The sequence below is a fragment of the Acidimicrobiales bacterium genome, assembly GCA_036399815.1.
Taxonomy (GTDB): domain Bacteria; phylum Actinomycetota; class Acidimicrobiia; order Acidimicrobiales; family DASWMK01; genus DASWMK01.
On the sequence record DASWMK010000274.1, the window covers coordinates 1 to 42,270 of the forward strand.

Consider the following 42,270-nt stretch of genomic DNA (forward strand, 5'->3'; position numbering starts at 1 on the left):
CGGGAGCGGGCGCTGGCCCTCGACAACCCGGCCGGCTACCTCTACCGCGTCGGCCAGAGCCGGACCCGCCGGCGCCGGCCGGTGTGGGGCCCCGCCGCCGAGCCCGGCCGCCTCCCCGACGTCGAGCCCCGCCTCCCGGCCGCCCTGGCCGCGCTGTCCGAGCGCCAGCGGGTGGCCGTGTTCCTCGCCCACGGCTGCGGGTGGACCCACGGCGAGGTGGCCGAGCTGCTCGGCATCTCGGCGTCGTCCGTGGCCAACCACGTCGCCCGGGGGATGGCCAGGCTCCGGGCCGAGCTGAAGGTGACCGTCGATGCCTGACCTCGACCAGCAGCTCCGGCGCTTCGCCGACGCCGTGCTCGCCGGCGTCGAGCCCGTGACCGTCGACGAGGCGGCCGGCCGGCACGCCCGCCGGCGCCCGCCCCTCGTGCTCGTCGCCGTGGGCGTGGCCGCCGCCGTGGCCCTCGTGGCCGCCGTGCTCGTCCTCCGCCGGGACCGGGGCGAGGAGCTGAACCTGGTCGGCCCGGGCGGGGCGACGAGCTGGGTCGCCCTGCTCGAGCGGGTCCCCGACACCCCGAACACCCGGTCCGGTCACATCTCCGTCACCGACCCGGAGCGGGGCCGCCTGCTCGCCGGCCGGCCGCCCACCGGTCCCGACGCGAGCGACCGCGAGGTCATGGCCGACTTCGAGGCGGCGACCGGCTCGTCGACGGGCTTCGGCGACCTGCTCGGCCACCCGCCATCCGAGGTGCGGGCGGAGATCGGCCTCGACCTCCGCGAGGTCGACCAGGGCGTGGTGGCCGGGACGCCGCCGCACCGCTTCACGGTCCTGCGGGGGCGGTTCGACCCCGCCGCCGTGCGCACGGCCGTGCAGACCGACCCGTACTGGTCCTCGATGGTCCAGGCCAGGGAGCACGAGGGCGTGCCGTTCTGGTCGTGGGGCGAGGACTACGACCTCAACGCCATCTTCAGCCCGATCCGCGGGCCGGGGAACAGTGCCAGGCTGGCCCTGGTCGACGACCTGGCCGTGTGGACGGCGGGCGACCCCGAGCTCGTGGCCACGCTCGACGCCGTCGCCGGCCGGGGCCCGTCGCTGGCCGACGACCCCGCCTACCGGGCCGCCGCCGAGCAGGCCGATCGCCACGCCCTGGTCGAGGCCACGATCTTCGACGCCACGGCGCTCCACGAGATGCGCGAGCAGGAGGCCCTCCCCGGCGGGGACGTGCCCGAGCCGGTGCCCGACCGCGCCGTCCCCCTCGTGCTCCTCCACGGCAGCACCAGGGTCGCGGGCGCCAACCAGTACGTGACCGTGCTCGTCTACCCGACGGAGGACGCGGCCGAGGCCGCCCTGCCGGACGTGCGCCGGTACGAGGCCGAGGTGCGGGCGCGGGGCGAGGCCCAGGCGATGACCGGAGGCGAGGACGTCCCGCAGCAGGACCCGGTCTTCACCGTCGACGGGCGGGTGCTCGTCGTCACCGACGGCGCCTGGCTGTTCGTGCTGTAGGACCACCCGGCCCCGCCCGTAGCATCGGGGCGTGCGGGTCCCGCGCCTCTCCCCGGCCACCTACCGCAGGGTGACCCTGGCCGCCGCCCTGGCCCTCGCGTTCATCATCGTGTCGGGCGGTGCGGTTCGGCTCACCGGCTCGGGGCTCGGGTGCTCGGACTGGCCGAACTGCGAGGAGGGACGGCTGGTCGCCCCGCTCGAGTTCCACCCGATGGTCGAGTTCGTGAACCGCACCGTCACCGGGCTGGTCTCGGTGGCCGTGGTGCTCGCCGTGCTCGGCTCCCTCGTCCGCACCCCCCGCCGCCGCGACCTGACCGCCCTCTCCCTCGGGCTCGTCGCCGGCGTCGCCGGCCAGGTCGTGCTCGGCGGGGTGACCGTGCTCGTCGGGCTGTCGCCCCCGTTCGTGATGGCCCACTTCCTGCTGTCGCTCGTGCTCCTCTGGAACGCGGTCGTCCTCCACCACCGGGCCGGCCAGCCGGACGGGCCGCCACGCGCCGTCGTCGGCGGCCAGGTCGTCGGCATGGCGAGGTGGCTGGCGGGCATGGCTGCGATCGTGGTCGCGACCGGCACGGTGGTCACCGGGTCGGGGCCGCACGGCGGCGACGAGGATGTCGAGCGGCTCCCGTTCCTGCTGCCCGACGTCGCCCGGGTGCACGGGGTCGCGGTCATGCTGTTCCTCGCCATGGCGCTCGCGCTCGCCTGGGTGCTGCGCCGCGACGGCGCCCCGGCCGGCGTGCTGCGGGCGGCGCAGGTCCTGCTGGCCGTCCTCGTCGGGCAGGCGGCCGTCGGCTACGCCCAGTACTTCAGCGGGGTGCCGGTCGTGCTCGTCGGCATCCACCTGGCCGGCGCGGCCGCCGTGTGGGCGGCGACCGTCCACCTCAACCTCGTGCTGTTCGAGCGGCGGCCGGTCGTGGCGCCGGCCCGCCCGCCGGTGCTGGAGCCGGCATGACGACGCTGTCGCCCGTCGAGGTCGAGGAGCCCGTCGCCGGGGAGGCGACGAGCGAGGACCGGCCGTGGGTGGTGATCGTCTGGAACGACCCGATCAACCTGATGTCCTACGTCACCTACGTGTTCCAGAAGCTGTTCGGCTACAGCCTGGAGAAGGCCACGGCGCTGATGCTCGACGTCCACCACAAGGGCAGGGCCGTCGTGTCGAGCGGGCCGCGGGAGAAGGCAGAGCTCGACGTGTTCCGGCTCCACGAGCACGGCCTGTGGGCGACCATGCAGCACGACACCTGACGTGTTCAGGGCCAGGGTCTCCCGCGCCGGTGACGGCACCTTCCGGGTGCGGCTGACCGCCGACGAGCGGGCGCTGCTCGCCAACCTCGCCGGCCAGCTGCGCGAGCTGCTGACGGCGGGCGAGGACCCGGTGCTGCGCCGGCTGTTCCCGCCCGCCTACGCCGACGACCCGGCGAGGGACGCCGAGTGGCGGGCGCTCGTGGGCGACGACCTGCTGGCCCGGCGGCTGCGGGCCGTCGACCTGCTCGAGTCGACCATCGAGGAGAAGCGGCTGACCGAGGAGCAGCTGACGGCGTGGATGGCCGCCGTCAACGACGTCCGTCTCGTGCTCGGCACCAAGCTCGACGTCGACGAGGACATGGAGGACGTCGACCCGGCCGACCCGGACGCCCCGCTGCTCGCCGCCTACGCCTGGCTCGGCTGGGTGCTCTCCGACGTGGTCGACGCCCTCGCCGCCGGCCTCCCCCGCACGGGCAGGGACCGCTAGCCCCTGCGGGCGACGGCCGGGTGGAAGAAGGCGCCCGCCGTGCCCGGGCCGGTGTGGGCGCCGACGCTCGGCCCGACCCGGTAGCGGACGAGCTCGCGCACCTCGGGCCGGTCCAGCAGGCGCTCGGCCAGCGCGTCGGCCACCGGCCCGGCCGCGGCGTCGGCCACGCCCACGGCCACCCGGAGGTCCCGGCCGCCGGCGAGGACGTGGCCGGCCATGACGGCGGCGGCCTCGTCGGCGTCGGCGGCCCGGCCGACGGCCCGGATCTCGCCGCCGACGAGGGACAGCACCGGGACCCCGGCCTCCTCGCCGACGCCCGCCGCCAGCCGGCCCCCGGCCCTGGCCAGGTCGAGCGCGCCGACCACGAACACGTTGCCGATCGTGGCCGCCAGCTCCTCGGCCACCCTGGCCGCCTCGTCGGCCGTCGCCCCCGCCCGCAGCGCCTCGGCCGCCTCCCACACGCAGCAGCCGACGCCGAAGCTGGCCGTCCCCGTGTCGACCAGGCGCACGGGCACGGGCGCGCCCCTGGCCCCGATCCGGGCGGCGTTGAGCGTGCCGGACACGGCCGAGCCGACGTGGACCGACAGGACCTCGTCGGCGCCCCGGTCGGCCAGGCGCCGGTAGGCCTCGGCGAAGCGGCCGGGGCTCGGCTGCGACGTGGCCACCTGCGGGCGGCCGGCGGCGAAGCGGGCGTAGAAGGCGTCGGCGTCGAGGTCGACGCCCTCGAGGTGGTCGACGCCGTCGACGGTCACGGTGAGCGGGACGACCTCGACGCCGTAGCGCTCGACCAGCTCGGGCGGGAGCTGGGCGTTGCTGTCGGTGCAGAGGCCGATCACCGGGGCCGGGCCGCCGTGACGAACCGCCAGAGGACGACCCCGCTGCTGGCCGCCGCGGCGGCCGGGAGGGCGGCCGTCGGCCGCGGGCCCCACGCGTTGGGCCAGCCCCTCCGCCACCACAGCACCCCGGCGGCGACCCAGCAGGCCGACGCCACGGCCGTCGCCGCGAAGGCCCGGTCCCGCCACCGGGGCGAGGCGGCCGCCAGCGCGGCGACGCCGAGGTCGACGGGGGTGTAGGCGGGGAACGTCGCCAGGCACTGACCGGCGCTGGTGGCGACGCCCTTGCCGCCCCGGAACCCGCTCCACACCGGGTAGCAGTGGCCGACCACGGCGGCCGTGCCGGCCAGGTGGGCGGCGGCGTCGCCGCCGACGCGGCGGCCGGCCCGGCAGGCGAGCGCGCCCTTGGCCACGTCGGCCGCCATCACGCCGTAGCCCCAGGCCGGGCCGAGCACCCGCATGGCGTTGACCCCGCCGGGGTTGCCGCTGCCGGCCAGGCGGAGGTCGGTGGCCCCCTTCCCGGCCAGGCGGGCGGCCACGTCGGCCGACGGCACGGTGCCGAGGAGGTAGCCGGCGACCGCTGCCGCGACCAGCCGGCCCGTCCTCGCAGCCACGCCGGGAACGGTAGCCGTGGCCGCGGCAGCCGGCCCGGGCGTCAGCGGCGGCGGGCGAGCAGGCCGGCGGCCACGACGCCGGCGGCGACGACGGCGAGCGCGGTGGCGAGGCCGGTCCCGTAGTCGAGCGGGTGGACGGACGGGTTGTTCGGGAGGCGCCCCCACCCGCGCACGCCGGGGAAGGCCACGGCCGTGACGGCGGCCGCGGCGACCAGGCCGCCCGCCACCGGCCCCCGCCAGGCCCTGGGCACGACACGGGCGACGGCCACGCCGGCCAGGCACACCAGCGGGGCGACGACCAGGTCGTGGGCCAGGGCGACGCCGACCACCCAGGCGCCGGCCCGCAGCCAGGAGACGGGGCCGGCGAAGTGGTCGATGCCGCCGAGCAGGCCGGCGACGCCGACGCCCATGAGCGCCCAGCCGACCGCCACCGACGGCCAGAACCCCCGGGGGCGGGTGCGGTCCGGGGCGCTCACCGGACGACGACCGCCGAGAGCCACTTCGTCTGCTGCACGCCGGGGCGGTTGGGGCCGATCAGGCGGAGCGGGAAGCCGTGATCGAGGTGGAGGGGCTCGCCGCCGAGGTCGAGGGCGAGGAGCGTGTCCGGGTCGGCGGCCTGGGCCGGGCTCAGGTCGGAGGTCCGGTAGATGCCGCCGTCCTGGAGCGAGGCCACCGTCGCCCCGGCGCCGTCGGCCGCGCCGGCCATGGCCAGCACGTCGCGGACGGGGACGCCCCGCCAGGTGGCCGTACTGCTCCAGCCCTCCACGCAGGCGATGGGCAGGGTGGCCTCCCGCTGGGGCATGGCCCGCAGGTCGTCGATGGACAGGGACAGCTCCCGCTCGACGGCGCCGGTCACCGACAGCCGCCAGGCAGGGGCGGTCGCGGCGTCGACCACGCCCGCGCCCGACGCGGTCGTGTTCACGGGCACGCCCTGGGGCCCGGCCGACGGGCGCCGGGGCGCCACGAGCGCCAGCCGCTCGAGCGGCCGCACCGTCTGGCCGACCGTGAAGACGGTGACGGCGCCGGCCGCGGTGGCGACGGCGGCGAGGAAGCCCCTGCGGTCGAGGGCGGCGTCGGCCGGCGGGCCGTCGAGCAGCGGGCGGCTGGCGGCCGCGCCGCCCCGGCCGACGACCCTGGCCGTCGTCGCCCACGTCGCCCCGACGTGCACGACGAGCCCGCCGACGACCAGCCAGGCGACCCAGAAGTGGCCGGCCGTGAACGAGAACGCCCACGGCCGCCAGCGGAACACGTTCCCGACGCCGGAGAGGAGGAGGAACAGGGAGCCGCCGACCAGCGGCACGAGGCTCACCCGCTCGACGGCGTGGGCCACCGAGCGGACCGGCGGCCAGCCCCAGAAGCGGGGGTAGGCGACCCACAGCTTGGCCAGGAGCAGCGGCACCGAGGCCAGCCCGGTGGCGACGTGCAGGCCCTGGGTGACCCGGTAGAGCCCGGCCGGCCGGGGCGGCCACCGGAACCACGACGGCGGGTCCTGGACCAGGTGGGAGAGGAGGCCGGTGAGGAAGCAGACGGCGAAGGCCACGCCGAGGGCGACCCCGAGCACGGCCGCCAGTCGCTCGTCGTGCAGCCGGCTCCGGAACGGCATCACCGGCGACGGTACGGCGACGGCCGCCGCCGGTCGCCGTCCGCCGGCCCGCCGTCACCGGATGTTCATCGCGGGCCGGCGCTAGCCTCCGGCCGCTCGCCCCCATCGTCCAGTGGCCCAGGACACCGCCCTTTCAAGGCGGCAACACGGGTTCGAATCCCGTTGGGGGTGCTGCGAGTCGTTGACCCCCATTTGGTTGACCGCTGGTATGAGGGGCGCCGCGCCCGGCCGGCTACTCGAACCGAAGCCGCACCGCGTCGTCCCTCAGCTGCTCGAGCCTCTCCGTCCTATCGGTGGCAAACCAGGCCTCCTCGTCGAAGTCGGGCTCGGGAGGGACGTGACCGTTCAGCCGATCCTCGACGAAGACGCTAAGCGCCCGCTCGGCCGCATCCGGCAACTTCGTCTCGTCGACTTCGGCGATCAGTCGGTCGCGGGCGGCTTCGACCGCAGTCGGTGACCCGGACACCAGGTGCTCGCCGTTCGCTCCGACGACCATGACCGCCAGCAGCGTCGCTGCCAGGTTGCCATAGGTCGGGAACTCCCTGAGCGATGTTGGACGGGCGGCGGCGAGGAGCAGGTGCTCCTGCACGCGCGTGAGTCGCTGGTCCCAGAGCGGGGCTCGCGGAGTCGGGGCGAGCATGATTTGCGCCGCATGCGACGGAGCCCGCATTTGAAGCCAGGTGCTCCGCATATCCCAGAACGCGTCCTCCGCGCGCACATGGTGGAGCACATGCACATGGTGGAGCACATCGAAGACGCGCGCTTCGGCATGATGGGCGAGGTCACCGAACGCACCGGCTCCTACGAGGGTCGAGATCCATGCGACGAGTCCGCGCTGCTCGTGGCTTAAGCCAGCCTCCAAGAGCCCAGCGCTCCAGGCGGCGATCGACGCGGCAGCGAGCGGTTCCACCAACCTGCCGAGGTGCTCGCAATCGACCTCGCGGAGGGCAACCCGCAGGTCGACCTCGCGATCGACCCACAGCCGTGTCGCCTCTAGCTGCTGCAGACGCTCTCCGAGGTAAGCACCGCCCGCCCCGGCGTCGGGAGCAGGAATCGGTTCCGCTGGCACGCCCGGCGCTCCCGGTCCGAGTCCGCCGCCGAGGTACCCACGGCGGACGAGCGCCCGGACCTCGTCGAGACTGCGGAACGGGATCTCGGCGCCGTCCTCGCCTCGGAGTCCCTCCTGGAAACCCGCGCGACACGCGTGCAGCGCCGTGGAGATCCGACCCACCGGGACGGGTTCGAGGTCGGGCACGGCGAGGAACACCGTCGAGGAGGCCTCGATCGACTCAGGTGGCCGAACCGACGCGAACAGGCGACCGTCGAGGACCGACCACGTGTCGACGTACCAAGTCCGGTCGGCTACTTCCACTGGTAGCCCTGTCCGTGAGCGGTGACCACGCGGGTCCGCATGTCGATGTCGTCGAGCCCGCTGGCGACGAGCTCGCGGCGCAGCAGCCAGAGCCACTCGACGGCCGGGAGTGTCCGGCCGGTGCTGAGCCGGCTGCGCAGCCGGGCCTCGACTGCGACCTCGTCGGGCGACTCACGGACCTCCTCGACGTCCGCGAGCGTGAATGAGTCGGGCAGGTCGAGGTGGACCTCGATGAACTCCTGGTCGCGGAGCACCATGGCCGCGACCGTGCCGCTGGTGACCAGCCTCGGCTGGTGCTCCAGCTCGGGGAGCACCCGCATCAGAACCATGTCCCGGAGGTCGGACCCCCACCGCCCGCGGATCCGCTCGACGACGAGCGCTGACCTTGGGTCATCCGGCTCGATGTCGGCGAGGGGTGGAAGGAGCAGGTCGTACGAGTCGCGGTCGAGCAGCTGGGTGGCGTCTTGGGCGACGCCGCGCTTGAGCACCATGCAGTACTCGCCGTAGTAGCGGACTCCAGCGCCGCCGAGCGCGACCGCTGCGAAGTAGGTCTGTTTCGGTCGGATCCCGATCTTGACGTCGACTCGCACCCGGTTGCGTGACGGCTCCGGCCGTGCGGTGCCAACGAGCGGGCGGTCGTAGAGGTTGAGGTAGCGGTTGTCAGGAAGCAGGGAAAGCAGCCCGGCGGCGCTGATGTTGATGACTGCTCGCAGCCCGGCGTCAGGCTCGTTGATCGCATTCGCGGCCACGACCTGGTTGCTCGCGGCGAACCCTTGATTCTGGGGCAACGACTCCCAGTCCTGCACCCGCTCCGTCCACGTCCGTCCCGAGTTGAAGTAGACCGAGTCCATCGCCTCGAGGGGATCCGGCCCGCTCACGCTTCTCCCCGAGCAAGGATCTCCGCCGCGACCGCGTCCCGGTCGCTGTCCGCTCCTGCATACGGCCGGGTGTTGACAGTCTCGATCACTTGTCGCCGAGTGGATTCGTCGAACCGGCCCCACGCCTCCTTGGCGGCAAGGAGTCCGTGGTACTGCTCGTTGCCCGACTTAGAGTCGGTGATCGCGGAGCGCAGCGCGTCGATGGTGACCAGCGAGGGGTCGCCGCGGAGCAGTCCCACGGCGAGAACCCGCTCTGCGGGTGATCCCTTCGCCAGTTGGGCCACGTCCTTAGGGTTCGGCTTGGTCGTGAAGGATCTGGTGCGGACCTGGTCGATAAGTGCATCCTGGAGCTTGACCTTCGCCGGCCGGTAGGCCGCGTCCTCACCGAGGGCCGAGTGGACGAATGCGTACGCCGACGCGACCTGGGTGATGCCGGCGCTGGAGAGCTCCTTGGCGACGTCGTGTCCGACAATACTGGCGAGCTCGGCGGTGACTTTGGTGTCGCCGTGACCAAGCGACAACGACCGCACTCGATTCCAGAACAGCGCCATCAGTAGGATGAATGCGCCAAGGAGCAGCCAAACGACGAGGACGCTGTCGGTCAAGTCGACGCCGCCGAGCCCGCCGACGCCCAGCATCGCCGCCCCGATGATCCCGACGGCGCTACGGACGATGAAGTCCTTCGTGCTCGTCCCCACTGCAGTGGATGATAACGGACATCCATCGCAGCCATCCGAAATGTCTTGAGTCGCCGGAACCGGCCAAGCGAGCCGCGACGACGACGGGATGTCGTCGCCTTCGCCTTCGGCAGTCCCGGTGAGACCGGCGAGGGCTCGCCGGACTTCACCGGCGATCCACGTGGCAACGCTAGGGGAGGCGACCGATGGCTGCTGCAATAGCTCGCCCCAAGTCGGCCGTGTCGCACCCTTCGTCGTAAGGTTCGGCCAGGACCCGGGGTGGCGCAAGCACCGCCGGGGCACCTGACTGTCACTGCTTTCAATCGAATGCAGTGAACCGGGGCCGGGAAGGTCTCGGTGTGCGGAGAATCAAACCTCATCCAGCAGCTGGTCGATCCGGTGTTCGGCGCCAAGATGGCGGAGCTCCGCAAGTTGGTGGAGGGGGTGCTGGCCAAGAGCGCAGCCCAGGCAGCGGCGGGTCTACGCCCGGCGGAAGCCCCGGGTCACGACCGAGCTGACGCCGGAGCAGCAGGCCATCCAAGACGCCATCAACGAGCTCGAGGCGGACGAGAAGCCGCCCAAGGCAGCCTGAGCCTCACGCTGCGGCTTCCAGGTCCTCAACCAGCCGGACCAGTTCGGCCAGGCCGTCCCTGCTGGCGGGGTTGGAAAGAGCCGTGATGGGGGGTGCTCAGGACGGCGGGTCGACGGCGGCGACGACGTGGAAGCACCTCGCCACCCCCCGGAACGGGTCGCGGGACCCGGCCAGCCACTCCACCTCGTAGGCATCGGCGGCCGCCTCAGGGTCGGCCGGCATGCCGGCGTGCTCGGTGAACAGCCCCACGCCGTACCACTCCTGCACGTGGGCCCCGAACTTCTCGAGGAGGGCGGTGACCTCGGCGAGGCTCGGCTCGCTCGTCGGCAGGTACTGGGCGCCCGTCTCCCGGCCGGCCTCGAGCGTCGCCCTGGCCTCCTGCCAGCGGCCCTTGACGGCGCTGCGCATGGCGGCCGCCTCGGGGTTCAGCGACAGCAGCGACACCAGCCCGCCGGGCCGGACCGTCCCGACCACGCCGGCGACGAACGGGGCCGGCTCCTCCTCGTACATGAGGACGCTGTGGCAGCAGGCGACGTCGAAGTCGGACCCGACGACCGCGGGCGCGTCGAGCCCGTCGCCGAGGACCAGCTCGACCCGGGCCCGCACCTCGGGCGGCTCGCCCTCGAGCCGGCGCCTCGCGAGGTCGAGCATGTTCGGGTCGAAGTCGAGCACGGTGACGGTGTGGCCGTCCCTGGCGAGGGTGATGGCCTGCTGCCCGTAGCCGCCGCCGACGTCGACGATGCGCCGGGGCCCGGGCGGCACGTGGCGGGCGATCGCCCTGCGGATCAGCTCGAACGACAGCTGCCCGCGGTTGCGGGCGTACGCCTCCGCCAGCTGGGCGGCGTGGCGCGACCAGTGGTTGTCCCTCATGGTGCGACCTCCTCGGTGTGCTGTTCGAGCCGCGCGAACCAGGCACGACCCTCGTCGGTCCATGCCGCCTTCTCCCGCAGGACGGCGACCGCCCCCACGAGGTTGGCGAGCGACTCCTCGGCTCGCCGGGCCACCTCGGCCGGCGCGCCGCCCTCGTCCCGCCACAGGGCCAGCCCCGTCGCCATCCGGGCGAGGGCGTACGCCGCGTGGACGGTCCCCGACACCGGCCGGGGATCGGGGCGCAGCGGGTGGCCGGCGAGGTCGGCCCCGTTGGTGACGAAGGGCTGGAAGCGCCGGCGCAGGACGAGCGCGAGGTGGGCGCTCTCGTGGACGAGCATCTCGAAGGCGGCCGGGACGCTGTCGTTGTAGCGCTCGCCGACGAAGACGGCGCCGAACACCTCGTCGGCGGTCGCCGACCTGAAGCCGCCGCCCTCGACGTGGACGACGGCCCTGACCTGGAGGCGGAGCTCCGTCGCCGCCTCCGGCCAGACGCGGTAGAGGACGGCGAGCGCCCGGTCGACGTTGGTCCGCCGCGACCCGAGCGGCGCGGCGGCCAGCCGCATCGGGGGCTGGGGCCACAGCTGGGTCACCTGGGCGTCCACCGTCGCCACGCCCCAACGGGCCCACGGCTCGTCCCGGTCGGCGCCGACGTGCTCGGGCGCGGCGGAGGGCGTCCTCGACGCGGCCAGCAGGTCGCTCACCGGCAGCCCGCCGTCCGCCACGAGGTCAGGCTGCTCGACGGCGACGCGGGCGGCCCAGACGGCGCGGGGGTGCAGCGATCGGACGCCGTACGCCCGTCCGGCGCCCGTGTCGGCCCACCCGAGCCGGGTGGCCTGGTGGACGAGGCGGACGGCCAGGGCGCCGTGGTAGGCCCGCAGCCAGGCCGCCGTGCGCCCGGGGTCGAGGCCGACGGCGGCCGCCGTGCACGAGGGCGCCGCCGCGGGGCGGGTCACGCCGTCGCCTCCGCCGCCGGCGCCCGCTCGACGAGGGCCAGCACGTCGGCCTCCGTCAGCGACCACCCGTCGCCCGTCCCGGGGTGGAGCCCGGCGGCGACGCCGGCGAGGTCCGTCCCGGTGAGCCCGGCGACGACCGCCTCGATGGCGGCCCGCTCGGCCTCGACCCAGGCGACGGTGCGGGCCATCGCGGCGGCGAACGGCTCGGGCAGGAGGGCGTGCACCAGGTGCTGGAGGTCGGCCATCACGTCCGGCTCGGGCACGCCGAAGCCGCGGCACCACAGGGTCAGGTCGCCGAGCCACGAGCGCGGCATGTGGTGACCGAGCACCACGAACTCGGCCGCGCTGCCGGCCATCACGAAGAGGAAGGCCGCAGCCGGGTCGGCGCGCACCCAGGCGAGGGGGTCGTCCGCCCCCATGACGACGCCGCCCGCCCGATGGCCGCCGCTGTGGGCCACCCACCCGCCCGGCGGCCGGACCCGCACCTCGGCGAAGCGGATGCCGTGCCGGGCGGCGGCGACCGCGTGGGCGGCCTCGTGGACGACGACGTGGGGCAGCACGCCGTGCCGGCCGCAGACCTCGTCGACGTCCACGCCGTTCACGACGGGACCGCGACCGGCAGGGCGCCGGCCCGCTCCTCCAGCCGGGCGAACCAGGCCCGCCCGGCGTCGGTCCAGGCCGCCTTGTCGCCGAGCACGGCGATCGTGGTGCACAGGTCGGCGCGGCACTGCTCGGCCCGCTCGGCCACCTCGGCGGGGGCGTCGGGGTCGCCGTCGCGCCAGCGCGCCAGCCCCGTCGCCATCCTGGCGAGGACGTAGGCCGCGTGGAGGGTGCCGGAGATCGGCCGGGGGTCGTCGCGGAGGGGGTGCATGGCCATCTCGTCGCCGTTGGTCACGAACGGCTCGAAGCGGGCCCGCAGGAACAGGGCGTGGTGGCCGCCCTCGTGGAGGATCATCTCGAAGGCCGCCGGCACCGTGTCGAGGTAGCGGTCGCCCACGAACACGGCGCCGAACACCTCGTCGAAGCTGGCCGACCCGAACATGGCGCCCTGCACGTGGACGATCGAGCGGACGTAGGAGTGGAACTCGACGGCCGCCTCGGGCCACACGTCCGCCAGGACGGCGAGCGCCTCGTCGACGTGGCGCCGGCGGTCGCCGAGGGGGAGGGGGGCGAGGCGGAGCCGGTCGTCGACGTCGATGCGCTGGGCGTACGACGCGAGGTTCTCGACCCCCCAGCCGACCCACCGCTCGGCCGTGCCGGCGCCGACGTGCTCGAGCACCGGCGCCGGGCCGCGGCCCTCGTCGAGCATGGCCCGCACCGGCACCGCCTGCCCGTCGAGCAGGGCGGGGTCCCTCGCCGCGATCCTGGCGGCCCACACGGCGCCGGGGTGGAGCCAGCGGACGTCGGCGGGGTCGGCCGAGCCGGGGGCGGCCCAGCCCAGCCGCTCCGCCTCGTGGACGAGGCGCCGGGCGAGGGCCTGGTAGTAGGCGACGGTCAGCGACGACGACACCCGGGGGTCGATGTCGGCGGCGACGATCTGGTCGTGGAACGTCTCGGGGAGGCGCCGGCGGGGGTCGTCCGGCTCGCGGCCGGGCGCGGCGTCGGTGGGGCTTCTGGCCGGCTCCGGCTGGCGGGCGGCGTCGGCCGGGCCGCCGGCGTCGGCGTCGGCGTCGGGGGCGGCCGTCTCGCCGGTGGCCGTCGCCCGGCCGGGGGACCGCAGCCCGAGGAGCAGCGGCGGCGTCACGCAGGCGAGGACGACGGCGGCGACGGTCAGCGCCGTCCGCTCACCGGCCATGGCGCCGACGGCGCCGCCGACCGCCAGGCCGGCGAGGGCCGCGACCTGCAGGATGTTGTTGGCCAGCGCCATGGTCCTGGCGACGGTGCCGCGGGCGGCGGCCTCGGCCTGGAGGCTGCCGAACACGGCGGCGATCACGATCGTCCCGCCGAAGGCGCCGGCGAGCTCGAAGTTGACGACGGCGGCACCGCCGAGCCAGCCCGGCCCGACGAAGGGCAGGGCGGCGACCGACCACAGGGTGGCGAGGAGGCCGACGGCGCCCGTCCACCGCCCCATCCGCTCGGCCACCCGGCCGACGAGGAACCCGCCGACCACGCCGCCCACGGCGCCGACGGCGAGGAGCAGCCCGATGGCCGACTCGCGCATGTCGAGGGCGTGCAGGCAGAACAGGACGAAGACCGCCTCGGTGATCCCGTTCACCAGCGCGATCGCCGTCAGGCACCACACCCCGCGCCGGGTGGCCAGCTCGCGCCCGATCGCCACGACCTCGCCGACCGAGGCCCGCCCCCTGGTGCGGGGGGCCGGCGGAGGAGCGGCGTCGGCGGGCGGCCGGATCCTGCGGGTCAGGAAGGCGCCGACGAGGAACGAGACGGCGTCGGCCACCAGGATGACGGGGGCGGCGAGCACGGCGAGCAGCGCGCCGCCGGCCGCCTGCCCGGCGATGTCGGTGGCGCTCCTCGTGCCGCTCAGCCGGCCGCCGGCGGCGACGAGCTGGTCGCGTGGGACGAGCTCGACGACCACCGGCCCCGACGTCGCCGCGAGGCAGACGCCGATCACCGCCTTCATCGCCACGATGGCGAGCAGGCGCTCGAAGGTGAGCGCGCCGAGCCACCACAGGAGCGGGACGAGGGCCACGAGGGCCCCGAGCACCACCTGCGCGGCGGCCATGATCCCGAGGCGGGACCGGATCGAGTCCGACCACATCGCCGCGGGCACCTGGAGGAACAGCCCCGGCAGCATCCCGGCCGCGCCGAGGAGCGCCATCTGGGCCGGCGACGCGCCGAGCGTGGCGGCGGCGATGATCGGGACGACCACGATCGACACGGCCGACCCGGCGCCGGAGACGGCCAGCGCGGACCAGTACGTCCGGAAGCCGCGGTTGTTCCAGAGGCTCGGCCGGGTGCCGTCCGGCCCGCCGTGCTCGGCCACGACCGCTACCCGACGAGCGCCCGTGAGGCGCCGGTCGCGGCGACGCGGAGCTGGCGGTAGCCGAACCCGCAGCAGTCGCCGGTGATGTCCTCGTCGCGGACGTCGGGGTGGGCGGCGCACGTGACGGCCAGGTCGTGCAGGTCGAGCACGCCGGGCTCGCCGTCGATCTCGATCCTGGCGCCGTCGGCGATCAGGTCGAGGTGGATGTCCTCGAGGTAGGACACGCGGGACGGCGGCTGGTTGTGCTGCCCGAACCCGACGTGGACGCCGGGGCGGCGCTCGTTCAGGTGCGAGTTCTCGGGGAGGAACCGGCGCACGCCGACGTTCGTCCCGAAGCCCAGCTCGCCGACGTTGCGGCCGTACGGGCGGGTGAAGCACAGGCCGACCAGCTCGTGGATCCGCGGGTTGGCGCAGGAGAAGTCGACGGCCCGGCCGCCCTCGACCTCGACGGTCAGCGGCGTGTCGGCCAGCCGCATGTCGAGGCGGCTGATGACGTTGCAGTTCACCGCGCCGTCGGCCACGAGGACGCCCTCGATGGCCGCCGGGTAGGTGGCGATCTCGCCGGCGGGGAGGATCGTGAAGTGGCCGCCGCGGTGGAGGCCGCGGTTGCTGATCCAGTCGTAGCGGGACGAGTCCAGCTCGACCTGGAGATCGGTTCCCCCGTCGGACTTTATGCGAATTGTCTTTCGCCCATTGAGCCGACTCAGCAACGTCGCATTGCGCTGCGAGAGCTCGTCGGGCGTGAGGTTCAGGCCCTCGGTGAAGAACTCCTCCGAGGCACTGATGATGCGGACGATCTGGCAGTCGTCGCCGTACTCCTCGAGCACGCTCGTGAGCGGGCCGAAGTGCGACATCGACTCCTTCTCCAGGGTGAAGATCACCAGGCGCCCGGCGAGGTCGTCCTTCGCGGGCAGCACGCCCCGCAGCCGCTCCTCGAACGCCTCGTCGACGAGGGGCCGCATGGCGACCAGGCTCGGCTCGACGCCCCTGGCCTTCACGCCGGCGGCGAGCCACGCCGCCGCGTCACGGCTGTCGGGCGAGTACACGACGACGACGGCATCCCGCCGCTCCAGCCCGGCGTAGGCGGACAACAGCCTGTCGACGCCCCGAAAGATCTCTGGTCCCACCGCCTGCTCCTTGCTCTGGCGTGATGTCCGGTCGGCTGCCGCAGCCGGTCCGGGGGGCGAGCCCCCGGACCCGCTGCGTCCAGTGGTGGCTACTGCTCGTTCGTCTTGTACGCGATGTACCAGGCGACCTCGTTGCTGTCGGTCCGGTCGAAGGCGGACGGCTCCAGCGCGTACTCGGCCTCGAGGGCGGTCATCTCGCCCATGACGCCGGCGACGAGGTCCTGCATCTGCTGCTCTGAACTCATGACGTACCTCGCAGTCGTTGTGGGGAACTTGTCGGTGTCCGGGTGAACGACGAGGCGTCACCGGCCAGCGGAGTCGAACATGGGAAGGTCCCCGCCGACGCTTGGATGACCCGCCAATCCCGTACGAGAGTCGACTATACGACGGGTCCGTCATCCTGCCTAGGGGTGCGTGACTTTTTTGTTACGAAATACAATCGCCGGCATGACAATAAACGCTGAACCCGCTGGTCAGGCCGCCCGACCGGATGCCGGAACCGTGTGACGACGCCGATCTGCGAGCGCGGCCATATGCCCGACTTCTGTGAAATGAGGGGAGGTGAGCGGAGGCCGATATCCCGATCGGAGCGCCGGCCGGCACCCCGGGCGGCCGGTCGTCGGGGACGCGACGGGGGAGGCCTCTGCTACCCTGACCCCTCCCTGGTCCCGTGGTGCAGTTTGGAGTGCACGCCGGCCTGTCAAGCCGGAGGCCGCGGGTTCAAATCCCGTCGGGACCGCTGCCGCACGGCGACGTGCGGCCCTGGGTCGGGTAGCTCAGTTGGCAGAGCGCGCGCCTGAAAAGCGCGAGGTCACCGGATCGACGCCGGTCCCGACCACCGGTCCCGCCGCCCGGCGGTGGCGGACGTCGCGCAGCGCCGGCGGCGCCGCCCGGGCAACCCTGCCGCTCGGTCGAGGCGGCGGCCGACCGCCCACCGCCTTTCCGACGGCCGGCGCGTCGATCCGACCCGGCCTGCCCGTCGCCACCGAATGCGCGCCGGTCCGGCGGCCGACCGCGGCGACCCCCGCGTGGAGCACCCGCACGGCCGCCGGCCCGGCACCGCGGCGCAACGGCGGCGACGCGGTCGTCGAGCGCCCGCAGGCCGACAGCTCGGCACCGCGGCGCGACGGCGGCGCACCCGCTCGTCGAGGACCCGCGCGGCCGACAGCTCGGCACCGCGGCGCGACGGCGGCGACGCGCTCGTCGAGGACCCGCGCGGCCGCCGGCTCGGCGCCGCGGCGCGACGGCGGCGACGCGGTCGTCGAGCGCCCGCACGCCCGTCGGCTCGCCACCGCGGCGCGTCGAACGGCCGACGGCTCGAGAGGTTCGATCGGGACGTCCCGGAGCGGGCGACAGCCGCCGGCGCGCCGACCGCTCACGCCGTCCCGTTCGTCGCCGGTGGTGGCGGTCGCCCCTCCCGGAGCAGCGGCCGACGCGCTACCGGCCGGTCGGCGCGGTCAGCGCTGGCCCTGCTCGGGCTCGGTCGACAGCTCCTCCAGGCAGCGGCGGATCTCCGAGGCCCGGAACCGGCGGTGGCCACCGAGGGTGCGGATCGCGGTCAGCTTCCCCGCCCGAGCCCAGCGGGTCACCGTCTTGGGGTTCACCCTGAACATCGCCGCGACCTCGGAGGGCGTCAGGAGAGCGTCGGGTGCGTCGGAGTCGTTGTTCTGCGCCATGAGTTCCCTTCGTCTGCCGCGCCCGGTGTCCCTCCGGGGAGGAACTCTAGCTGACAACGGTGTCAGGCTGGTGGAGCGTGGCCTTCGCCCGATAACTGTACGGTCCTCCGACCCCGCCACGAACGGGAAGGAACGCGAACGTGTGCCGATTCAGCCGCCGCGCCCCGTTCCACCGTTGGCAAACGGGCAAGGATACCCTCGGCGCGCGTGACCAACGATGCTCACGTCTTCGAGCTCCTGTCCGACGGCGGGTACGAACAGGTCGTCTTCTGTCACGACCCCGCGAGCGGGCTGCGGGCCATCGTCGCCATCCACTCGACCGTGCTCGGCCCCGCCCTCGGCGGCACCCGGTTCTGGCCCTTCGCCTCGGAGCACGAGGCCCTCGTCGACGTCCTCCGCCTGGCCAAGGGCATGACCTACAAGGCCGCCGTGTCCGGGCTCGACCTCGGCGGCGGCAAGGCCGTCATCATCGGGGACCCCAGGCGCCTCCGCAGCGAGGCGCTGCTGCGGGCCTACGGCCGGTTCGTCGACGGCCTGTCCGGCCGCTACATCACCGCCGAGGACGTGGGCACGACCAAGGACGACATGGACCTCGTCAGCCTGGAGACCCGCCACGTCACCGGCGTGAGCGTGTCCCTCGGCGGGTCGGGCGACCCGTCGCCGGCGACGGCGTGGGGCGTCCTGTGGGCCATGCGGGCGGTGGCCGAGCACCGGTGGGGCACCACGGCCCTCGACGGGCTGCGCGTGGCGGTCAGCGGGGTCGGCAAGGTGGGCCTCGACCTCGTCCACCACCTCGTCGACGAGGGCGCCAAGGTGACCGTCGCCGACGTGAACCCCGACGCCGTCGAGAACGCCGTCGGCCGCTACGGCGCCACCGCCGTCGACCCCGACCAGCTGCACACGACCGAGTGCGACATCTACGCCCCCTGCGCCCTGGGCGCCGTGCTCAACGAGCGGACGATCCCCGAGCTGCGCTGCGGCGCGGTGTGCGGGTCGGCCAACAACCAGCTGGCCACCCCGGAGGACGGCGAGCGGCTGGCCGAGGCCGGCATCCTCTACGCCCCCGACTACGTCGTGAACGCCGGCGGGCTGATGAACGTCGCCGAGGAGCTGCGCGGCTACGACCAGCAGCGGGCCTACGAGCGCATCCGCGGCATCGAGGGGAACATCCGCCGGGTGCTCGCGACGGCCGAGGCGGAGGGCATCACCCCGGCCGACGCCGCCGACCGGGTGGCCGAGGCCCGCATCGAGGCCATCGCCGCGCTCCACCGCATCCGCCCGGGCCGGGGCAGCGCCCAGTAGCGCGCCGCCCCGCGGGAGCCGTCCTACGTGGCGGACCGGCGGAGGGCGAGGGCGACGGCGAGCGCCACGGCGGCGCCGGCCACGCCGGCGATCGTCACCACCCACGCCTCGCCCCGGAAGTCGCCGACCACGCCGGCGGTGAGGGCGTCGAGGGCCCGGAACTCGTCGTCGGTGAGCAGGGTGCCGCCGTCGTCGGCCACGTCCTCGACCCGCACGGCCTCGCCGGCGCCCTCGTGGACGAGCAGGCGGACCGAGCCGCCGGCCACCGTGGCGTGCACGTCCCACACCGGGTCGCCCTCGTAGGTGCCGGGCCGCACGTCGGGGTCGAGGCGGACCTCGCGCAGGCCGACCCGGGCGAGGGCGTCGGCGGCGAAGGCGGCGGCCTGGTCGGCGGTCAGCTCCTCCGGGCCCCTCGCCCACTCGAGGACCACCCCGCCGGCCAGCGCGACCGCGCAGGCCACGGCGAGGGCGGCGAGGGCGGCCCTCAACCGGGGGGCCGGCCGGTCAGCCGGACGTGGCCGGCGCCGGGGACGACCGTGCCGACCACCGCGGCGCCGGGGCGGCCGGCGGCGGCGAGCGCGTCGACGACCGTGCCGGCGTCGTCGGGCGCCACGGCGAGCACCATCCCGAGCCCGAGGTTGAACACCCGCGCCATCTCGGCCTCGTCGACCTCGCCCAGCCGGCGGATCTCGCCGAAGACGCGCGGCTCGGCCCACGAGGACCGGTCGAGCACGGCGTCGACCCCGGCCGGCAGCACCCTGGACAGGTTGCCGGGGAGGCCACCCCCGGTCACGTGGGCGACGGCGTGCACGTCGGCGGCGGCGACGGCAGCCAGCACGGCCCGGGCGTAGACGACCGACGGCCGCAGCAGCTCGTCGGCGAGCGAGTGCCCCGCGCCCTCCCAGGCCGGGCCGTCGAGCGGGAGGCCGGCCCGGTCGAGCAGCACCCGGCGGGCCAGCGAGTAGCCGTTGCAGCGCAGGCCGGGCGAGGGCAGGCCGACGAGCACGTCGCCCGCCGCCACCCGCTCGCCGGTGATCACCCGGTCCCGCTCGACCACGCCGACCGCGAACCCGGCGAGGTCGAACCCGCCCTCCTCCAGCGCGCCGGGGTGCTCGGCCATCTCCCCGCCGACCAGCGCGCAGCCGGCCTGGCGGCACCCCTCGGCCACCCCGCCGACCAGGGTGGCGACCGCGGCCGGGTCCAGGCGGCCGACGGCGACGTAGTCGAGCAGGAACAGTGGCTCGGCGCCCTGGCAGACGAGGTCGTCGACGCACATGGCGACGAGGTCGACCCCGATCGTGTCGAGCCGGCCGGTGGCCGCGGCGACGAGGGCCTTGGTGCCGACCCCGTCGGTCGACGAGACCAGCACCGGCCGGCGGTAGCGCTCGGTCGGCACGGCGACGAGCGCGCCGAACCCGCCGAGGTCGCCGAGCACCTCGGGGCGGAACGTCGAGCGGGCGGCCGCCCTGATCCGGTCGACCGCCTCCTCGCCGGCGGCGATGCTGACCCCGGCCGCCTCGTAGGTCTCGCCCACGGGGCCGGGCTACCGGCGGGCGGCGGGCGCCGCGGCCGACGCCGCGCCCCGGCCCAGCCGCGTCGGGTGGGCGTCCACCTCGAGCACGCCCTTGTGGAGGTCGACGGGCACGGCCACCGGGTAGTGGCCGGTGAGGCAGGCCGTGCAGAACCCGGCACCGACGGCGCCGGTGGCCGCCACCAGCCCGTCGAGGGCGAGGTAGGAGAGGCTGTCGGCGGCGAGGTAGCCGCGAATCTCGTCGACCTCGAGGCTGGCGGCCAGCAGCTCGCCCCGCTCGCCGGTGTCCATCCCGTAGAAGCACGGCCACCGGTAGGGCGGCGACGTGATGCGCAGGTGGACCTCCGCGGCGCCGGCCTCGCGCAGCATCCGCACCAGCTGCTTCTGGGTGGTGCCCCGCACGATCGAGTCGTCCACGACGACCAGCCGCTTGCCGGCGATGTTCTCCCGCAGCGGGTTCAGCTTGAGGCGGACGCCGGCGGCCCGCAGCTCCTGGCTCGGGGCGATGAACGTCCGGCCGATGTAGCGGTTCTTCACCAGCCCCTGCCCGTAGGGGATCCCGCTGCGGCGGGCGAAGCCCTCGGCGGCGGCGATGCCGGACTCGGGCACGCCCATGACCATCGCCGGGCGGGGCGACGGGGAGGGGTCGGGCGGCAGCGGGGCCTGGTCGGCCAGCATCTCGCCCATCCGCAGCCGGGCGGAGTGGACGCTGCGGCCGTAGAGCTGGCTGTCGGGGCGGGCGAAGTAGACGAACTCGAACAGGCACAGCCGGGGGTCGACCCGCTCGTCCGGGAAGGGCCGGGACGAGCGGTGCCCGGTGGCGTCGACGACGATCATCTCGCCCGGCTCGAGCTCGCGGACGAAGTGGGCGCCGACGATGTCGAGCGCGGTCGTCTCCGAGGCCAGCACCCAGCCCCGCTCCAGCCGGCCGAGGCACAGGGGCCGGAACCCGTTGGGGTCGCGGACGCCGATCACCCTCGTCTCGTCCATCAGCACGAACGAGAACGCGCCCTCCAGGCGGGGCAGCACGCGGGCGAGGGCCGTCTCGAGGGCCCGCCCGTCGCTGCGGTTGTCGCCCAGGCGGCGGAGCTCGACCTCGACCATCTCGGCCACGAGGTCGGTGTCGCTCTCCACCATGCCGGGGAGCATCCCGGCCTCGGCCGCGAGGCGCGACGTGTTGGTCAGGTTGCCGTTGTGGCCGAGGGCGAAGCCGCCCTCGCCGACGTCGCCCCGGTAGACCGGCTGGGCGTTGCGCCAGGTGCTCGACCCGGTGGTCGAGTACCGGGTGTGGCCGATGGCGAGGTGCCCGGGCAGGCCGGCCAGGGTGCGGTCGTCGAAGGCGTGGGTGACGAGGCCCATGTCCTTCACGACGGTGATCGTCTCGCCGTCGCTCACCGCCATGCCGGCCGACTCCTGGCCCCGGTGCTGGAGGGCGTGCAGCCCGAGGTAGACGAGGTGGGCGACCGGCTGGCCGGGGGCGTAGACCCCGAAGACGCCGCAGGCCTCCTTGGGGGCGTCGTCCACGATCACGCTCCCATGGTAGGGGGGCGGCTCACGCCAGCCGGGTGACGGCGGCAGGGGCGACGGTCGCCGCCAGGTCGGCGGCCAGGCGGAGGGCGTCGGCCCGGCGGAGGCGGGCGACCGTGACCCGCACGGCCGGGCCGCTGCGCAGGCGGAAGCGGGCGCCGGCGGCGACCGCCCACCCGCGGGCCAGCAGGCCGGCGACGACGGGCTCCTCGGCGGGGACCGGCACCCAGACGTTGAGGCCCGACCGGCCGGTGGCGGCGATGCCGTGGCGGGCGAGGGCGGCGACGAGCGCGGCCCGCCGGCCGGCGTAGGTGCTCGCCGCCCGCTCCAGCCGGGCCTCGGTGGCCGGGTCGGCGAGCAGGGCGGCGACCGTGTCCTGGAGCACGTGGCTCACCCAGCCGGCGCCCAGCCGCTGACGGCCCTCGACCCGCGCCACCGTCGTGGCGTCGCCGGCGACGACGGCCAGGCGGAGGTCGGGCCCGAGCGACTTCGACACCGACCGCAGCACCGCCCATCGCGGCCGGCGGCCGTCGGCCAGCGGGAGGAGGTCGGCGCCCGCCACCGGCCCGGCGTGGTCGTCCTCGACGACCAGCGCGTCGGGGTGGCGGCGCAGCACCCGGCGGAGGTCCCGCCGGCGCTCGGCGTCGACGGCCGCCCCGGTCGGGTTGCCGGCCCTCGGGGTGACGACGGCGACGGCCGCCCCGCCGGCGAGCGCCCGGTCGAGGTCGTCGGGGAGCGGGCCGGCGTCGTCCACGGCGACGGGCACGGCGGCCAGCCCGAGGGCGGCGACGAGGTCGTGCACGCCGGGGTAGCCGGGGTCCTCGACGGCCACCGCGTCGCCCGGCCGGGTGGCGGCCTGGAGCACCCGCTCGAGCCCGTCGAGGGCGCCGCCCACGACGGCCACCCGGTCGGCGGGCACGCCGTCGGCGGCCAGCCCCGCCACCACCCGCTCGACCAGCTCGGCGCCGGCCGCCGGCTCGCCGTACAGCCGCTGGCGGCGGCCGGCCCTGGCCAGCGCGGGAGCGAGGGGAGGGAGGAGCGCCGGGTCGGGGTTGCCGTCGGCCAGGTCGACGACGCCGGGCGGCAGGGCCAGCCCGCCGGGGGTGGCGAGGGGCGGCGCCGGGCGGACCCTCGTGCCCCGCCGGCCCTCGCCCCGCACGAGCCCCCTGGCGGCGAGCGCCCGGTAGGCGGCGGCGACGGTGCCAGGGCTGACGCCGAGGTCGGCGGCCAGCGAGCGCACCGGCGGCAGCACGGCGCCGGCCGGCAGCCGGCCCTCGGCGATGGCCCGCTCGGCCGACGACGCGATGTCGGCGGCCGTGCGGCCCCGCAGGCGATATTGTGTCGCGATGGTCACTGGTTCGTACCATAACGAATCTCCGGCGTTCCCGGTGACGGACCGCACCCGCCTGCGGCGCCTCCCCGACCGCGGCTCCTACGACCGCGAGGTGGCCTACCGGATCCTCGACGAGGGCCTCGTCTGCCACGTCGGCATCGTCCAGGACGGCCAGCCCTTCGTCGTGCCCACCGGGTACGCCCGCATGGGCGACCACCTCGTCGTCCACGGGTCCGTCGCCAGCCGCCTCATGCGGGCGCTGCGGGCGGGGACCCCGGCGTGCGTGACCGTGACCCTCACCGACGGGCTCGTGCTCGCCAAGTCGGCGTTCCACTCGTCGATGAACTACCGCTCGGTCGTCGTCCTCGGGCAGGCCACCGAGGTGACCGACCCGGCGGAGAAGCGGCGGGCCCTCGACGTGCTGGTCGAGCACATGGCGCCCGGCCGCACGGCCGAGGCGAGGGGCCCGAACGACGTCGAGCTCCGCCAGACGATCGTCGTCACCGTGCCCCTCGAGGAGGTCTCGGTGAAGCAGCGGGTGGGCGGCCCGAAGGACGACGAGGAGGACCTGGCGCTCCCGGTGTGGGCCGGCGTGGTGCCGTTCCGCGTGGCCGCCGGCACGCCCGAGCCGGCCGAGGGCGCGCCGGCCTACGCCACCGACTACCGGCGGCCCTGAGCGGCGCCCAGCGCGTCGGGGAGGCGGCGGCGCCAGGCGGCGACGGCGTCGGCCAGCGCCACGTCGAGCACGCCGTCGACCACCAGCCGGTCGCCGCCCGAACCGCCGAGGAACGCGCTCGGCACGCCGGCCTCGGCCGCGGCCCGGAACACGGCCTGGGCGGCCGCCGGCTCGGCGCACACGACGGCGGCCGACGGCGACTCGGCGAACAGGGCGTGGTGCCCGTCCACGCCGGCGACCCGGAACCCGACCCCGGACCGGACCGCCATCTCGGCGAGCGCCAGCCCGAGGCCGCCGTCCGAGCAGTCGTGCACGCCGGCGGCGAGGCCGTCGGCCACCAGCCGGCGGACGAGGGCGAGCAGGCGGTCGTGGGCGGCGAGGTCGACGGCCGGGGGGCGCCCGCCCCGGTGGCCGCGGACGTCCCAGGCCCACCGTGACCCGCCGAGGGCGGCGGGCGGCTCGCCGAGCAGGAGCAGGCGCCCCCCGTCGACCAGGCCGACGCCGGGCGGGCGCCCCGCCAGCCGGTCGACCACGCCGAGCACGCCGACCACCGGCGTGGGGTCGATGTCGGCGCCGTCGGTGGCGTTGTAGAGGCTGACGTTGCCGCCGACGACGGGCAGGCCGAGGGCGAGGCAGGAGTCGGCCATCCCGTCGATGGCCTCGGACAGCTGCCACATCACCTCCGGGTGGCCGGGGTCGCCGAAGTTCAGGCAGTCGACGAGCGCGACCGGGCGGGCGCCCACGCAGGCCAGGTTCAGGGTCGCCTCGGCCACGACGGCGGCGGTGCCCGCCCTCGGGTCGAGCGAGCACCAGCGGTGGTTCCCGTCGGTGGTCACGGCGAGGGCCCGGCCGGTGTCCTGGCCGGTGGCCGGGTGCTTCAGGCGCAGGACGGCGGCGTCGCCGCCCGGCCCCTCGACGGTGTTCAGGAACAGCTGGTGGTCGTACTGGGACCACACCCACGACGTGTCGCACAGCATGGCCAGCAGGTCGGCCCCCGGGTCGCCGGCCGGCAGCCGGGCCGGGTCGTCGGCCAGCCGCCCGTCGAGGTCGGCGGGCCGGCGCCGGGGCCGGTCGTAGCGGGGGGCGTCCTCGTGGAGGGTCGACGCCGGCACGTCGGCCAGCACCTCGCCGCCGTCGGCGTCGAGTACCCGCAGCCGGCCCGACCCCGTCACCCGCCCGACGACCGTGGCCCGCACCTCCCAGCGCCGGCAGATGGCCAGCACCTCGTCGAGGTCGGCCGGCGCCACGATGGCGAGCATCCGCTCCTGGGACTCGCTCGTCATCACCTCGACCGGCGTCATCCCCGGCTCCCGGCACGGCACCGCCCCGGCGAAGACGTCCATCCCGGTGCCGCCCCTCGACGCCGTCTCGCTCGTGGCGCACGTGAGCCCGGCGCCGCCGAGGTCCTGGATGCCGACGACGAGGCCGGCGTCGAGCAGGGTGAGGCACGCCTCGATCAGGCGCTTCTCCTCGAACGGGTCGCCCACCTGCACGCTCGGCCGCCGGTCCTCGGCGCCCTCCTCGAAGCTGGCCGACGCCAGCACGCTGACCCCGCCGATGCCGTCCCGCCCGGTGGACGAGCCGAGCAGCACGGCCAGGTTGCCCTCGCCGACGGCCCGGCCGAGCACGAGGCGGTCGACCGGCAGCAGGCCGAGGCACAGCACGTTGACGAGCGGGTTGCCGCGATAGGTCGGGTCGAACACGACCTCGCCGCCCACGGTCGGCACGCCGACGGCGTTGCCGTAGCCGGACACGCCGCTCACGACGCCCTCGGCGACCCACCGGCTGCGGGCGTCGTCGAGCGGGCCGAAGCGCAGCGGGTCGAGCAGGGCGATCGGGCGGGCGCCCATCGTGAAGACGTCGCGCAGGATGCCGCCGACCCCGGTGGCCGCGCCCTGGTAGGGCTCGATGGCCGACGGGTGGTTGTGGCTCTCGATGCGCAGGGCGGCGGCGATGCCGTCGCCCACGTCGACCACCCCGGCGTTCTCGCCCGGGCCGACGAGCACGTGGGCGCCCTCGCTCGGCAGGCGCCCGAGGTGGGCCCTCGACGACTTGTAGGAGCAGTGCTCGCTCCACATCACGGCGTACATGGCGAGCTCGAGCGGGTTCGGGGCCCGGCCGAGGAGGCGGGTGACGGCGTCGGCCTCGTCGTCGGTCAGCCCGAGGGCGCGGTGGAGCGGCTCGGCGTCCATGACGGCACCGTACCAGCCTCGTCTATTTCGATATGCGGTAGGAGTTGACCCCGAAATAAGGCTGTGGTCACATGGCGACATGGCCACGACCACCAAGCGCAAGAAGCGCGAGCTGTCCGAGGACCACCTCGCCGCGCTCGCCGCGGGACGGACCCAGAGCGCGGCCGTGCGCCGCTATCTCGAAGCGCTCGAGGCCCACAAGCCGAAGCGGGGACGCAAGCGCACGACCGACACCATCAAGACCCGGCTCGACAGGATCGACGCGGAGCTGCAAGAGGCGACCTCGCTGCGCCGGCTCCAGCTCATGCAGGAGCGGGCCGACCTCCTCGAGGAGCTCAATGCGACGGCCGCCACCGTCGACCTGTCCGAGCTCGAGGAGGGGTTCGTGAAGGCGGCCAGGGCCTACGGCGAGCGCAAGGGGATCACGTACGCGACCTGGCGGGACTTCGGCGTGCCGGCCTCCGTGCTCAAGCGGGCCGGGATCACCAGGGGGGCCGGCATCTGACGGCCGGCCCGGGAGGACGCCGCGGGCGCCCCTAGGCGGGCACGGCCGCGGCCAGCAGGCTCGACAGGAGCGGCACGCCGTCCTCCGAGCCGAGCAGCGGCATCGACGCCCGTTCCGGGTGAGGCATCAGACCGACCACGTTGCCGCCTTCGGAGCAGATTGCCGCGATGTCGTCGACGGATCCGTTGGGATTGTCGACGTAGCGGAGCACGACCCGTCCCTCGTCGCGCAGGCGCCGCACGGTCTCGTCGTCACAGGTGTAGTTGCCCTCGAAGTGGTTGATCGGGAGGCGCAGGACGGTGCCCTCCTCGACGGCCGACGTGAGCACGGAACGCTGCGTCTCCACCCGGACCCGCACGGTGGTGCAGAGGAATTTCAGGCCGCGATTCTTCTGCAACGCACCGGGCAGCAGGCCCGCTTCGGTGAGGACCTGGAAGCCGTTGCAGATGCCGACGACCGGGCCGCCCTCGGCCGCGAACGCCTCCACGGCGGCCATCACCGGCGACAGGCGGGCGATCGCCCCGGGCCGCAGGTAGTCCCCGTGCGCGAACCCGCCGGGCAGCACGAGGGCGTCGACCCCGGCCACCGAGCGGTCACCGTGCCACACCATCCTCGCCGTGCCGCCCAGCCGCTCGACGGCCTCGGCCACGTCCTGCTCGCAGTTGGTGCCCGGGAACAGCACGATGCCGACGGTGGCGCTCACCGGGGCACCTCGTGGAGCACGCGCACGACCGTGTCCTCCATGACCGGGTTGGCGAGGAAGCGGGCGCACAGGTCCTCGACGGTGGCCACCGCCGTCGCCTCGTCCGGCGCCTCGACCTCGAGCCGCACGCACTTGCCGGTGCGCACCGACCCCACGTTCTCGAAGCCGAGGGCCGGCAGGGCCCGTTCGATGGTGGCGCCCTGCGGGTCGGCGATCCCCGGCCGCAGCCACACCTCGACGAGCACGGCGTAGGTCACGCCGTCACTGTAGGGGGACGAAGGCGGTGTCCCGGAGGACCGGGACGGCCTCGCTCACGTCGAGCCGGGCCGCCATCTCCACGTCGGCCCCGAGCCCCCTGGCCACGAGCTCGCGCCCCGAGCCGCAGGCGCCGAGCCAGCCGTCGAGGTCGCCGGCCGCCGACCCGAACGTCTCCATGGCCGCCCTGGCCTCGGGCGAGCAGCTCTCCCTGGCGGCCGCGACGAGGACGGCGCCCGCGCCCAGCAGGTCCTCGACGGCGACGCGCAGGCGGCCGGGCGGCTCGCCCCACCGCTCGCCGGCGGGCACGACGGCGACCACCCCGTCGCCGGCCAGCCGGGCCGCCGCCCGCCCGACGGCCGAGGCGTTGCGCAGGCAGCCGGCCAGCACGGCCGCCCCCCACGCCGTGCCCTCGATCGACAGGGTGGCGCCGTTCGGCGACGGCAGCTCGACGACGTCGCCCCGCCGCACCCGGGACAGAGCGACCGGCGACAGGTCGGCCGTCGCCGGGGAGTCGGACGGGCCCGTCCAGCGATGGGGCACCACCGAGCCGCCCCGGCTCACGACCACGTCCACGCAGGTCGTGAAGCGCAGGACGTCGACGACGACGACCACGTCGGCCACGGCGGCCAGCCGGCGGAGGCCGTCGAGGCCCCACTCCAGCCGGCACTGGAAGCCGGCCTGGCCGAACGGGTCGTCGCTCATCCGGTCCCGGCGCCGGGCCAGTCGGCGAAGGACCGGCCGGTGACGAGCTCGTAGGCGGCGACGTAGCGGGCCCTCGTGGCGTCGACCACCTCGGGCGGCAGCGGCGGCGGGGGCGGGGCCTTGTCCCAGTCGAGCCCGTCGAGGTGGTCGCGGAGCGGCTGCTTGTCGAACGACGGCGGGGTGGCGCCCGGCGACCACCGGTCGGCCGGCCAGAACCGGGACGAGTCGGGGGTGAGGACCTCGTCGGCCACCACCAGCTCGCCGTCCACCAGGCCGAGCTCGAACTTCGTGTCGGCGACGATGATGCCCCGCTCGGCCGCCCACTCGGCGCCCCGCCGGTACAGCTCGAGGCTCACGTCGCGGGCCCGGGTGGCGAGCTCCTCGCCCACGAGGTCGACGGCCGCCTCGAAGGAGATGTTCTCGTCGTGGCCGACGTCGGCCTTGGTGGACGGCGTGAACACCGGCTCGGGCAGGCGCTCGGCCTCCCGCAGGCCGGTCGGCAGCGCCGTGCCGTGCATGGTCCCGCTGGTGCGGTACTCCTTCCAGGCCGAGCCGGACAGGTACCCGCGCACGATGCACTCGATCGGCAGCATCTCGGCCCGGCGGCACAGCATCGCCCGGCCGGCGAGCTCGGGGCGCCTGGCCTCATCGGGCAGGTCGTCGAGGTCGGTCGACAGGAGGTGCGACGGGGCCACGTCGGCCAGGTGCTCGAACCAGAACGCCGACATGGCGGTGAGGACCCGCCCCTTGTCGGGGATGGGCTCGGCCATGACGACGTCGAAGGCCGAGATGCGGTCCGAGGTGACCATCAGCAGGCGGCCGTCGCCGGCGTCGTAGACGTCGCGGACCTTGCCGGTGTGCACGCGCGGGAGGTTCAGGGTCACAGGATGGGCTCCGGGGTGTAGTCGGCGGCATCGGGATGGCGGGCGACGACGGCGGCGACGGCGTCGGTGAAGGCCCGCACCTGGCGGGGCGCCTCGCCGACGAAGGCCAGCGGGTCGGCCACCAGCTTCTCCAGGGCGCCGGCGTCGACGGGCAGGTCGGGGTCGGCGGCGAGGCGGGCGAACAGGTCGGCGCCGGCCTCGTCGCCCGAGCGGCGGGCGAGGGCGGCGGCCACGGCGTGGCGGCGGATGGCCTCGTGCGCCGCCTCCCGCCCCATGCCGGCCCGCACGGCCTCGACGAGCACGGCGGTCGTGGACAGGAACGGCAGCTCCCGGCGCAGCTCGGCCTCGATGACGGCGGGGAAGGCGCCGAGGTCGGCCAGCACGTGGAGGAACGTCTGGAACACGCCGTCGGCGGCGAAGAACGCTCCGGGCAGGGCCACCCGGCGCACGACCGAGTCGCTCACGTCGCCCTCGTTCCACTGCCCGCCGGCGATCGCCGTGACCATGGCCAGGTGGCCGCCGAGGACGGCGGTGAGCGCGCCGATGCGCTCGCAGGACCGCGTGTTCATCTTGTGGGGCATGGCCGACGAGCCGACCTGCCCGGCGGCGAAGCCCTCGGTGACGAGCTCGTGGCCGGCCATCAGCCGGACGGTGAGCGCGAGGCTGGCCGGGCCGGACGCGGCCTGCACGAGGGCGGCGACCACGTCGAGGTCGAGGGACCGGGGGTAGACCTGGCCGACGTTGTCGAGCACGCGGTCGAAGCCGAGGTGGTCGGCGACGGCCCGGTCGAGGGCGGCCACCCGCTCGGGGTCGCCCAGCAGGTCGAGCTGGTCCCGGGCCGTGCCCACCGGGCCCTTGACCCCCCGCAGCGGGTAGCGGCCGAGCAGGTCCTCGACCCGGGCGAGGGCCTGGAGCAGCTCCTCGCCGGCGTTGGCGAAGCGCTTGCCGAGCGTGGTCGGCTGGGCCGGCACGTTGTGGGTCCTCGCCGCGATGACGGTCGCCTCGTGCTCCTCGGCCCGCTCGGCCAGCCGGGCGAGGGCGGCCACCATCCGGTCCCGCACCAGCTCGAGCGAGCGGCGCACCTGGTGCTGCTCCACGTTCTCGGTGACGTCGCGGGAGGTCAGCCCCTTGTGGGCGTGCTCGGCGCCGGCCAGGGCGGAGAACTCGTCGAGGCGGGCCTTCACGTCGTGGCGGGTGACCCGCTCGCGCTCCTCGATGCGGTCGAGGTCGACGTCGTCGACCGCCGCCCGGTAGGCCTCCACGACGCCGTCGGGCACCGGCACGCCGAGGTCGCGCTGGGCCTCGAGCACGGCGACCCAGAGCCGGCGCTCGAGCACGACCTTGGTGCGCGGCGACCACAGGTCGGCCATCTCGGCGCTGGCGTAGCGGGCGGCCAGGACGTCGGGGACGACCGGCTTCGCGCTCACCGTGGAGAAATCGTCAAGGTCGCTACGGACGGTGCCGATGGAGCAGGCGGCGACGGGAGTGAAGGGAGGCGGCCACCATGCTCGACACCTGCACCAGGCACCCATTCGAGCGGGCCGAGGACACGTGCCGGTCCTGCGGCAACGGCTTCTGCGGGGACTGCCTCGTCTACGCGTTCGGGCCCAAGCGCCCGCCCTACTGCATCGGCTGCGCCATCGCCGCCGCCGGCGTGCGGTCCACGGCCGGTAACCGGCCGGCCACCCGCAAGGAGCTGCGGGCGGCGGCCAAGGAGCGCAGGGCCCGCCGGCGGGGCAAGGGCGGCGACCACGTCCAGGTGGCCGAGGCCCTGGCCAGCGCCATCGCCGAGGAGCCGGTGCGGCCGAGCATCGAGGAGACGGCGATCGACCCGGCCGGCGACCACAGCTGGGTGCCGGTCGGCGCCGTCGCCCACTAGGGCGTCAGCCACCGCCCATCTCCCTGCGGTCGGCCTCGAGGCGCGCCGCCAGGTCGGGGTCGGACACGGCGAGGACCTGGACGGCCAGCACGGCCGCGTTCCTCGCCCCGTCGATGGCGACGGTGGCGACCGGGATGCCCCTCGGCATCTGCACGGTGGCGTAGAGCGCGTCGACGCCGTTCAGCGCGCTCCCCGACAGGGGCACGCCGATCACCGGCAGGGTCGTGTTGGCGGCGACCGCGCCGGCCAGGTGGGCGGCCATGCCCGCCCCGCAGATGATCGCCCCGTAGCCGGCCTCGCGGGCGGCGGCCGCGAACCCGGCCACCTTGGTCGGCGTCCGGTGGGCCGACATCACGTGGACGTCGGCCTCGACGCCGAACTTCCCGAGCGTCTCGACGGCGGGTTGCATCTTGGACTCGTCGCTCGACGACCCCATCAGCACGGCGACCTTCAGGCTCAATGTCGGGTCCAATCCCTCGCTGCGGCAGCAGCCGCGATGTCGGTCCGGTAGTGGATGCCGGCCCAGTGGAGCCGGACGCTGGCGTCGTAGGCCCGCTGGCGGGCCTTCGCGATCGTCGGTGCCGTGCCGGTGACGCACAGCACCCGGCCGCCGGCGGTGACCAGCGCACCGTCCGGCGCCCGGCCCACGCCGGCGAAGTACACGGTGACGCCGTCGACCGCGCACGCCGACTCGACGCCGTCGATGCGGTCGCCGGTGCGGACCTCGCCGGGGTAGCCGGCGGCGGCGCACACGACGGTGACGGCGGCGTCGCTCACGAAGCGGGGCTCGCCCGGCACCCGCCCGGCCGCCGCCCCGGCGAGGAGGTCGGCGAGGTCGCTGTCGAGACGGGGCAGCACGACCTGGGCCTCCGGGTCGCCGAAGCGCACGTTGTACTCCAGCACCTTCGGGCCGTCCGGGGTCACCATGATGCCGGCGTAGAGCACGCCGCGGTAGTCGATGCCCCGGCGGCGCAGCTCGGCGAGCGTGGGCTCGACGGCCCGCTCCATGATCTCCTCGACGAGCGCCGGGCGGGTCACCGGGACCGGCGAGTACGCGCCCATGCCGCCGGTGTTCGGGCCGGTGTCACCGGTCCCGGCCCGCTTGAAGTCCTGCGCCGGCGCGAGGGCCACCGCCCTGGTGCCGTCGCACACGGCGAGGAGCGACACCTCGGGCCCGCCCAGCCCCTCCTCGACGACCACCCGGCGGCCGGCGTCGCCGAAGCGCTCGCCGGCCAGCTTGGCCCGCACGTCGTCCTCGGCGTCGATCAGCGAGTCGGTCACGAACACGCCCTTGCCGGCGGCCAGCCCGTCGGTCTTCACCACGTAGGGCCCGGGCAGGGACCGCAGGAACCCGAGGGCGGGGGCCACCTCCGAGAAGGCGCCGTGCCTCGCCGTGGGCACGCCCGCAGCCACCAGCACCTCCTTCATCCACGCCTTGGACCCCTCGAGGCGGGCGCCGTCGGCGCCAGGGCCGAAGACCAGCGCGCCCCTGGCCCGCAGGCGGTCGGCCAGTCCGTCGACCAGCGGCGCCTCCGGGCCGATCACGAACAGGTCGGCCTCGACCTCCTCGGGCGGCGCCGCCACCGACCCGGGGATGCCGGCGTTGCCCGGCGTGACGACGACGTCGGCCGAGCGCCCGAGCGCGACGGCGAGGGCGTGCTCCCGCCCGCCCGACCCGACGACGCAGACCCTCACGACGCCGGCTCCGCCGCCCGCCGGGCCACGACCTGCTCCCGGCCGGGGCCGACCCCGACGAGGCGGACCGGCACGCCGGCCAGGTCCTCCACGGCGGCGAGGTAGTCGTGGGCCGGGCCGGGCAGGTGGTGGGGCTCGGTGGCCCCGCTGGTGTCGGCGTCCCAGCCGGGCAGCTCCTCGTACACGGGCCGGGCCCGGTGGAGCACGGACTGGTGGTCGGGCAGGCGCTCGACCCGCTCGCCGTCCACGTCGTAGGCCACGCACACCTTGACGACGGGCAGCCCGTCGAGCACGTCGAGCTTCGACACGGCCAGCTCGGAGAGCGAGTTGACCCTGGTGGCGTGGCGGGCCATCACGCCGTCGAACCACCCCGCCCGCCGGCGCCGACCCGTGTTGGTGCCGTACTCGTGGCCCCGGTCGACGATGCGCTCGCCGACCTCGTCGAACAGCTCGGTCGGGAACGGCCCCGACCCCACCCTCGTCACGTAGGCCTTGGCCACCCCGACGACGCGGTCGACGTGGCGGGGGCCGACGCCGGCGCCGGTGCAGGCGCCGCCGGCCACCGGGTTCGACGAGGTGACGTACGGATAGGTGCCCTGGTCGAGGTCGAGGAACGTGGCCTGGGCGCCCTCGAAGAGGACCGAGCGGCCGGCCTCCAGGGCCTCGTGCACGAGGTTCACGGTGTCGGCCACGTAAGGGCGCAGGCGGGGGGCGAGCTCGTCCAGGTAGGCGGCCGCCATCTCCTCGCCGTCGAGCGGGAGCTGGTTGTACACCTTGGCGAGGAGCGGGTTCTTCTCCTTCAGCACCACGTCCAGCTTCTGGCGGAAGATCTTCGCGTCGAACAGGTCCTGCACCCGCAGGCCGACCCTGGCCGCCTTGTCGGCGTAGGCCGGGCCGATGCCCCGCCTGGTCGTGCCGAGCTTGTTCCTGCCCAGCCACCGCTCGCTCACCCGGTCGATGGCCTGGTGGTACGGGAGGATCAGGTGGGCGTTGCTGCTGACCCTGAGCCGCGAGCAGTCGACCCCCCGCCCCTCGAGCAGGTCGATCTCGTCGAGGAGGACGCGCGGGTCGACGACGACGCCGTTGCCGATCACCGGCGTGATGTGCGGGTAGAGCACGCCGCTCGGCACGAGCTGGAGGGCGAAGGACTCGCCGCCGACCACGAGGGTGTGGCCGGCGTTGTGGCCACCCTGGTAGCGGACGACCACGTCCATCTCCTTGGCGAAGAGGTCGGTGAACCTCCCCTTGCCCTCGTCGCCCCACTGAGTGCCGACGACCACCGTCGCGGGCACGCGCGCCCTCCTTCCCGACTGCGGCCGGTCTCGGCCACTGTAGCGACGGGTACGCAGGGGGCATGCCCGAGCGGTTCACCCCCGAGGAGCACCGGTCCTACAGCGCCGCGCCCGCCGACTCGGGGCTCGTCCCCGACGAGGACGAGGCCCCCGAGCCGGCCGAGGGCGTGGTCGACGACGACGAGGACGGCCCGCCCCCCTCCTGACCGCGCCGGTCGCCGCGCGCCGTGGGGGCACGACCACGGGCGCGCTCGCTAAGGTCGGCGGCGGCCGGACCCAGGAGGCGACCATGAGCGACACCGCGGGACCGGCCGAGCGGCCGACCCTGCTCGACGTCGAGGTGGACTTCGACACGATCGTCGCCAACGGGGCGCTCGAGCTGTACGACGAGGAGCAGGTCCGGGCGTGGTTCTCGGGGAAGCGGGCGCTGACCGTGCGCGAGGTGCTCGAGGTCCGCACCCACCCCGGCCGGCTGTTCTGGGCGATCATGCGCGAGCGGGTGGCGCCGGCCACCGTGCTGCGGCGCATGGCGATCGTCATGGCCAGGGAGTTCCTCACCCGGATGGTGGCCGACGGCGTGTACGTCGACTTCCGCTCCTCGCGGGCCCTCGACACGGCGAAGGCCTACGTCGACGGCGAGGTCAGCCTCGGTGCCATGCGCGTCGCCGCCGTCAAGGCGGCGCAGGCGGCCGTCGACGTCGCCGAGCTCGACGAGCCGAAGGTGGCGGCCGCCGCCCTCGTCGTCGACCAGGCGCTCCTGCCCGACGCCGAGGAGGCCGTCTCGCAGGTCTTCTACACGTTCGTCGCCTGGTTCGGCCGCCGGGCCGACCTCCACTGGCTGGTCGACCAGGCCCGCTCGGTCTTCGGCGCCACCGCCGCCTGACGCAGCGCCCGAGGAGGAGAGGATGGCAACGGCAACGCCCGAGACGGCGGTCGACGCGGCCCTGCCCGTGGGCAGCGTCGTGGCCTACGCCGGCCGCGTGCCCGGCGCCCTGGCCGACGAGGGCTGGCTGCTCTGCGACGGCAGCGTGCGGGACCGCGACGAGCTCCCCGAGCTGTTCACCGCGATCTACTTCAACTTCGGGCAGGTGACCGACCGCCGGTTCAACCTGCCGGACCTGCGGGGCCTGTTCGTCCGCTGCACCTGCCCCGACCCGGTGGTGCGGGCCCAGCGCGACCCGGACTGGGAGCGGCGGAGCGCGCTGAACCCGGCCGGGAACACGCGCGAGAAGGTCGGCTCGTACGAGGACTACGGCACGGCCAAGCCGCGCGTGCCGTTCCAGTCGAAGGTCGAGCACCTCGACATCCGCAACTGGCACGACGACGCCGGCTGCGCGTCCCGGCCCGGCAAGCACAACGACGACGCACGCGAGGTCGCGGCGTCGGGCGGGGGCGACCTCGAGACCCGGCCGGTGAACAAGTACGTCCACTTCCTGATCAAGGCGGCCTCGACCACGCGGGCCGGCGGGCCCGTCGTCCTCCCGGCCGGCGCCGTCCTCCCCTACGCCGGGCCGGCCACCGACCTCCCCCGCTGGCTCCGCTGCGACGGCCGGGCGCTGTCGAGGGTGGGCCAGTACGCGGCGCTGTTCCAGGCCGTCCAGTACGCCCACGGCAGCGAGGGGGACGACCGCTTCGTGCTCCCCGACTACCGGGGCTGGTTCCTGCGGGGCGTGAGCGGCGACACCAACCGGCACCCCGACCCCGACCGGGGCTCGCGGACGGCGCCGCACGCCGGCGGCAACACCGGCAACGACGTCGGGTCGGCCCAGCCGTGGTCGACGGCGCTGCCCCTGAACCCGTTCTACGCCACCTTCCGCCACCTCCCGACGAGCGACGCGTCGAAGCTCGTGGGCGGCAACCTGTGGAACCTCCTCCAGGTCAACGGCGGGAGCAGGGGCGTCTCGCTGACCAACGGCGGCGGCGGCGACGCCGAGTCCCGCCCGGAGAACCTGAGCGTGGACTTCTACGTCTGCGCCGAGCCCATGGCCGGGGCCGACGCCACCGCCGACGTCCCGATCGGGGCCGTCGCCACGATCGGCCTCGACCTCCCCGAGAACCCGTACTGGCTGCCCTGCGACGGCCGGATGGTGGCGACCGCCGATCACCCGGAGCTGTCGAAGGCGCTCGGCGCCACGTACGGGACCTCGGAGGGGAGGTTCGGCCTCCCCGACTACCGGGCCCGGTTCCTGCGGGGCTCGAGCGACACGACCGGCATCGACCCCGACGCCGACCGCCGGATCCCGGCCGGGACCGGCGCGGCGAGCGGCGTCGGCAGCGTCCAGGCCTACGCCACCGGCCGGCCGGGCAAGGAGTTCACGACGTCGGTGCCCAACCTCCCGGCCAGCACGATCGGCGCCCACGGCGCGACGAACAGCGGGAACGCCGGCGACAACGGCACGTTGACCTTCGACCCGTGGTCCAAGGGCGGCGACGGCGACACCCGGCCGAACAACGTCTACCTGAACTTCTACATCCGGGCCCGCTGAGGGGTCAGGCCACGTCCCAGGCGAGGCCGACCCCGCCCGCCCCGCCGCTGACGTACACGTCGCCGTCCCAGAGGGAGCGCTGGGGCACGCGCCCGCCGAGCGGGACGGCCAGCCGCCCGACCAGCGAGCCCATCGGCAGCCGGGTCGACGCGTCCCGCACCTCGCCCCGCAGCGACGAGCCCTCGGCCTGCCAGGTGACCTCGACGACCGAGCGGGGCGTGTTGACCCCGCTGCCCGACCGCAGCCGGAAGGCGCGCAGCTGGGCCGCGCCCTGCACGGCGGGGCCGGCGAAGAGCAGGTTGGCCGTCGCCGTCGTGCCGCCGCCGGTGGCCACCATCCGCACGTAGGTCACGCCGGTCGCCCCGATGGCCACCGGCGTCGTGCCCGTCGGGTCCACGGGGCGGGGCGACGGCGTGCCCCCCTGCCCCCACACGGCGAGCGTGGCCGTGCCGCAGGCGACCTGCCAGGTCAGGGCGACCTCGCCGGGGCGGGCGGGGTCGGCCGTGAAGCCGAGCTCGACGACGGCGGCCCCGACGGCGACGGTGACCTCCCGCCGCTGCGGCTTCGACCCGAGGGCCACGAGCGTGTACGTCGTGCTGACCGCCGGCTCGACGGGCCGGCTCCCGCTCCTGTCGACCGACTGCCCCGCCGGCGGCTCCAGGAGGCAGGCGCTGGCCCACGTCGTGCGCCACTGGATGGTCGCCGGCCGGCCGGGGTCGACCACCTGGGGGACGGCGGCCAGCTCGTCGACCACCACCGGCATGACCTCGATCCACCGGGGCTGGGACACCTTGCGGCCGTAGCCGCTGGCCTCCAGCGTGTACCAGCCGGTGTCGTGGATCGGGAAGGCCCGCGAGCCCTCGCCGGGGTCGACGGCCTGGTGGAACGGCTCGATCGTGACGGCGTCCGCACCCTTCACGAGCCACCGCATCGTCACGTCGGCGTCCTGGGCCACCTGGGTGGGCGACACCTGGAAGTCGAGGATGCGGACGGTCGCCACCGTCACCGTGATCTGCTGCTGGATGAACGTGCCGCCGCCCTCGGCGGTGATCACGAAATGGGTGGTCTCGAGCGGCTTCAGCGGGAGGGTGCCGTTGACGTCGACCGGGCTCGTCACGTCGCCGGTGCGCAGGGTGCAGGACGTGGCGCCGGTGGTCGTCCAGGAAAGGACGATCGTGCCGCCAGGGGCGACCTCCACGGGGATGGCCGTGAGGCTGGTGAAGGCCAGGCCGGGGACGCGCTTGTTGACCCCGAGGTCCCGCGTCCGCAGCTGGTCGGTCAGCTCCGACACGCCGATGACCGCGCCGCCCGGCGTGCCGTTGACGGCGACGTCCTCCAGGACGAAGCCGATGCTGCCGCCCGCCGGGATGCCGCTCACCGGGTAGGTGGGGATGGCGAGGAAGGTGCCGTTGCCCTGGTCCCGCACCGACCACGGCGACTCGTCGGTGGCCCGGCACCGCAGGCCGAGGCGGGCGACGAGGTCGCGCTCGGCCGTCCCGGCGGTGACCGTGAACATCAGCATCGAGCACGGCACGTCGCGCTCGGTCCGGTTGGTGACCGTCACCTGGAGGATGACCGTCACCTCGGACCCTGGCCGGCTGTAGGGCACCTGGTCGGGGGTGACGTGGTACTCGAACACGGTCGGGTCGGCCATCGGGCTCCTCTGCGTCAGGGCTGCCGGGGCTGGAGGGCGGGGACCTTGGCGACGGCGAGGACGCCGGTCCTCGTCGCGTCGGTCGTCTCGGTCACCCGGATCTCGGCCACCCCGGGCTCGGGCACGACCCGGACGCCGGCGAGGAGCAGCGACACCGTCGCCCCGGCGGGGACGGTGCCGGCCGGCACGGCGGTGACCGTGCCGCGCCCGTCGGAGGCGACCGTCCACGGGGCGCCGCCGGCGACCGACGCCACGACGAGCGCCGGGTCGGCGGTCAGGGCGGCCGGCGAGGCGCCGACGGGCAGGGCCAGCTGCACGGCCGAGCAGGCGACCGGCCCGCCGGAGCCGTTGTACACGGTGACCTGGAGGATCGCCGTGCTCGGGTCGTCGCGGTCCACGGTGCAGGGGACCGAGGCGGGGACCACGCCGTACGTGAGCACCGTCGGCGGGCCGCCGAGGACCAGCTGGAGCCAGCCCTCCCTGGCGACCGGCGGGGCATCGAGCAGGTGGGCGGTGGCGTCGGCCGCGCGCACGACGGTCTCGACGGCCGGCGCCTCGGTGCCGTGGTACTCCAGCCAGGACCACGTCCCCTCCCGGAGCCCGGGCAGGGGCATCACCGCGCCGGTGGCGTCGCCGAGGACCGGACCGGTCCGGAACGTGACGGCGATGCGGCGGACGGCGGGCGCCACGAAGCCGACCGGCAGCGAGGCCTCGACGACGGGGAGCAGGCCGGTGACGGCGTGGACCGAGCCGCGGGGGTCGAGGAGCAGGGTGAGAAGCGCCGTGCGGCCGGGCCGGAAGGGCAGCTCGGGCCGGGTGTCGCGGACGTAGGGCCGGTCGCCGCCGCCGGCCGCGTGGACCGATTCGATCCCGTCGTAGCGGTCGTCGAGCCAGAACCCGACGAGCCCGTCGTCGAGCAGCTCGGTGCTGCCGAGCTGGACCCGGAAGCGCACGTCCTCGAACCCGCCGGTGGCGTGGCGGCCCGACTCGGCCCAGGCCTGGCTGGCGGCCGGCGCCCCGCGGAGCTCGAGGCGCAGCCCGGCCCGCACGACGGCCAGCGGCCGGCCGACCAGCACGGCCAGCTCCTCGTCGGCCGCCGGCCCGCCGGGGTCGAAGCCCCAGGACACCTCGTCGACGAGCGCGAGGAGGTCGGCGAGGGCGGCGCGCGGGTCGGGGTGGTCGAGGATCCCCCGGACGACGGCCCGCAGGTGGTCGTTGCCGATGTCGACCGGCGGCCGGCCGCCGTGGGGCGGCGGCGAGGTGGCCGGCGGCGGCAGCCAGAGGGCGCCGTCGACGGCCAGCAGCAGCTCGCCGAGCGGCTCGCCCGCCGCGTCGTACACGAGGAGGCTGCGGTCCAGGTGGTCGAGCACGAGCCACCCGCACACGGGGTCGGTGCCCGCGTCGACGCCCAGCTCCATGGCGTCGTCGGCCGCGTCGAGCAGGGGCAGGACGGCCCGGGCCGGCTGGGTCAGGCGGGGCTTGAGCTCGACCAGCCGGGCGCTGCCGGCCGTCACGAGGTCGGGCGAGCGGACCGGCTGGAAGTTCGACGGCTGCACGCCCATGGCGCCGAGCACGTCGAAGACCTGGCCGAAGTCGTCCACCACCCACAGCCGCTGGACCGAGAGGTGGCCGGCCCTGACCGGCTGGAACTGGCGGGCGGGGGCGCCGGGCACGGGGATCGAGTCGGGCACGAGCGACGGGGCGCCGGCCGGCCGGAGGTAGGGGACGAGCGAGCCGTCCCACGGGAGGCGGGCGGTCTGGGGCGTCCGCTGGAGGAGGGCCAGCCCGAGGCCGCTCAGGGCCTGGGCGAGGAGGTCGGCCCGCTCGACGTACTCGAGCGCGTCCTGGAGGGCCCACAGCTGCTCCTGGGTCGCCGGGTCGGGGGCGTACTGCTCGATCACCTGGGCCAGCCGGGCGGCCAGCACGTCGGTGGCCTGGGGGGTGAGGAACGTGCGCCCCTCGAGCGGCACCGGGTCGGTCTCGGGCGGCGGCTCGGCCCCGGTCCACCGGTAGGTGAGGTCGTCGGCGCCCCGGTCGGCGCGGTCGGCGGGCGGCGCCCAGTCCCGCAGGCGGCCGTCGGCCCGCTCGGCGGCGGGGACGTACTGGAGGGCCCAGTCGAGGTAGAGCGGCGCCCACGGCGGCGACCACACCTGGAGCCCGACCTTCGACGGGAGGGCGCCGAGCCCGTACTGGGTGAGCAGGCCGCCGGCGTCGGCCAGGGCCTGCGGGTCGAGCGCCGGCGACAGGGCCGGCGTCCACACGACGGCCTGCTCGCGCCGGATGGCGCCGAGCAGCGGCCACGGGTCGGCCGGGTCGGCGGCGACGGCGATGGCGGGGGCGTTCGTCGTGTCGAGGAAGAACGCCTCCACGAACAGGTCGGCGAGCTCGGCCGGCGGCGACACCGGGGCGACCGGCGGCACCGGCACCTCGGCGCCGGTCACCCGGTACGACCGGTCGCCCTGCACGACCTCGATGCCGGCGACGGCCTGGCCGGTGAACCGGCAGGGCAGGACCATCCCCTCGGCGAACGCGTGGTCCTCGCCGTGCTTGAAGGCCCGGTGGGCGCCGGTCACGAGCAGCACGGGCTCGTTGGGCTGCGAGAACGACGGCGCGGCGAGCGCCTCGAGCCGCAGGTCGCCGAGGACGGCGGCGAGGGCGACGACGGCGCCGTCGCGCTGGCGCAGCAGCCAGCGGTACTCGCCCACCAGGGCCAGGGTCGCCGCCTGGGCCGCCGCCCTGGCGTCGGCCACGAGCTGGCGCCAGCTCGGGTCCTGGGGCACGGCGAAGGGCAGGCGCTGCTGCTTCCACCAGAGGGCGTAGGCCTCCCACTGGGCCGAGGCGAGCTCGTCGGCGCAGCGGTCGAGGGCGCGCTGGAGCACGCCGAGGGTCGTGAGGAGGGCGGCCTGGTCCTCGTCGAGCGGCGGCGGCGCCTGCCGGCCCTGCGGGTCGCCCTGGTCCTCGGGGGCGACGACGGTCCACGACGTCCCGCCCGGCGCCGAGGCGAACCAGCCCCGCTGCGACGCCACGTCCAGCCGGGCCCGGCCGTCGGGCAGGTCGAGCACGGGCAGCAGGCCGGCGGCGAAGGCCTCGATCACCTCGACCAGCTCGGCCGGCGGGTGGGGGGCGATCTCGTCGGCGAGGTCGACGGCCATCAGCGTGGCCAGGCCGTCCATGGCGCTGTTGCCGATGGCGACCTTCGGCCGCACGTAGCCGGCGTGGTCGGGGTTGGCGGTCGGGACCCCGGTCAGGTGCGGGCCGTCGACGCCCAGCCAGGTCACGCCGGTGACGACGCCGTGGCACACCGTCCTCGCCGGGAACCTGGTCCGGGGCACGGCCGGGTCGACGACGACGCCGTGGTCGCGGGCCCAGGCGGCGGCCGCCTCGGCGGCCCGCTCCAGGTCGGCCTCGTCGGTGCCCGGCCACCAGCGCCGCTCGCCGACCACGGCCCGCCACTCCGCCTCGGTCCGCCACCCGTCGGGGCCGTAGGCGGCGGTGCCGAGGAGCGGGTCGACCGCCGGTGCCGCGTACCACCCGTGGACGGCGTAGGACACCGGGCCCTGGAGCACGTCCTCCATCTCGTCGCCCAGGGAGAGCACGTTGCGAACGTTCGGGGCGAACGCCGCGTAGGTCGCGTCGCCGGGGCCGACGGCCGTGAGCGGGGGGACGAGGGCGCGGGCGGCGACGGCCGCCTCGCCCGGCCAGTCCTCCACCCGCCAGGCCCGGCCGAGCGACGTCGGCCCGGTCCCCCGGGGATCGGGGAACGGGCTGCCCGCCGGGTCCCCGACGTAGTCGCTGGCGAGGATCCACGACCGGAACGCCCACCGCCCCGGGTCGGCCGCGTCGGGCGCCTTCCTCGTGACGTACCAGCGGTTGGGCACGTCGGGATAGACGACCCGGCCGTCCCGGCCCTCCGCGCCGTGGGTCAGGCCGTCGGGCAGCGCCCAGTGGAGGACGACGCCGGTGAACGGCTGGCTGCGGGCGTTCACCGGGAACCGCCGGTAGAACGGCGGGGCGTCGGTGCTGCCGTACATCGGCAGGAACCCGTACTCGGGCGGCACCCAGGCGAACAGGGCGTTGGCCGACCGCCGGGTGAGCACGAGCGCCTCGACCACCATCGGCACGAGCAGCGCGGGCGCCGCCGGCCCGCCGCTAGCGGCCACGGCGCAGCGCTTCGAGCAGCTCCGGGGCGGACCGGGGCGGCGGCGCCGGGGGGCCGGGCGGCTCGGCCGGCGCGGCCGTCGGCGACGCCACCGTCGGGACGAACGCCTGCCGCTCGGCGGCCGCG

41 protein-coding genes and 3 tRNA genes are annotated in these 42,270 nt (G+C 75.4%); 15 read left to right on the forward strand and 29 right to left on the reverse strand.

Features of this window, described 5'->3' with window-relative positions:
* From VGB14_20555 to VGB14_20575, 5 genes are all read left to right on the forward strand, one after another.
* The coding region (locus VGB14_20555) for a sigma-70 family RNA polymerase sigma factor (protein ID HEX9995325.1) at window positions 1-318 on the forward strand (318 nt) is incomplete at its 5' end.
* Window positions 311-1,501 (forward strand): hypothetical protein, encoded by a 1,191-nt coding sequence (locus VGB14_20560; GenBank protein ID HEX9995326.1) that lies wholly within the window; start codon window positions 311-313, stop codon window positions 1,499-1,501. The genes VGB14_20555 and VGB14_20560, both read left to right, overlap by 8 nt.
* A gap of 31 nt (window positions 1,502-1,532) precedes the next feature.
* A complete protein-coding gene (locus VGB14_20565; protein ID HEX9995327.1) occupies window positions 1,533-2,450 on the forward strand; it encodes a COX15/CtaA family protein in 918 nt (305 codons plus the stop codon).
* A complete protein-coding gene (gene clpS, locus VGB14_20570; protein HEX9995328.1) occupies window positions 2,447-2,740 on the forward strand; it encodes an ATP-dependent Clp protease adapter ClpS in 294 nt (97 codons plus the stop codon). The genes VGB14_20565 and clpS overlap by 4 nt, the downstream gene beginning before the upstream one ends.
* A 1-nt stretch (window position 2,741) precedes the next feature.
* Window positions 2,742-3,227, forward strand: a complete 486-nt coding sequence (locus VGB14_20575; GenBank protein HEX9995329.1) for a DUF2017 family protein — start codon at window positions 2,742-2,744, stop codon at window positions 3,225-3,227.
* Here the strand turns inward: VGB14_20575 and VGB14_20580 are convergent.
* From VGB14_20580 to VGB14_20595, 4 genes are read right to left on the reverse strand one after another with little or no spacing between them, the layout of a single operon-like run.
* Window positions 3,224-4,063, reverse strand: coding sequence for a DegV family protein (locus VGB14_20580; GenBank protein ID HEX9995330.1), 840 nt, complete (start codon window positions 4,061-4,063; stop codon window positions 3,224-3,226). The two genes, VGB14_20575 and VGB14_20580, sit on opposite strands and share 4 nt — an antisense overlap.
* Window positions 4,060-4,674, reverse strand: coding sequence for a glycerol-3-phosphate acyltransferase (locus VGB14_20585; GenBank protein HEX9995331.1), 615 nt, complete (start codon window positions 4,672-4,674; stop codon window positions 4,060-4,062). Before VGB14_20585 ends, VGB14_20580 begins: the two co-directional genes overlap by 4 nt.
* A gap of 41 nt (window positions 4,675-4,715) precedes the next feature.
* Window positions 4,716-5,150 (reverse strand): hypothetical protein, encoded by a 435-nt coding sequence (locus VGB14_20590; GenBank protein ID HEX9995332.1) that lies wholly within the window; start codon window positions 5,148-5,150, stop codon window positions 4,716-4,718.
* Window positions 5,147-6,277 carry a molybdopterin-dependent oxidoreductase gene (locus VGB14_20595; protein HEX9995333.1) on the reverse strand — a complete coding sequence of 377 codons (1,131 nt, stop codon included), beginning with the start codon at window positions 6,275-6,277 and terminating at the stop codon, window positions 5,147-5,149. The genes VGB14_20590 and VGB14_20595 overlap by 4 nt, the downstream gene beginning before the upstream one ends.
* Window positions 6,278-6,375: 98 nt before the next feature.
* Between VGB14_20595 and VGB14_20600 the strand changes: the two genes are divergently transcribed.
* A tRNA-Glu gene (locus VGB14_20600) sits at window positions 6,376-6,448 on the forward strand.
* Between the two features lie 61 nt (window positions 6,449-6,509).
* Here the strand turns inward: VGB14_20600 and VGB14_20605 are convergent.
* The 9 genes from VGB14_20605 to VGB14_20645 form a co-directional block, all read right to left on the reverse strand.
* Complete coding sequence (locus VGB14_20605) at window positions 6,510-7,649, reverse strand: hypothetical protein (protein ID HEX9995334.1); 1,140 nt, start codon at window positions 7,647-7,649, stop codon at window positions 6,510-6,512.
* Window positions 7,640-8,500 carry a hypothetical protein gene (locus VGB14_20610; GenBank protein HEX9995335.1) on the reverse strand — a complete coding sequence of 287 codons (861 nt, stop codon included), beginning with the start codon at window positions 8,498-8,500 and terminating at the stop codon, window positions 7,640-7,642. The genes VGB14_20605 and VGB14_20610 overlap by 10 nt, the downstream gene beginning before the upstream one ends.
* Before the next feature lie 23 nt (window positions 8,501-8,523).
* Window positions 8,524-9,225, reverse strand: a complete 702-nt coding sequence (locus VGB14_20615; protein ID HEX9995336.1) for a hypothetical protein — start codon at window positions 9,223-9,225, stop codon at window positions 8,524-8,526.
* A gap of 667 nt (window positions 9,226-9,892) precedes the next feature.
* Window positions 9,893-10,666 carry a class I SAM-dependent methyltransferase gene (locus VGB14_20620; GenBank protein HEX9995337.1) on the reverse strand — a complete coding sequence of 258 codons (774 nt, stop codon included), beginning with the start codon at window positions 10,664-10,666 and terminating at the stop codon, window positions 9,893-9,895.
* The gene (locus VGB14_20625) at window positions 10,663-11,619 is read right to left on the reverse strand and encodes an HEXXH motif-containing putative peptide modification protein (protein ID HEX9995338.1); all 957 of its coding nucleotides are present in this window, start codon (window positions 11,617-11,619) and stop codon (window positions 10,663-10,665) included. The genes VGB14_20620 and VGB14_20625 overlap by 4 nt, the downstream gene beginning before the upstream one ends.
* Window positions 11,616-12,212 carry a hypothetical protein gene (locus VGB14_20630; protein ID HEX9995339.1) on the reverse strand — a complete coding sequence of 199 codons (597 nt, stop codon included), beginning with the start codon at window positions 12,210-12,212 and terminating at the stop codon, window positions 11,616-11,618. The genes VGB14_20625 and VGB14_20630 overlap by 4 nt, the downstream gene beginning before the upstream one ends.
* 5 nt (window positions 12,213-12,217) lie before the next feature.
* A complete protein-coding gene (locus VGB14_20635; GenBank protein HEX9995340.1) occupies window positions 12,218-14,563 on the reverse strand; it encodes an MFS transporter in 2,346 nt (781 codons plus the stop codon).
* A gap of 5 nt (window positions 14,564-14,568) precedes the next feature.
* Window positions 14,569-15,690, reverse strand: coding sequence for a hypothetical protein (locus VGB14_20640; protein HEX9995341.1), 1,122 nt, complete (start codon window positions 15,688-15,690; stop codon window positions 14,569-14,571).
* An 89-nt stretch (window positions 15,691-15,779) separates the two neighbouring features.
* Window positions 15,780-15,935 (reverse strand): hypothetical protein, encoded by a 156-nt coding sequence (locus tag VGB14_20645; protein ID HEX9995342.1) that lies wholly within the window; start codon window positions 15,933-15,935, stop codon window positions 15,780-15,782.
* 419 nt (window positions 15,936-16,354) lie between these two features.
* Between VGB14_20645 and VGB14_20650 the strand changes: the two genes are divergently transcribed.
* Window positions 16,355-16,429 (forward strand) — tRNA-Asp (locus tag VGB14_20650).
* A gap of 26 nt (window positions 16,430-16,455) precedes the next feature.
* Window positions 16,456-16,528: transfer RNA gene (locus tag VGB14_20655), tRNA-Phe, on the forward strand.
* Window positions 16,529-17,147: 619 nt separating this feature from the next.
* On the opposite strand, the gene VGB14_20660 is transcribed toward VGB14_20655, so the two are convergent.
* Entirely contained in the window at window positions 17,148-17,366 is a 219-nt protein-coding gene (locus VGB14_20660; GenBank protein HEX9995343.1) for a BldC family transcriptional regulator, read from the reverse strand.
* Between the two features lie 207 nt (window positions 17,367-17,573).
* On the opposite strand from VGB14_20660, the gene VGB14_20665 reads away from it, so the two are divergent.
* Window positions 17,574-18,668 carry a Glu/Leu/Phe/Val dehydrogenase gene (locus VGB14_20665; GenBank protein HEX9995344.1) on the forward strand — a complete coding sequence of 365 codons (1,095 nt, stop codon included), beginning with the start codon at window positions 17,574-17,576 and terminating at the stop codon, window positions 18,666-18,668.
* A 23-nt stretch (window positions 18,669-18,691) separates the two neighbouring features.
* Here VGB14_20665 and VGB14_20670 read toward each other — a convergent pair whose 3' ends face one another.
* From VGB14_20670 to VGB14_20685, 4 genes are read right to left on the reverse strand one after another with little or no spacing between them, the layout of a single operon-like run.
* Entirely contained in the window at window positions 18,692-19,156 is a 465-nt protein-coding gene (locus VGB14_20670) for a hypothetical protein (protein ID HEX9995345.1), read from the reverse strand.
* Entirely contained in the window at window positions 19,153-20,202 is a 1,050-nt protein-coding gene (purM, locus tag VGB14_20675) for a phosphoribosylformylglycinamidine cyclo-ligase (protein HEX9995346.1), read from the reverse strand. The genes VGB14_20670 and purM overlap by 4 nt, the downstream gene beginning before the upstream one ends.
* Before the next feature lie 9 nt (window positions 20,203-20,211).
* The gene (purF, locus tag VGB14_20680) at window positions 20,212-21,729 is read right to left on the reverse strand and encodes an amidophosphoribosyltransferase (protein HEX9995347.1); all 1,518 of its coding nucleotides are present in this window, start codon (window positions 21,727-21,729) and stop codon (window positions 20,212-20,214) included.
* A 22-nt stretch (window positions 21,730-21,751) separates the two neighbouring features.
* On the reverse strand, window positions 21,752-23,080 hold the full coding sequence (locus tag VGB14_20685) for an aminotransferase class I/II-fold pyridoxal phosphate-dependent enzyme (protein HEX9995348.1): 1,329 nt from the start codon (window positions 23,078-23,080) through the stop codon (window positions 21,752-21,754).
* Between the two features lie 34 nt (window positions 23,081-23,114).
* Between VGB14_20685 and VGB14_20690 the strand changes: the two genes are divergently transcribed.
* Window positions 23,115-23,735 (forward strand): pyridoxamine 5'-phosphate oxidase family protein, encoded by a 621-nt coding sequence (locus VGB14_20690; GenBank protein HEX9995349.1) that lies wholly within the window; start codon window positions 23,115-23,117, stop codon window positions 23,733-23,735.
* On the opposite strand, the gene purL is transcribed toward VGB14_20690, so the two are convergent.
* A complete protein-coding gene (gene purL / locus VGB14_20695; GenBank protein ID HEX9995350.1) occupies window positions 23,720-25,927 on the reverse strand; it encodes a phosphoribosylformylglycinamidine synthase subunit PurL in 2,208 nt (735 codons plus the stop codon). The two genes, VGB14_20690 and purL, sit on opposite strands and share 16 nt — an antisense overlap.
* A 79-nt stretch (window positions 25,928-26,006) precedes the next feature.
* On the opposite strand from purL, the gene VGB14_20700 reads away from it, so the two are divergent.
* Window positions 26,007-26,432, forward strand: a complete 426-nt coding sequence (locus VGB14_20700) for a hypothetical protein (protein HEX9995351.1) — start codon at window positions 26,007-26,009, stop codon at window positions 26,430-26,432.
* 31 nt (window positions 26,433-26,463) lie between these two features.
* Here the strand turns inward: VGB14_20700 and purQ are convergent, their stop codons facing one another.
* The 5 genes from purQ to purB are packed head-to-tail and all read right to left on the reverse strand — an operon-like array spanning window position 26,464 to window position 30,406.
* Entirely contained in the window at window positions 26,464-27,135 is a 672-nt protein-coding gene (gene purQ / locus VGB14_20705; protein ID HEX9995352.1) for a phosphoribosylformylglycinamidine synthase subunit PurQ, read from the reverse strand.
* The gene (gene purS, locus VGB14_20710; GenBank protein HEX9995353.1) at window positions 27,132-27,392 is read right to left on the reverse strand and encodes a phosphoribosylformylglycinamidine synthase subunit PurS; all 261 of its coding nucleotides are present in this window, start codon (window positions 27,390-27,392) and stop codon (window positions 27,132-27,134) included. The genes purQ and purS overlap by 4 nt, the downstream gene beginning before the upstream one ends.
* Before the next feature lie 4 nt (window positions 27,393-27,396).
* Complete coding sequence (locus tag VGB14_20715; protein ID HEX9995354.1) at window positions 27,397-28,095, reverse strand: 2-phosphosulfolactate phosphatase; 699 nt, start codon at window positions 28,093-28,095, stop codon at window positions 27,397-27,399.
* Window positions 28,092-28,979 carry a phosphoribosylaminoimidazolesuccinocarboxamide synthase gene (locus VGB14_20720; protein ID HEX9995355.1) on the reverse strand — a complete coding sequence of 296 codons (888 nt, stop codon included), beginning with the start codon at window positions 28,977-28,979 and terminating at the stop codon, window positions 28,092-28,094. Before VGB14_20720 ends, VGB14_20715 begins: the two co-directional genes overlap by 4 nt.
* Window positions 28,976-30,406, reverse strand: coding sequence for an adenylosuccinate lyase (purB, locus tag VGB14_20725; protein HEX9995356.1), 1,431 nt, complete (start codon window positions 30,404-30,406; stop codon window positions 28,976-28,978). The genes VGB14_20720 and purB overlap by 4 nt, the downstream gene beginning before the upstream one ends.
* A 77-nt stretch (window positions 30,407-30,483) precedes the next feature.
* Here purB and VGB14_20730 point away from each other — a divergent pair, with 77 nt between their 5' ends.
* Window positions 30,484-30,858 carry a hypothetical protein gene (locus VGB14_20730; protein ID HEX9995357.1) on the forward strand — a complete coding sequence of 125 codons (375 nt, stop codon included), beginning with the start codon at window positions 30,484-30,486 and terminating at the stop codon, window positions 30,856-30,858.
* Between the two features lie 4 nt (window positions 30,859-30,862).
* Here the strand turns inward: VGB14_20730 and purE are convergent, their stop codons facing one another.
* The 3 genes from purE to VGB14_20745 are packed head-to-tail and all read right to left on the reverse strand — an operon-like array spanning window position 30,863 to window position 33,845.
* Window positions 30,863-31,318, reverse strand: coding sequence for a 5-(carboxyamino)imidazole ribonucleotide mutase (purE, locus tag VGB14_20735; protein HEX9995358.1), 456 nt, complete (start codon window positions 31,316-31,318; stop codon window positions 30,863-30,865).
* Window positions 31,315-32,553, reverse strand: a complete 1,239-nt coding sequence (purD, locus tag VGB14_20740) for a phosphoribosylamine--glycine ligase (protein HEX9995359.1) — start codon at window positions 32,551-32,553, stop codon at window positions 31,315-31,317. Before purD ends, purE begins: the two co-directional genes overlap by 4 nt.
* Window positions 32,550-33,845: an adenylosuccinate synthase gene (locus tag VGB14_20745; protein HEX9995360.1), complete on the reverse strand. Its 1,296-nt coding sequence runs from the start codon at window positions 33,843-33,845 to the stop codon at window positions 32,550-32,552. Before VGB14_20745 ends, purD begins: the two co-directional genes overlap by 4 nt.
* Window positions 33,846-33,907: 62 nt before the next feature.
* On the opposite strand from VGB14_20745, the gene VGB14_20750 reads away from it, so the two are divergent.
* The 3 genes from VGB14_20750 (at window position 33,908) to VGB14_20760 (ending at window position 36,331) form a co-directional block, all read left to right on the forward strand.
* Entirely contained in the window at window positions 33,908-34,051 is a 144-nt protein-coding gene (locus VGB14_20750; protein HEX9995361.1) for a hypothetical protein, read from the forward strand.
* A gap of 83 nt (window positions 34,052-34,134) precedes the next feature.
* Window positions 34,135-34,728: a hypothetical protein gene (locus tag VGB14_20755; protein ID HEX9995362.1), complete on the forward strand. Its 594-nt coding sequence runs from the start codon at window positions 34,135-34,137 to the stop codon at window positions 34,726-34,728.
* A gap of 22 nt (window positions 34,729-34,750) precedes the next feature.
* On the forward strand, window positions 34,751-36,331 hold the full coding sequence (locus tag VGB14_20760) for a phage tail protein (protein HEX9995363.1): 1,581 nt from the start codon (window positions 34,751-34,753) through the stop codon (window positions 36,329-36,331).
* Window positions 36,332-36,335: 4 nt separating this feature from the next.
* Here VGB14_20760 and VGB14_20765 read toward each other — a convergent pair whose 3' ends face one another.
* Both VGB14_20765 and VGB14_20770 read right to left on the reverse strand, forming a co-directional pair.
* Window positions 36,336-37,985, reverse strand: a complete 1,650-nt coding sequence (locus tag VGB14_20765; GenBank protein HEX9995364.1) for a hypothetical protein — start codon at window positions 37,983-37,985, stop codon at window positions 36,336-36,338.
* 14 nt (window positions 37,986-37,999) lie between these two features.
* Window positions 38,000-42,145: a hypothetical protein gene (locus VGB14_20770; GenBank protein ID HEX9995365.1), complete on the reverse strand. Its 4,146-nt coding sequence runs from the start codon at window positions 42,143-42,145 to the stop codon at window positions 38,000-38,002.
* Window positions 42,146-42,270: the final 125 nt, after the last annotated feature.

Coding starts and splice junctions, on each gene's coding strand:
- VGB14_20560 (HEX9995326.1), top strand. CDS start 311: ATGCCTGACCTCGACCAGCAGCTCCGGCGCTTCGCCGACGCCGTGCTC.
- clpS (HEX9995328.1), top strand. CDS start 2,447: ATGACGACGCTGTCGCCCGTCGAGGTCGAGGAGCCCGTCGCCGGGGAG.
- VGB14_20595 (HEX9995333.1), bottom strand. CDS start 6,277: ATGCCGTTCCGGAGCCGGCTGCACGACGAGCGACTGGCGGCCGTGCTC.
- VGB14_20610 (HEX9995335.1), bottom strand. CDS start 8,500: ATGGACTCGGTCTACTTCAACTCGGGACGGACGTGGACGGAGCGGGTG.
- VGB14_20620 (HEX9995337.1), bottom strand. CDS start 10,666: ATGAGGGACAACCACTGGTCGCGCCACGCCGCCCAGCTGGCGGAGGCG.
- VGB14_20645 (HEX9995342.1), bottom strand. CDS start 15,935: ATGAGTTCAGAGCAGCAGATGCAGGACCTCGTCGCCGGCGTCATGGGC.
- VGB14_20660 (HEX9995343.1), bottom strand. CDS start 17,366: ATGGCGCAGAACAACGACTCCGACGCACCCGACGCTCTCCTGACGCCC.
- purL (HEX9995350.1), bottom strand. CDS start 25,927: ATGGACGCCGAGCCGCTCCACCGCGCCCTCGGGCTGACCGACGACGAG.
- VGB14_20700 (HEX9995351.1), top strand. CDS start 26,007: ATGGCCACGACCACCAAGCGCAAGAAGCGCGAGCTGTCCGAGGACCAC.
- VGB14_20715 (HEX9995354.1), bottom strand. CDS start 28,095: ATGAGCGACGACCCGTTCGGCCAGGCCGGCTTCCAGTGCCGGCTGGAG.
- VGB14_20730 (HEX9995357.1), top strand. CDS start 30,484: ATGCTCGACACCTGCACCAGGCACCCATTCGAGCGGGCCGAGGACACG.
- VGB14_20750 (HEX9995361.1), top strand. CDS start 33,908: ATGCCCGAGCGGTTCACCCCCGAGGAGCACCGGTCCTACAGCGCCGCG.
- VGB14_20755 (HEX9995362.1), top strand. CDS start 34,135: ATGAGCGACACCGCGGGACCGGCCGAGCGGCCGACCCTGCTCGACGTC.
- VGB14_20760 (HEX9995363.1), top strand. CDS start 34,751: ATGGCAACGGCAACGCCCGAGACGGCGGTCGACGCGGCCCTGCCCGTG.
- VGB14_20765 (HEX9995364.1), bottom strand. CDS start 37,985: ATGGCCGACCCGACCGTGTTCGAGTACCACGTCACCCCCGACCAGGTG.